The organism is Paenibacillus medicaginis, assembly GCF_042138635.1.
GTDB lineage: Bacteria > Bacillota > Bacilli > Paenibacillales > Paenibacillaceae > Paenibacillus > Paenibacillus medicaginis.
The window spans coordinates 229331-287001 of record NZ_JBHIRY010000004.1 but is presented as its reverse complement, the minus strand read 5'-3'; the positions used below and the strand labels follow the sequence as shown (position 1 = coordinate 287001).

Genomic DNA, 57671 nt, shown 5'->3' with positions numbered 1-57671 from the left:
AGACGACATCCTCGGCTGTAAGCATTTTGCCATGATGAAACAGCACTTCTTTGCGCAAATAGAAGGTCCAACCGGTACGTTCGGCGTTCACCTCCCAGGCGTGGGCCAGGCCCGGCACAATCCGCTGGGTTTGGCTATCTCTCCGGACCAGCCCGTCAAAAACATGACTCGATACAAAGGATTCAGCCAGCAGATTCATATACAACGGGTCTACGGTGTACAGCTTCTGCCGTACCGGCAGCCGCAGCGTATCGATCTGCCGATTGCGGCGAATTTCCGAATGGCCGCCAAAGTAGGACATGATCCACCCCTGCAGTCGATCCTGCAGGCTGGCGGACGGCGCATAGGTATGAATCTGGTCCATCGCTCTCCGGATGTCCCGCCGGTTGATGGCCTGCATCATGGATTTTGCCGCGATTTCCTCCGGCTTGACCAGAAATTCCAGCAGCGAGCGGCTGCCCCGGCCCCGCCGCGGCGTCCAGCGGACCCAGCCGTGCTGTGTCATTTTATTAATAATACTGAGTGCGTTGCGATGCGTGCAGTCAAAGGTTACAGCAAGCTCATCCATGGTTACGGAAATTTCATCGCTTTCCCCGTATTGTGCCCGCAGACGCAGAAATTGGTTATACAGCTTCATCGTTTGATCGGCTCCTAAAATAGGAAGTTTGTCATCTTATTTCTTCTCTTTATCTTCTTATTTTATCACCTAGAATAGGGTGTAGAAAATACTGGAGGTCATGTTTCATGGTTGATAAACTGCTGCAGAGCCCCAAACGTCCGCTTTATGCGCTAGCTGGAGCCCTTTTACTGGCGGTCATTCATCAGTATCTGTTTTTTGGATATTTCCCGGGTCTGTCGTATCCGCTATTTACGGTGTGTTTGTACGCATTTATGTTTGTGTACGCCAAGGATCGGATGCGTGAATTCACCTGGTTCGGCTGGCTGTTGTTTACTTCGGTCATGCTTCTGTCCCTGACTTATGTACTGTTTTATAATCCGCTTTTTTATGCACTCAATCTGCTCGTTATTCCATGTCTGGTGTCTGTACATATGGCCTACAAGTTCAGCAGGAGAAGGCTGGATTGGGCCGATATCCGGCTGCTGTGGGATACGATCGACCATCTGATTCCGCAAAACCTGCGGCATACTGGTACGGTGTTCCGCATGCTGAAGAACAGCATCGGCCGACGGATGGAGGAGGGACATAAGAGAGTCCTTGTCCAGATTCTGACCGGTTTGCTCGTGGCAGTGCCACTGGTAACGATTGTAGTGGCTCTGCTGGCCTCGGCCGACGGCATGTTCGACCATATGCTTGCCAGTGTTCCTTCCTGGCTGGGAAGTCATTTATCCTTCGGAGAAGGCGGTGTACGTCTGGTCTGGGCCGTGGTGCTTTGTCTGCTGTTCTTCGGATATCTGTGGGGGTTCGTGGACTTCAAGCCGTATTCCACGGAGCTTAAAACTGGGGATACAACGGATGACAGGCTTGAACAGAAGCTGGGTGAATGGGCGGAGGAGGCGGTAAGCGTCAAGCTTGCTCCGGTGATTACAGCAACCATACTGGTGACGATGAATGTGGTGTATCTGCTGTTTGTTTATACCCAGTTTGCCTATCTCTTCGGGGCAAGCGAAGGTGTATTGCCGGACGGGCTTTCTTACGCGGAGTATGCGAGAAGCGGCTTTGCTCAGCTGATCATGGTGACGGCTATCAATTTTGTCCTGATGCTGGTTGTACTGCTGCTGGGAGAACAGGCCCCCGGCCGGCTGCACCGGTGGAATCAGGGAATGCTGTATGTATTGGTTGCATGCTCGGGGATCATGCTGTATTCCGCGTATATCCGGCTTGTCATGTACGAAGAAACCTATGGTTATACGTATACCCGCTTTCTTGTGCATGCTTTTATGATCTTCCTGGGGCTATTGCTCCTGATCGCGGCGCTACGCATTCATATTACCCGGATACCGCTGGCAAAATGTTATATCCTGCTTGGTTTATGCGCATATGTGCTTATCAATTATATTGGAATGGATACCATCATTGCGGACCGGAACATTGAACGTTACCGTGTGAGCGGCAATATGGATGTCTACTATCTCCAGGGCCTGTCGGCGGATGCAGTTCCACACCTGATTGAATTTGCCCGGAACGAGTATCCGGAGCTGAATGCCCATCTGCAGGAGCGTTTTGCCGGAATGGACAGCATCCATGTACCGTGGCAGTCCTTCAATCTGGCGGAGTATCGTGCGCAAAAGGCTCTTGAAGACTATTTTAGGGGTCAGTAAATACGCGTTCCGCTGCCTTAAATAAAAAAGGGGATGCCCTCAAAGGTCCACACTTGACCTGGGCATCCCCTTCATATGCTTCATATGTTATGAGGCGCTCCGGGAACGAGCCGTTCCCTCCGATTGCTGCTGTCCCTGCTGCAATTATTCAGCCAGGGGACGAAGCAACTCTTGACCGTTCATGTAAGGCCGCAACGCCTGCGGAATGCGGATTGAGCCGTCCTCCATCTGATGGTTTTCCAGCAGGGGAATCAGGATGCGCGGGGAGGCGACGGCTGTGTTATTGAGCGTATAGCAATAGACGAGTTTGCCTTCCGCATCCCGGTACCGAATATTGGAGCGGCGCGCCTGGAAATCCAGCAGCTGCGAAGACGAGTGCGTCTCGCCGTATGCCTCGCGGCTCGGCATCCAGGTTTCGATATCCTGCTGCTTGTAGGTTTTCTGCGACATGTCCCCAGCACAGACAGTCATAACCCGATAGGGCAGCTCTAGCAGCTGCAGCAGCTCTTCCGCATGCCCTGTAATTTCCCGGAACATCTTCTCTGACGTCTCCAGGCTGGCCTCGCACAGTATGACCTGCTCGACCTTGGCAAATTGATGGACACGGTACAGACCGTGCACGTCTCGTCCCGCCGAGCCTGCTTCGCTGCGGAAGCAAACCGAGACGGCGGCCAGCCTTATTGGCTCGGCAACGTCGATGACCTCGTTGTTGTAATAAGCAACGAGTGGAACCTCGGAAGTTCCCGCCAGCCATTGGCCCTCTTCCTCGATCCGGTAGGTCTGCTCTTCACCGAGCGGGAAGAACCCGGCATTCACCATAGCCGACGTGCGCACCATGAGCGGAACCTCAAGGAGCCGAAACCCTTTGGCAAGCAGAAGATCGACTGCCAGCTGCTGGACGGCCCGGTGCAGCAGTGCGCCGCTGCCGGTGAGGTAATAGCTGCGTGTTCCGGCTGTTTTGACGCCGCGGGTGATGTCGATCATCCGGTGGAGCCGGCCGAGCGCAATATGATCCTTGAACTCAAATTCGAATCGGGGCGGTTCACCAACGCGCTTCACCATCACGTTATCCTCATCCGAGCTGCCGGCGGGTGTGTCGGGCGAGACGATATTGGGGATGAGCAGCATGCGCTCCCGAAACTGTGCTTCCGCCTCCTGGTGCGCTTCCTGCAGCCGATCCAGTGCCGTATGAACCTCCTTGGCCTGCTGACGCGTTTGTTCTATCGTTGTGTTGTCCTTTTTCCGCATAAGGGCCGCGATCTCGCCGCTCAGCCTGTTGCGCTGCTGCCGAAGTGCCTCTATCTCCTGCAGCAGCTGCCGTCTCCGGTCGTCCCACTCAAGTAATTCCGTTACAGAAACCTTGATTTTTTTCTGATCCGCCCCCGATTGTACTTCTTCCTGATGCTGTCTGATCCATTTAATATCCAGCATGGCACCGCACTCCTTCACAATAGAAATGGTATTGCGAAATGCAAAAAGCGCCCTCATCCACATGGGACGAGGAGCGCTCTGATCTCGCGGTGCCACCCAAATTGACCGGACATGCAATCTGTCCAATCCACTTTAGTCCGCTGTAACGGGCGGGTCCGGTTAACTTAGGGAGATTTGCGTTCGCTGCGGGATCTCCTTGACGAAAACGCCTCCGAGTTGGATGCTCTTCATGGGCATGATCGGGTGTGTTTTTGGATATTATACGCAGATCAGGGGGAAACAATCAAGTATGGAACTGAAAATTTGTTCAGAGGAATGCTGCTGCATAATTTGGGAAAATTATTCTCTGAGTGGACAAATCATCAATTTGTATCCCTCACGCGTATTTTACAAACTTTCTTGCTGACCTGCTGTGTGAGCTAGTATATAATGAACTAAATTTGCTTTTAGTAGGGGGATATAAATGAGCTTTCAGCAAGAAAAAAAGCTGTCTGAGAAAGGAGAGCGTTTCTCCTCCGCCGGGTTTATCTTGGCGGCGATCGGCAGCTCAGTAGGTCTAGGGAATATGTGGAAGTTCCCTTACATTACAGGACAGTATGGAGGAGCGGCCTTCTTCCTGATCTTTATCATATGTTTGATAGCGGTAGGGCTGCCGGTTCTGCTGGCTGAGCTGGCTATCGGACGCAGCGGACGGGGCAGTGCAGCTTCATCCTTCGTCAAAGCCGGCGGGGGCAAGATCTGGGAACGCCTGGGGCTGATTCAGATCATCGCGCCTTCCATGATTCTGTCTTTTTATGTGATTGTAGCAGGCTGGACGCTTCATTATGCTATTCTTGCGTTCAGTGGCAGATTGTTTGTAAATGAGGACTTTGCCGGGCAGTTTGGCAGCTTAGTGTCCGGACCTATGGTGATTGTATGGCAGGCGATTGCCATGCTTATTACGGTTTGGGTTGTCATCCGCGGCATTTCGGGAGGCATCGAGAAGTTTAACAAGGTGCTCATTCCCGGCCTGGTTGTACTGTTGATTGTATTGATGATTCGCGCCGTAACCCTTCCGGGCGCAGATGCAGGGGTTTCCTTCTTTCTGAACCCTGACTTTTCGAAGCTCACCACAGAATCCGCGCTGGTTGCTTTGGGACATGCCTTTTTCTCGCTATCCCTGGGTATGGGAATTTTGATTACATACGGGGCTTATGTGGACAAACGCCAGTCGCTGGGGACGGCTACGCTGGCCATCGGCGCAGGCGACCTGATCTATGCGTTGATTGCCGGCCTGATTATTTTCCCGACGGCGTTCTCCTTTGGCATTGATCCTGGACAAGGACCTTCGCTCGTATTTATTGCCCTGCCTGCGGCATTTTCAGAGATGCCTCTGGGCTGGTTGTTCGGAGGATTGTTTTTCGTTCTGCTGGCGATTGCCGCGTTGACCTCTGCTGTATCGATTCTGGAGGTTCCTGTAGCTTATGCCAAAGAGCGCTGGAATTGGAGCCGTACCCGCTCCGTGTGGACGATGGCGCTGATTTGCTTCATCCTTGGTATTCCTTCCGCGCTCTCGCTCGGAATGGTACCTGCATTGACCTTTGGCGGCAAGGCATTCTTTGACTGGATGGACTTTATCGCCTCCAACATTCTGCTTCCGCTGGGCGGCCTGCTTACCACACTCTTTGCAGGCTACTTCTGGAAGAAGGCGGCGGATGCGGCGGGTCTGACCGCTGCGTGGTTCCGCATCTGGCTCTTCATGCTGCGTTACGTAGCACCTGTACTGATGCTGCTCGTGCTGTTGTATTCGGCGGGTGTCATTAAGTTTTAATCTCTGGGGGCTACATAGGCACACCCCAATTTACAACCGAAAGGACCTCGAATTCCACTATATAGTGGAATTTGAGGTCCTTTTTTCGGAGAAATTCAGTTCAAAGTGGGGAACAAAAAATCAAAAGTTGACTTTTGGGACAACCTCTTTTTGCGTTGCAAGTATGATTAGGAACGCAGATGAATATACTACATAGTGTACATTGTGTACATATTCTGGTACAATGGAGGCGAAGGAGGGATGATTATGCAAACCGTTCTTAATGCTACAGAAGTAAGAGCAAATTTTGGTGGTTTTATTGATACCATTGTCAGAGATAAGCCTCAAGCGATCAAGCGGAACAGAGATGTCATAATGGCATTCTCGAAGCAGCAAATGAAGGAATTGCTGTCCGTGTATGAGTTGACCTTTGAATATGAACAAGATGAGGATGGCCGATATGCCGGCTCAATAGAGCAAATCGATGATATTGCAGCAGACGCCGAGACACTAGAAGAACTCAAATATGAATTGTCCAGGAACTTGGTGGAATATGCGATAGATTATGAAGCCAATTACTCGCGTTACTACAATACCCCCAATCGACATAAACATGCCCCGTACATTCTACGTGTACTATTGGAAGATGATATTGAGTCAGTAGCACGTATGTTCCATGCCTAGTTGGGGTGACTTGGAAAGCTTTTTAAGACGTGATGATTGGGTTTTGGTAAGACAGAATGGCAGGGATAAGATATACGAAAAAACTCTGCCAAACGGAGAGATTTTAAGGACAGCGGTATCAAAGGGAACGGGAGAAATCGGCAAAGGCCTGTTTAATCGGATTTTAAAACAGCAGTTGAGAGTTGATAAAGAGTATTTTAATTCGAAAAAATAGAATTAATGACGTAGGATCCTTCGGATTGTGAAGGATTTGTAAGAACTTACCGATGCAGTAATCCTGGAAGAGCTTAAGCGCTTGCATCATCGCCATGACTAAAGTGTTGGCAAAGCACGTTTATTTGTTGAGCCTTCTTAAACCAGTATCTGGTTCATCAACAGGCGTGAAAACTATGCTCTCTTAGATGTACAGCATGGGCCCCGGTCTTCGGGTTAACACTCCGCTGTGTTTCGTTCTTCGGAGGGCGGGTAATAAATGAACGTGGCGCTACCACATAAAAAGTTCAGAGGAGTGATAGAACATGGCACAAAACCAAGATGGCAAAATGAGTAGGGAAGAAGCAGGCCGAATGGGCGGGGAAGCCACTGCTCGAAATCACGACAAAGAATTTTATCAGGAAATCGGCCGCAAGGGTGGCGAAGCTACAGCAAACTCCCATGACAAGGAATTTTACCAGGAGATCGGTGAAAAGGGTGGCGAGGCGACTTCCAAATCGCATGGCAAGGAGTTCTATCAGGAGATTGGCCGTAGAGGCGGCGAATCGCGCGGCAGTGACCGCTAATTCCCCGGTAAGGCATACAATGGGCATCATTATAAACTTTCATGCTATTTTGCGACCATAGGGTCAATTAAATTTTCAGGGCAGAATATCGCAAATCAAGCAGAACCGCCGATATCGGCGGTTCTTTGCTGTGTTGTTTGGCCTACGGCTATACGACTTGCTCTTCGCCAGGTATTTTCTCCTCCGTCTCTGGCTGTTGAGAACCGGTCCATTCCAGGAACAGCTCATAATCTGCCTCCACCTGATCCGCGTAGGCTGCGGACCACTGAGTAATATGGTGGCAGAAGGCGTCCCTGTCGGGGCCCATTGCTCTAGCGATTTCATGCTCACTATGATAGGACAAAATGCCGGCGGCAACATCCGCATCTGCCCGGGCATGCATTTTGGCGGTAAGACGGCCCATCAAGGCCACAACCTGCTTCATATCGTCCGTGCTTTCGATATTTTCAAGCTTCAATCTTTTTTTATAAGGCGATCTTTCCCGGACATAGAAGTCGCGGCCATCAATGGTAAGAAAGCCGAGATATTCGTCGGCCTCGTGATGCATCGCCTGCTGTGTAGCCGTTACCCGCTTGCCCTGATGACTGAAGGACTGCCAGAAGGACTCCGAAAATGGCATGAAGTATGCAGGCACGGGAACCCGGACCTCTTTAACCTCCAGCACGGTATCATCCGCGCCTTCCTTCTCCATGCCGCCTTCGATAAGCACATAAAAGCGGTCAAGGCCGATGGAGGCTGTGCCCGATCCGTGTTTGACGGCGATATCTTTTATTCTGTAGTGCTCTTCATTATGTTTTCTGTACTCGATGGTGTCCAGATAGGAAGCCCACGCCTGCTCCAGGCTGTTCTGCTCCTCGCTGGTGGGCACAACCAGCTCCGTCGTTTCGAGGAATACGCGCTCGCTCTGCATAAAGGCAGTTACCTTTTCAAGAAAATGCTGCTGCTTGCGTTTTTCCAGCTTGCGGAGCAGCTTTTTGACGGGTCCCTTGGCCGAGTGCTGATCAACGGAAAATGCACCGGGATCGTCTTTGCCAGCCGAGAAGCGATGCATTTGTTTGTAATAGGCGCGCACATAGTCTGACACGCTCTGTATTTGTTCTTCCCTGCTGTACCCCAGCTGTCTTCCAACCAGCGCTATGCTGACAGACATCCGCAGCAGATCGTACAGATAGGAACCGACATAGCCTTCATCAAAATCGTTGACATCATAGACGATCTGTCCCGACTCGTTCCGGAATGCCCCGAAATTTTCAAAGTGAAGATCCCCTTGTATCCAGGTAGGACGGTCGGCGGAGGTATGATAAGGGAAATACTGGCGGGTTGCATCGAAATAGAAGAGATAGGCGCTACCTCTATAGAAGGAAAAAGCGCTCTGCGACATTTTCCGATACTTCTCCATTCGCTTGGACTCTTCCAGCTTCATAAGGGTGCCATCAAATTCATTGAAAACGGAATGCAGTAATTCCTTGCGCAGCTTCGCTCTTGTGCGTTGTACTCCTTCGGTTATAGCGGAAGTCATTCCCATACGGCATGCTCCTTCAGGACTTTTTTCTTATCATAGCTCGTTGCGGCGCCGGGTGCAAAGGTATTTTGGTCTGCTGTTAATCTTGTACGTCTGGCCGCCGGGGTGGGCCTGAAGCTTCATACGCTTTCAGTATGGAATCCAGCAGTCCCGGAAAACGGCCCTCCAAATCTTCCTCTCGCACTGAAACCAAGCGTTGTGTCCCTTGACTGCGCGTAAACACTACTCCTGCCTCGCGCAGTGTTCGGATGTGATGGGACAAGGTGGATTTGGCAATCGGCACCTCGAAGAAGTTGCACGGGTTTTCGCCGTGTTGGCGAAGCAGAGAAACAATGTATAACCGAATCGGATCGCTCAGAGCGTACAACACGGAGGAAAGCTCAATATCCTCCCGGCCCGGATGATACAGCATTTTCATCTGAATTATCCCCTTTAGGAAAAGAAATATAAACAAAATCACTAATTGCATTTTAATGGATGTCATGCTATATTTCAAATGTTCGATTATAATCGAACTAAGAAAATATAAAGAGTAGGTGAAATCAAATGAAGGCAGCATCAACCGATGTTACCTCATCCCTCTCTGCAGAGGGTGATTTAAAAAAGGAAAGTGTGCTGACGCTGCTGCTCGGGCTTGCCGTTGTTCTGGCCATCATGAATACGTCCATGTTCAATTTAGCTTTGCCCGAAATAGGCGCTGCGTTCGGACTCCAGGATTCGGTCGCTTCCCTGATCGTCACGAGTTATTCCATTATGTTCGCCATTTCTTCCATTACATACAGTCGGCTTTCCGATTTTGTGCCGCTCAGGCGCCTGCTTGTAATCGGTTTGCTTACCTTGGGCATTGCCGCATTGGGCGGGCTGTTCAGCACAAGCTTCTGGTTCCTGCTGGCCATGCGTGTTCTTCAAGCGGCTGGAGCCGGAGCGGTGATTTCACTCTCTATGGTGTTGTTCACCCGCTACATCCCTATTGAACGGCGCGGCAAAGCCATGGCTTTCATTATGTCGGCCGTTTCCCTGGGTCTTGGTCTTGGTCCGGTTGCCGGCGGCGCCATTGTTGATTACTTCGGCTGGAACTACCTGTTTGTGATCACCGCAATCAGCCTGGTGCTTGTTCCGTTCTTCTACCGTTCTATCCCGAAGGAAGAGCCGACGCGTGGTGTTTTTGATACGCCGGGGGCTATCTTTATCGCTGTGGGCACGACCGGTGTACTGCTGTTCCTGACCAGCCATTCCTGGCTTGCGCTTGCGGCGGGAGTTCTGGGCCTTGTGCTGTTTATTCTGCGCATCCGCTTTGCTTCAGAGCCATTTGTCCAACCGGCCCTGTTTGCCAATGCTTCTTATACGGCTTTATCATGGGTAGGTATTCTTTCGTATTTGTGCAGCTTTGCAACCTTATTTCTCATTCCGCAAATTCTGGTGCATCGCTTTGACTTCACCGCAAGCCAGGCTGGCTTCGTGATTTTCCCCGGCTCCTTGCTTGCCATTGTCGCTTCCCGCAAGGTCGGTTCCATCATCGACCGGCATGGCAATTCGGCGATTCTGCGCTACGCGCCGCTGATGGTGCTCAGCGCAACGATTCTGTTCGCCTTGTATGCCGGGAATTCCTGGCTTTCCATTGTGTTTATCTATTTGCTGAACAGCCTGGGCTTCACCATGCTGTCCAGCAGCGTATCCAACGAGATTTCCCGGATTCTTCCCAGAGATCAGGTTGGCTCCGGTATGGGTCTCTTCCAGCTGCTGCAATTTTTTAGCGGCGCATTCAGTGTAGCGATCGCATCGAGCGCCATGGAATGGCAAAAAGGGTTTTCGCTCCCAACCGCCTATTCCAACATTTTCTGGGGGCTTATGATCATGGCTTTGCTGTCCTTTATCTCGGCTTACGCCTATTTGCGCGGCGCCAGACTGCTGGTGGCGCAAAACAAATCCGGCTCGCTTGAAGTCTAATTGTACTCTTTTGCTTAATAGGAATAATTAGCCTTTATTTATCCCATCCTAAGTCTGCAATTGCATCTTCGCTAACCTTGCGTTGTACCGGAAGGCTGGCGCAGGCTCCTGTAATATGTTATGTTAATTTTATCCTGCGCCACCGGGATGTTATGATAAAGAAGCTGGCCAACGTCCTGTATGCATGATCGTTTGTCCAACAAGTCATAATGAGGAGTTGAAATGTAATGAGTGAGAAGGTGAATGAACTGGATCTTGTCCGGTTCATATCGGAACAGACCAACATCGATTCCAATAGCATTAGGCTTGTACTTAAGCATGAGCAGGATTTTATTAACAATGCCCAGGCGGATGTCAATGGAGATGTTGAAATAGACGGAGATGAACTGGTGGATTACATTCTGAGCAGAACGGATGCCCATTTGGATGAAATCACCGTGGAGACGATTCTGGATACGGAAATGGACTTTTTCATGGACCGGGGCTATGCGGGCTATGAAGATTAAATAAACAAATATGCGGGCTCGCTCAAGGCTCTCCGAAATCTGGAGGGCTTTTTAGTTTCCAAATGCGAGGTCATAATAATGGATCTGGACACAGGTTCATCCGGCTCATAGTTGCGCGCAAACATAGTATAAAAATGATACTAGGGTACACCAATGTGAGTACTTGTCTTGGAATTTGCAAAGTATGATAATGAATTGCACGCAACTTACTTGGGCTGTAGCATAGCTAAAAAGGTATAATACATGATTCACGAATCTGTAGTTGAAACTACCGGAAGGAAAACAGGGAGGGAATCACCATGTCAAAGAACGTACTGTTTACACCTTACACCATTAAAGGACTGGAGCTTAAGAACCGGATTGTTATGGCGCCAATGTGCCAATATTCCGTAACAGCCAAGGACGGCATCCCGAACGACTGGCATTATGTCCATTACACAAGCCGCGCAGTGGGCGGCACAGGATTGATTATTATAGAAATGACAGATGTCGAGCCTGACGGCCGCATTTCAGACTATGATCTGGGCTTGTGGTCGGATGAACATATCCCCGCATTCCGCCGTATTGTCGAGGGTGTGCATGAGCATGGGACGAAGATAGGCATTCAAATTGCCCATGCCGGCCGCAAGGCGGAGGACGCCGCTGAACCGGTTGCCCCGTCGGCCATTGAGTTTCCTGGCGGAGAGCCGTACAAGAAGCCGCGCGCGCTGACAACGGAGGAAGTGCAGGGGATGGTGCAGAAGTTCGGTGAAGCGGCACGGCGTGCGGTAGCGGCCGGTATGGATACGATCGAGATCCATGGGGCGCACGGCTATCTTATTCATCAATTTCACTCCCCTCTTACCAACAAGCGGGATGATATCTACGGACAGGATCTTTCACGCTTCGGCGTAGAGGTCATTCAGGCCATCAAAAAGGAGATGCCTGAGCACATGCCGCTGCTGTTCCGGATATCTGCTGTGGAGTATGCGGACGGAGGGTATGATATCGACCATTCCATCGAATTGCTTAAAGCATACCGTGATGCGGGTGTGGATGTCATTCACGTCAGCTCCGGCGGTGAAGGGACACCTGGAGCCAGAAGACCGGGGAACCATCCCGGCTATCAGGTTCCGTTTGCCCGGCAGATTCGGGAGGAGGTTGGCATTCCTGTCATTGCTGTCGGCAGACTGGATGACCCGGCCATGGCACAATCAGTCATCGGGAACGAAGATGCCGAACTGGTAGCCGTAGGGCGCGGCATGCTGAGCGATCCTTACTGGGCTGTTCATGCAGCGACGGCGCTCGGTGAGGATCATAAAGTTCCGGTACAATACGAGCGGGCGTTTTAATGGCATATAGCAACCCGGCCGCGGGAATCGGCGGGGTTATATCAGTTCGTGTCTGATGTCCCTACGCTCTGCACATTGCTTTGCACGATTATCCCTTTCGTTCAGGGAGTAGGGTTGGCAGCCAGGAAAGAAGATAAGGAAAAAAGGCGGCGTTTCAGGGCGTTTCAGGTGGGATTTTCGGCAGAATCTTCTTCTTTGTCCTAAGCCCGTCCAATGATCCCGAGCCTATCTGCTCCTTCACCAAAAAATATTCTTTTCCCGATTTTGTCTGTTTCTCTGTGACCTGATCAAATGGGATAATGATGCAAAGCGCCCGGTTGGCGGATGTTGATCTGCCACCCAATTCACCGGCTTCCCTGCCATCAAGTTTTTAACACCTTTCAAGCACAGAGTGTTAGGTTGAGTTTTTTTTATATTTGCAAAGTTGACAAATGCTCCGGATGTCATTATTATCTCATAGTACAAGATAATTTATAGAAGGTGTAAGCCATGCAATTGGACTATAAAGCATTAGCGAAAGAGCTCTTTGAATATGCTGCCCAAGCTCGCAAACCGCCGCTGGATGATCGGGGGCAACCTTTTTCACGCGGGGAAATGGGGATTCTGATACACCTGAATTTCCATAAAGATGGGGCGACCTCCGGACAATTGAGCGAATTTTTGTCTGTCAGCACGGGACGGGTGGCAACGGCGCTGAAGAGTCTCGAGAAGAAGGGTTATGTTGTACGCCGTACCGATACGGACGACAAACGCAAAGTGATCGTATTTATTACGGATGTCGGCAGGCAGTTTCTGCTTGACAGACGTAATGAAGGAATTGTGTTAACTGAGAAACTTTTGCGCAAGCTGAGCGAGGAGGATGCCAAAGAATTTGTCCGTCTCGTAAAAATCATCGTTTCCAAGAGCTGATAACCAATGCAGTTAGCCTAAGGGATGAATGATATTTTTACCAAATATCTTACACTATAAGATAAAAAGGAGAGCAACCAGATGGTGAAGATTTTCAAATACCTCAAGAGGCATGAATGGGTGCTTGTGCTGTTTAGCTTGGCTTTCATCGTTGTACAGGTATGGCTTGATTTGAAGCTGCCGGATTATATGGCTGAAATTACGACCAAACTACAGACGGGGAGCTCAAAGATATCGGAGCTGCTTATACCCGGCAGTTACATGCTGCTGTGTGCTGTCGGCAGTATGATCGCCTCGATCATTGTCGGTTATTTCGCCGCCAAGGTGGCGGCCGGACTGGCCATGCGTCTGCGTGGCATGGTGTTCGACAAAACGTTGTCATTCTCCATGGAAGAGATTAACAATTTCTCGACAGCAAGCCTGATTACACGCTCAACCAACGATGTTACACAAATTCAAACCGTGGTTGCACTGGGGCTGCAGGTGATCATCAAAGCTCCAATTCTGGCCGTCTGGGCCATTGTGAAAATTGCGGATCAAAACTGGCAGTGGACGGCCTCCACGGGAGGAGCAGTAGCCGCCTTGATTTTGATGCTGAGTGTAATCATTATTTTTGCGTTGCCAAAGTTTAAAAAGATTCAACAGCTTACGGATAATCTGAACCGCGTAACCCGTGAAAATTTGACCGGGCTGCGGGTGGTTCGCGCTTATAATGCAGAGCCGTATCAGGAAGCCAAGTTCGAGCAGGCCAACGTTGAATTAACGAAAACAAACCTGTTTGCCAACCGCTTAATGGCGATGATCGGCCCGGGAATGACTTTTATTATGTCCGGCCTGAGTGTTGCCATCTATTGGATCGGCGCTTATCTGATTAACGCGGCTGCCGTGCCAGACCGCATCACCCTGTTTTCAAATATGGTCGTGTTCTCCTCTTATGCGATGCAGGTGGTCATGGCCTTTATGATGGTCAGTATGATCTTCATTATGATGCCACGTGCGTCGGTATCCGCCAAGCGGATCATGGAGGTGCTGAATACCGAAGCCAGGATCGTTGACGGGAAGGAAACCGGCGGGAAGACAGAGTTGACGGGCCAAGTGGAATTCCGCAATGTCAGCTTCAAATATCCGGACGCAGAGGAGCCGGTGCTGCGCAACATTAGTTTTACCGTCAGAAGGGGCGAAACGGTGGCCTTTATCGGTGCTACAGGCAGCGGCAAAACAAGTGTGATCAACCTGATTCCCCGTTTCTATGATACGACAGAAGGAGAAGTGCTCGTTGACGGCGTGAGTGTCAAAAATTATACACAAGAAGCGCTTCATAACAAAATCGGATATGTGCCACAGAGAGCTGTGCTATTCAGCGGTACAGTGACTTCCAACGTGGTGTATGGCGATAACGGAAAGGGTGCTGACGGGAAGCCGGAAATGTCCGGGGAGCTGGTTAAAAAAGCAGTTGAGATTGCCCAAGGCTCCGAGTTCGTGGAGAACATGGAGGGCAAGTATGAGGGGCAAATTGCCCAGGGCGGCGCCAATGTATCTGGCGGTCAGAAGCAGCGTTTATCCATTGCCCGCGCGATCTATCGCCAGCCGGAGATTTATATTTTTGATGATTCCTTCTCGGCGCTTGACTACAAAACAGACCGCATTTTGCGCTCGGCCCTCAAAAAGCAAACCGGCGATGCTACGACACTCATTGTTGCGCAGCGTATAGGCACCATTAAGGATGCCGACCGGATTATTGTGCTGGAAAATGGCGAAATTGTAGGCAGCGGCACGCATGAAGAGCTGATGGATCACTGCAGCACTTATCAGGAAATCGCTTATTCCCAGCTTTCGAAGGAGGAACTTGTACATGGGTAAAAATGAATACACCGTGGGCAGTCACAATTCAAAAACGAAACTGCAGGGGCCTGGGAGTGGAGGTCCCATGGGCGGCATGAGGCCTGGTGAAAAATCGAAAAATTTCGGAAAAACGATCAGCCAGCTTTTATCCTACAGCAAAGCCTATGTGCCTCTGATTATACTGGCTATGATTCTCGCTCTGGTTGGCTCCGCCTTCAACGTGATCGGTCCTGATAAGCTCAGCGATATTACGAATCTGATCCAGGAAGGAATCAGGACAGGCATCGATCTGGACGCCGTGCAGAGCATCGCTCTTGTGTTAGCCCTTTTGTACGGATTGAGCCTGTTCTTTAGCTATTTCCAGGGATTTATCATGGCTACTGTCACACAGCGCATCACGAAAAAAATGCGGACAGAATTGTCGCAAAAAATCAATCACATGCCTTTGAAGTATTTTGATTCCACGAGTTATGGCAATGTGTTAAGTCGCGTCACCAACGATGTGGACACTATCGGCCAAACGTTGAATAACAGTATGAGCACACTGGTTGGAGCGATTGCTACGTTTGTTGGCGCTCTGCTGATGATGGTTTTTACCAACTGGATTATGGCTCTTACCGGGATTGTGGCTACAGTGATCGGTTTTGCATTGATGACGGTGATCATGAAGCATTCGCAGAAATATTTTATCGCCCAGCAAGGGGAGCTCGGCCAAATCAACGGTCATATCGAGGAAACTTATGCCGGTCACAACGTGGTCAAGGTATATAACGGGGAAAAAGAAGCCAAAGAGGTATTCCATAACATTAACGGCCGCCTGTACACGAATGCCTGGAAAGCCCAATTCATGTCAGGACTTATGATGCCTGTCATGATGTTTATCGGGAACCTCGGTTATGTAGCGGTCTGCGTTGTCGGCGCTATGCTCGTATCCAGCAATGTCATTACGATGGGTACGATTGTGGCTTTCATGGTGTATATTCGCCTGTTTACACAACCCTTGTCCCAATTGGCACAGGCTGCAACCAATCTGCAATCCGCAGCTGCCGCCAGTGAACGGGTATTTGAATTTTTGGATGAACAAGAGCTTGCCGATGAAAGCAAAAAGACCTTGAAGCTCGAAAACGCCACAGGGGATGTTGAATTTAAAAATGTCCGTTTTGGCTATAACGAGGACCGCTTGATTATTAAGGATTTCTCGATGAAAGCCAAAGCCGGACAGAAAATTGCCATTGTTGGCCCGACAGGCGCTGGCAAAACGACGCTGGTGAATCTGCTCATGCGGTTTTATGAGCTGAACAGCGGGGAAATCTATATTGACGGCACCCCGATCAGCCAATTATCACGTGAAAATGTCCATGCTTTATTCTGTATGGTGCTGCAGGATACCTGGCTGTTTGAAGGAACCATCCGTGAAAATATCGTATTTTCCAAGGATCATGTCACCGACGAGGAAGTTGTAGCGGCAAGTAAGGCGGTGGGGCTGCACAGCTTTATTAAAACCCTGCCGCAGGGCTATGATACGGTGCTGGATGATAAAGCCAATCTCTCTGCAGGTCAAAAGCAATTAATCACCATCGCCAGAGCCATGATCGAAAATGCGCCCATGCTCATTCTGGATGAAGCCACGAGCTCGGTGGATACACGTACGGAGCTGCTGATTCAGCAGGCGATGGATCAACTCACGGTTGGCAAAACCTCCTTCGTCATTGCCCACCGCCTCTCGACGATCAAGAACGCTGACCTGATTCTGGTCATGAAAGACGGCGACATTATTGAAACAGGCAACCATGAGGAGCTATTGGCCAAGGGCGGTTTCTACGCCGAGCTGTATAACAGCCAGTTTGAGAATGCGTCATAAGTGTGATGTGAGCCGCTCCGCTGATGCGTGCAATCACCCATATGGTGTGGTTAGGGAAAAAGGGAAAGAGATGCTGATCGAACATCTCTTCCCCTTTTTGAAGATTTCAGAAAGTACGTCAATAGACGTACATCCAAAGAAGACAGACCGCTTGACGCTGCCCATTCTAGTTTATGTCCTTAGTTTCCAAACGAAGCAGCGACAGCCAGGCAAACCATAAGCAGATGGGTCATCACTTTAACAATATTTACTTATAATTAGTAAAGATAGAGTATATTGGTTATACTCTATCTTTACCTGAAGGAGGAATATTTAATGTCAGAACTGATGGAATTTCATTGTGTTTTGTCAATTAATGAAGCCAATACTCCCAAAATACAAGAGATTCTCATTAATATTTTTGGAAATCCTTCACCAGGAAACGAAAGACTTCAAAATTATGAGGTTTTTAGTCTTGAAGAGAATGAACAGTTTAAAGGGTTCAAATTAAAATGTACTGAAAATGAGTTGAAGACAGTTAAAGAACAACTAAGTAAATTGGGGATAAATAATTTGGATAGTTATTTTTCTCACATCAGGAAGCATTTTCATCCCAATTGTACGCTCAATAAAGTGGAACACGAAGGGGTTGCCTATAAAAATAAATTAGATTGGGAAGTAAAATACACCGAAGGTCCATTGACAGAAAAACTTGGGAACCCAGATGAAGATGGCGAATATTTCATTTTTAGCCTCAAAAAGAGTGAGAGAGTAGATGGAAATGAGCTAGAATATATCAATAAAAAGTTTAAGGAATGGGTTGAAAATTCAATAAAACACAAATGATCAAATACAAAGGAACAAAATGGGGTCTGTCAATATCTTTGTGTAAACTACATATGTACAACCGAAAGGTGACGACTCCATGAAAAAATCTATGGACAATCCTTTGCCATAAGACTGTTCCTTTATATTCAGAGGCGCAATCTCACTACAAATAATAAGTATAATAAAACAGGTAATCCTATTACTGATAGTATTGTAATTACAGTACGTACCTTTTTCTCATCTCGTAATACAAACAATAAAAACCTATACCCTAAAATACCAACTAATCCACCCAAACAATTTAAAATTATGTCATCAATGTCTGATGTTCCAATGCCTAGAAGCCCCTGAATGATTTCAATAAATAAACTCACTATGAAGATAAATAGCAGATTGGTTATTACTCTTTTATTGTTTTTGAATAATGACAAATATGTGCCAAGAGGAATAAAGATAATTATATTGCCAACCACATTAGCAAAAGCGAAATTTTTTATAGTGGCAGAGTTGCTAAATATATATTCTTTTATACTATGAAAAGGGATGAGATTGATTGAACTATCAAAAGTCCTTTGACTATCTAACAAATCCATAATTGAAACTCTTGATAAGAGCAATAATTTAAATAAAAAAAGTATGTAACAAATGAAAACTCCATATAAAAAGATGGTTTCGATTCTCTCCCGTTTATTCATAATTCCTCCTTTTTTCATTTCTTCCCACCTATTCTCTGATGTTTAGTTTATAAATTCGTAACGGCTTCGACTATAAGCCGACCTAACGTGTAAAATCATTCTACCAAGCCTGTCGATTAACCACTAAGTGGTAGAAAAGAGTCTACCACGATTCCATTTATCCTTCAATTCGTATCGTCTGAAGAAGTCGCACCCGTTGTGCCCCCTTCCTTACGGAGGACAGGTAGACCCCATTTTCGCCGCCGAAATAGGCGAACCCGCAAAGCGGCAGAACCGCGGCGTATTCGCCCTAATCTCAACCTCTACTAAACGCGGTCTGGCTTCGTCAAGGGCAGAATGATGAGCCAATAGATGCCGAAACACATTTTTGTGCGCGGAAAAACGGGAGCAAAAAAAGCAGCTGCGATGTGGCTCGCAGCTGCTGCATATGTGGGGGACATAGTGTAATATTATGCTCCTAACAGATGGTGCGTTCGTGTTCATCCGGAATTCCGCTTTTGCGGAAGAAATACGTATTGATCATATCGCGCCATTCCCCGGCATGCTCCATCTGGTGCTCCAGCCGTCCAAAGGCTTGAAGTGGTCATAGGCGGCCCGTGCGCGGTCGGTGGAGCGGTCGCACCAATCCTGCTTGCAGTCGTACACGAAGCAGCGCCAGATGACCAGCCCGCCGTACGGCTGCAGCGCTTACGTCAGCATGCTGGCTCCCGGTACAGGACGGTACCGTAGCCAGGCTTCATACCCGGACTGCACCGCGTCAGCGCCGATGTAGTTATACATGTTATGTCCTCCCGGAAAATGCCGTCAGGCAAATTGCTTGGTTTGCGCTTGCAGTCCGGCCGTCAATCGGTTGCCCTTTCCTTCAAATAACCACAGAATGGCGGTCACGCCACGCGGATAATATTTGCTGCCGATAATGTCGCCTGCCAGGATCTGATCGCTCCAGGCCCAGTAGGAATGCTCCGTATGAGTAAGCCACGCTGCATGGGCGGCATCGGCCGCGTGCCCTTCCTGCTCCCAGGCGAGTCCGAGAATTTCGCGGGCGATGAACTGGCACAGATAGATTTTGCTGAGCCAGGAGTTGTTGCTGGTGGAGGAGAGCTTCCAGCCTCCATCCTCGAACAGACAGGTTCCCGACACAAGCACCGTCTCCAGGTGCTGCTTGAGCATCTGCAGGTAGGACCCAAAGCGGCTGTCCGCCCTGAGGGCGTCTTCACAGCCGGTGAAGTACGGGAAAATCAGGCCTTCGATGGCGGGAATAATTTTGGAATCATTACCCTCCGCGATGACGGCCGGAATGTACCCGCCATCCGTTATGTGGCTGGTGATCGTGGTAGCACATCTATCCGCCTGCTGCCCTGCCTCACGGGAAAGCTCTGCGAGACCCTCGGCAGCAAAAAGCTTTTCAAGCGCGACATATACAGCCCAACATTTACCCGCCAGATAAATATTGTTCCGTGACTGTCCCAGCGAGACGTCCAAGCTGTCATACGTGGTGATCTCCGCTCCGCCCAGCGTGCGCGAGCTATCCAGTCCCATCAGGCCGTTGCGCTTGTCAGCTTCAGGATGATCGCGGTTCAGCATACTCTGGAAGCATTCCTGTATAACAGGCAGCATGCGCTCCGTGAACTCCCGGTCTTCGGTCTGCTCTATATATACCAACGCACAGCACAGCCAGTTGACCAGCTCCTCATGGCTCATATAGGAAAAGCAATCATCAATGCCGGCCAGCTCGTAGGCGGAATATCCCGGACGGGAGAACACATTGGCGACGCCTACGTCATGAGTGAACGCGATGCCTCCCGGATATTTGCGTTCCTCGCCCGGGAAGAACACCTCGTCATGATAGCTGTAACGGTTCACGAACAGTTCCAGCTCGTTGCGGACGGTCCATGGGTTCATCAGCAGTTCGAAGTACAGCTGGTCGGCCGTCAGATCCAGCGTATTCATCATTCGGTATTCGCCTTCATTGACGATCCAGAGCGGCGCGCCGTCCGCGTCCAGCAGTTGCGTGCTGCCATAGTAGCTGTGAATGGCATGTGCCAGCATAAAGGACTGGTCGGCGGACAGGCCCGCCGCCTCAATCCAGCCGTCCGCTGCGGCGCAGGCGGCGGTCAGTTCCTTGAAGTGGCTCAAAGCATAGCCGGAAACCTCCTCGATATTGGAGAAAAGGCGGGTGTAATAATACGACGCGTCAACGCCGGAGGTCACCAGACCCCCACGGTAGAAGCATATGGCGAACCGGTACGTCCGCTGCTCACCCGCCGGTACTTCCATCAGCATCGCTCCCGTGCCGCCGAGGCCGAAGGTCAGATTTTCTGCCATCGACTCTCCCAGTATCTTTTCAATCGTAAAACCGAGTGCGGGCACGACACTGTCATCGTCGGATACGATCGCCGTGCTGCGGCCCTGGCCGATACCTTTGCCGCCGGCGGAAGCATGATCAATGACGCGCATCGCGCTGTACGGGTCGCTTCCTTCATAACCGAAGAAGGCTTTTCGTGCGAATTGGCCCTGTGTGTTGTCCACGATCAGTTCAACGAATACGGCAGGCACAAGAGCGGCCTTCAGTTCTTCTTTGCTGCTTTTGCCCGGCTCAGGTACAGAGCGTACAGGAGAGTAGATCCGGAACGTCAGATCACCGGCGTGCCATGTATCGGTGCCCGCCTTATACTCGCGCGAGATGGCTGCCACATCGAATGGCAGCAGTTTTGTCCCGGAGGGGGAAATTTCATCCGCTTCTTTATCCTTTTTCTCCACATCGTATCTGGCGCTTTCATCCTGAACAGCCGTAAAGAACGGCAGCGCTTCATAGACTTCGCCATCCCGTGATTGCAGTCCGATATACACGTTCTCGTCGGCCGGCTTGCCGAGCTCAATACCAAGCCCGCCTTTGGCGCCGCGAAAGCCAAGCGTGAAGCTGGCAAATGCTCCGATCGGCGAATGCTGCGCATTAAAGAATAGATTTAACGTCATGACTGAAACCCCTTTCATATTAGAGTTGAATTGTACTCCGTTGAATAGTTCAGCTACAGCCTATCACGGAGCAGGCGGGGGAGCCATTGACAAATCGCGCAAACATTTACCCAAATCGGGCTGATCCCGGTATATACTGTCATTAATCATATTGCGGAGCAGGGGGAGCGAGAAATGGGAACAAGCTTTGTACCACCCAAGCCGGGCAGCAGTGTGGAGGAGGCCTTTTTCCCCGATGTGCGGACGACGGTCAATCTGTTCGCCATTCACACGCGCCGGGTGGGCAGCGGATGGGATTATCCCGCACACGAGCATACCCAATACGAGATTAATGTCGTGCTGGACGGAGAGCAGCATATGAATGTGGAGGGAAAACACTACGTGCAGCAGGCGGGGGACTTGATGCTGCTGCGTCCGGGCATCGTTCACTCAAGTAAAAGCGGGGGGAGGCCCTTTACTTATTTTTGCATGCATTTCGATATCGACGACAAGCTGTTTCTGTCCCTGCTCGCCCGTCTGGAGCAGGAGTTGTTCCCTGCTGACGGAGCGGTGGCGATGCAGCTGAAGCCGATGCTCGCCAAGCTGCTTGATCTGGCGGAGTCCGAGACGGGGAATACCGTCGCCCGCCGCATGCGGATGCAGTCCGCAGTGTTCGAGCTGTTTGCCGTCCTGTGGGAGGCCGTGTCGAGTGAGGCGGCCGTCCTCTCCATGGGCGCTTATGACCGAACCGAACTGGCGCACCAGATCGCGAGCCGCCTGCAGGGTATTGCCAATCAGACATTCAGGCAGGGGACGGAAGAGGCGCGCCACTATGGCATCGACGACATCGCGGGCGAGCTTGGCATCAGCGTCTCCCACTGCAGCCGTGTGTTCAGACAGGTATTCGGAGAGTCGCCGCGCACGTACCTGTCCAGGCTTGTCCTGCATGAGGCAAAGCTGCTGTTGGCCGATCCCGGCATGCCTGTACAGCAGATTGCGGCCATGCTCGGCTACAGGGATATCGCCCATTTCAGCAGACAGTTCAAGCGCTGGTCGGGGATGTCCCCAAGCGAATTCCGGCAGATGGAAGACGTTCGGCAGGGGGAGGGAATGCTTCAGCTCCACTGAAACCTATACACTCTTTCATCTGAAAAGTAAAAAGGACGAGGCCCGTTTTAGACAGGCGTCGTCCTTTTGCTTGGCTTTACAGACTTTGCGACGTAGGTCTGACAATCAGTTCATTGATCGTCACGTTTGCGGGCTGCTGGATGGCAAACAGAACGGTGTTGGCAATATCGCTTGGATCAAGCTGTTGCCACTCCTTGCTGCCCAGGTTTTCCAGTACCGGATAAATCGAATCATCCGTGATGGTGCCGTACAGCTCCGTTTCAACCGCGCCGGGGGAGATCAGGGTTGTGCGAATGTTTTGCTTCGCGCCCAACTCCGTCCGCATCCCTTCTGTCAGAACCCGTACTGCAGTCTTGGTTGCGCTGTAGACGGAGCTTGAAGGGAAGGTAAGATGTCCGGCGATGGACGAGAAGTTGATAATATGCCCTTCGTTTCGTTCTTCCATATGCTTGTACACAGCCGCCATGCCATAGAGCACGCCTTTGATGTTAACATCTATCATGCGCTCCCACTCGTCCATCTTCAAATGGCGGAAAAAGGACAACGGCATGATGCCGGCGTTGTTAATCATAATGTCAATTTGCCCAAAGGTTTGAATCGTGGCTTCGGCCAAAGCTTCCACATCACCGCGTGAAGTCACATCCGTAACTCTATAGCTGGCTTCGCCTCCGGCGCTGCGAATTTCCTCTTGCAGCTGCTGCAAACGGTCTTCTCTGCGGGCGGCCAGCATGATTTTAATGTCATGTTGGGCGAGGAGTTTGGCTGTTGCGGCTCCCATCCCGCTGCTTGCACCTGTAATAATAGCCACTTTTTGCTTCATCTCGAATCTCTCCTTGTTTTGTATTTTAGTTACCAGTCCCAACTGGCTTGAATATATCTTAGCTAATATAGTAAACTCTAAGTCAAGCGTGGAATTGAAATGAAATAAGATATAAAGAAATCCTTTATATATAAGGATTTATGTTGGTATGAAGGATGGGTTTTTGGTAAAATGGGCGCTAATCCAAGGGAATCATATTATAGTTAACTCTAACTCATGGAGGGTAAATGATGTCTACGATTAAAGAAGTGTCGGAGGAAACAGGAATCACGGCATATACGCTGCGTTATTATGAGCGGGAGGGAATACTGCCTGGTGTCAAGCGGGATGAAAGCGGCAATCGCTTTTACGATGAAGAGAGCATGGACTGGCTGAATTTTATTTTGGCGCTGCGCTCTACAGGCATGCCGCTGTCCGAAATCAAGCAATACGTTGACTTGTACCGGGAAGGGGAGAGCAGCCTGGCTGCCCGCAAACAAATGATGCTTGATCATAAGGCGAAGGTGGAAGAGGACATTAAACAGACCTATAAATATCTGGAGCAAATCAATTACAAGCTGGCGCTGTATGACATGCAGGAGAAGGGGTTAATGAAAATGTTGCCTTAAGAAGGAAACCACATGCTGAACACGTATATCAATCGTCTGTGAAAATGTTGTCTTCCCTATTGAGACGTCTCAATCAGGTGGCCTCGAAATAAACAATAGTTGTATTCTCTTAACACTTGGATGTTTTTGGATTTCTGGAAGAACTCATCTATTTCTTGAAAAATGGGTTTATTATTCTGTAATTATATTGTATATTGAGAGAGTGACTTGGGTATTTATACCAGTTACATGTTCATCGAACAACGGCCCCCTACCGATGCATAGATCGGGAGATTAGTCTTACTGTAGTAATCAACAATGAAACCTCAAATAAGATAGAGATTTATGGAAATGGGCATACAAATTAATAGAAATGAGGTGCATTAAAACTGAAAGTCAAACAACGTACGACTTGGACATTAGTTGTACTGACAGTGAGTACTATTGCTTTAACTGGAATTTCAACAAACATTATTTATGCCAATAACGATGTTCCAGGTGTCACATACAATAATGATGTCTCAGGTGAAGAAAGTGTCACCTACGACCCTCTCCCGCCTAGTCTTCAAAATCAAGTGCCAGATCAGATCTACACGGAAAATGGACAGTATGTAAAAACAGATCTGCCAGAAGAAAATTTCAGTCAGGATGAAGTCGTCCATGATTCCCAACAGACAACGGCTCAAACCAAAGTGATCATCGATTATGGTAACACTTATGTGAAGGTAGAAGATAGTAAATAGAGCTAAAGGACGGCCCAATGGGCCGTCCTTTAAACTGAACAAGCTCCTGAATAGTCACATGGGCCATTCAGGAGCTTGTTTATTGTAAGGTGGGCAACCTAACTGCTTGTCGCTTCCAACTCCATCATCATCTTAACAATTTCGACGCCGTATGTAGGACTAATGGCCCATGTTCCACCTAATGCCTCTACCGTAGTTGCTTGCCCCATCAAACCAGGAAAATGCCTGGGATCAGGTGTAAAGGTTTTAGGGTAACCCGGTGCCCCTGCATACAGCGCCAAATGGTCAATCTGCGCCTGAACCCCTTCCTCCCAGCTGGCAAAGCGTTGATGTGCCTCGTGGTCTGTGTCGGAGCCTCCGACTGGCGTTTTCAAGCCAGCCGGATTCATAAACGTTTCATCTAATATGCCCCCAAATTTTCCAAAGCCCGTTTCCTTGGCAAACTGGCAGTACACAACAGTCGGATCGACCCCTACCAGTGGCGCTTCAGCCCAGACAATATCCGCCAGATCTATGAACACATCCGTTGCGCCTTTGGCCGTTGCCCATGCTTTGGCTTGCTGGACAGTAGCTCTGGGGGTAGACACTATGTACGTATCGCCAGGTTGAGCCAGTTGATCAGGTTGGGTCGGTTGAGTCTGAGTCTGCTCATCGGAGTTATCGTCTTTTGTTTCCTTGTAAGACAGTGTAATGGTATCGCCAGCGGAACTCCACGTAATGTCCATTCCGACAAGCTCACTCAAAAACCTTAACGGGACATAAGTTCTTTCGTGAAGTATCATGGCGCTAGTATCCATATCGATTTGCGTTCCGTTGACAACAGCCGCTTTGTCGCCGATCTTCAAATCTACATTCACATTGTCTTTTGTCAGAATAATATTTTTTTGGCTCCCGCTTGCTCCCCATTTTACATCAAAATTCAAGGTCTCCGCCATGAATCTGACAGGCACCTGTACTCTGCTATTGTCATCTATAAACGGTTTCGCATCCGGAAAATTGACTTCCGAGCCATTGTATATCAAATGAATATTACGCTCAGTGATGACACTGGCATCATCAGATTGGGTCGTATCGGCTGACAAATCCGGCTTAGTAGCGTCTGGACCTCCATTGGTAGCGTCTGTATCTCCAGTAGAAGCTGTGGATCCCTCCATATTATCAGCTACACCGTTAAGCTCAGACATCGTCACAAAAGTGTAACCTTGCGATTGGTAGTAATCGATAACTTGGGGAAGCGCCGTGAGCGTCTTATCCCGCTTTCCTCCCCCGGAATGCATCAGCACGGTAATCTTGTTACCAGAGCTTGACTTCACCGTTTTGAGAATATCGGCAACCGAGGAGCTCGCCGCCCAGTCCCGGGTATCCACATTCCATAACGCCTGTGCATGCCCCAATGCATGAATTTCTTCCTTCACCTGAGCCGATGAATCCCCATAGGGAGGGCGTATCAGCGTTGGCGCAAAGCCGGTAATCTCACGAATCGCATCATCCGTCTTTACGATTTCCTGGCGAATCTTTTCTTTGCCAAGCTTGGTTAGGTGAGAATGACTCCACGAGTGATTGCCCAAAGCATGGCCTTCTTGTACGATGCGTTTTATAACACCGGGATATTGTTTAACCCGTTCTCCTACTACAAAGAATGTGCCTTTCACTTTGTGATCTTTCAGAATATCAAGCACCTTCCCGGTATATTTCTTGTCTGGTCCATCGTCAAAGGTTAATGCCACCATTTTATTGGCCTTGCTTCCCGATGAGGACACCGGTTTAGATCCATTAGGCTGCTTTGAAGCCAGAATTAAAGAATTTGGGGTTAAGACCAATGTCATCACCATTGCGGTAAAAACAACAAGCTTCAATAGATGATACCGTTGCTTCATTATAAATTGACCTACTTTCAGTGAATATTAATTAATGTACTTAAATAGTATAGCTAGCAATTGTTTCAGAAACTAGAGAACTTGTACCCAAATTGCAACATATGAAAATATGAATCAATTGCCAGTGTTTGAGTACGCTTAATATCCTAACATCAGCAGGTCAGTATTTCCAAAGGATAGAGTATATTCGATAGGCAGAGTATTTTTCATAGAGGTGGATTGTGGGGGCAAGCACCATTGCGAACATAGTTAAAAACAAAACGAAGAAGCCTGTTTATTTTCCGTAGGCTTCTTCTTCGCATTCAATTTCCTTGGCTAGCGCAGCGTTCGCGTTTCTCAAACAAACTTCCCGCTTTTCATAATTAGCTTCTCATCCAGATACACATCCGGCTGGCCGACTACACCGTCGAGATGCACACCCGCCGAGATCGTTCCGCCGAACGTATTGTTGCTGCCGAAAGCGACGTGGATGGTGCCGTACACCTTCTCGTCCTCCAGCACGACACCTGTGATTCTCGCCTTGTCGTTTGTGCCGATGCCAAACTCGGCCAGCATGCGGCCGTCGCCCTCGCCGAGAATCTCCAGCAGCCTCGGTCCGTCCGGTCCATCCGCTTTTACAATCCGGCCCTGTTCAATCGTGAGCAGCAGCGGGGAGCTCAGCTTGCCGATGCCGGCCATGGAGCCGTCGATCAGAATCTGGCCTTCCGCCGTGCCCTCCAGCGGTGCGATGTATGCTTCCCCGGATGGAAGGTTACCGGATTCCCCCGGATTCAGGTACATGCCGGTGCTGGGTACGCCTTCGCGGCCTGCAATGGAGAAGGTGAGCGTATATCCGCCTTTTTCAATCCGCACCGCTTCGGCCGGCGTCAGCATGGCGCTGACCTGCTCGGTCAGCGCCATAACCTGGTTGTAATCAGCTGAGATAGCGCCTTCCAGGAACATATCTTCCGTAATACCCGGCATCGTGGCCAGGCGGGCGCCCGCTGCGGCGGCCTGCTTGCGTGCCAGCGTATGCGTTAGCGAATGCTCGGTCACACAGACGACCACATTCGAATGCGCCATGGCGATGGCAATAGCGAGCGGTGGTTCTTCTCCGGGTTTCAATCGCTCCTTCATGACGACGAGCATCGCTTCCGCGCCGAGCTGCTTGCCAGCCTCATACAGAGCTTCGGCAAGTTCCTTTTTCACATCATCCGCCACGACCAGGAAGGTTTCTTCCGCCTTCAGGCCGAGGCAGCTTTGCAATACATTTTTACTGATATCCACCAGCTGTTGATTCATCCGTCATCCTCCTTCAATCACGCTGCGTCTGAAACTTCACGGTTCCATTATAACAGGATTTCCGTGCGTACTGTGTCAGATCATCTCAGATACCAGTTTGGCCATGATAGTGTTGGATAAAACGACCGGCTTCCCGGACGTCCACGCTACCAGCTGGCGTGCTTCCTCCGTATACCCCATGCAGTCCAGCAAAATAATATCGGCCTTGTCCTTTAATTCCAGGGCTGCGGCGCGGTAATGCTCCGGGTTGTTGACATAAGGGGAGGCGACGGCAAATACCGGGTTCATCCCGTAGGGGGTGTACTTGGGCTTCAGATTCTCCCGCTGCTCCTCCAGCGGCACAAGGACGCCAAAACGGCGCGGCCCCACCAGGGCTTTCATCGTCGGCGGAATAATATGATCCGGCTCGATCAGGTAAGAAGTGTGTGTTTGCAATCCCGGAAATACACCTGTGCAGAGCAGTAAAATCTGCTCGATTCCCAGATCCTCCAGATCATAGATTTTTTGCTGCAGAAGCGGCTGAATTTTGGAGCGTCCCATAACTGCGGACTCACCGCTCACCAGACGGGAGGTTAGCACATAATCGCCCGCCTCGGGCGCAAGCTGCTCATCAATGTGCTCCTTGGTCATCCCGTCCAGCACGCCTACTTGCACAAGCTCGGCGCGTCCATCCAGGTATTTCTCGATCATTGGCGCCACGTCGGTGCGCGGTGCCTGACCGATCGTGATCATTCCCAGTTGTTTCATTACCATTCACCTCCATAGTTTTGCGCATACACATGCGAAACGGGAAAAAGAACAGCGGGGGAATACATCCCCCGCCGCCCGCTGCCATCCGTCAGCGGATTACTTTCCGCTGGTCTGCAAAATCTTCATGGAACCATACAGTGATGTCATGCGGTCAAATTCGGCAGTGTCGTAGAACGCGCAGGTTCCGTTGGTCGTTTCTTTCGCCACTTCCACAGCGAAGCGGACGGCGTCCGCAATATCCACCTCATGGCTTGCTCCGGTTCCGCAGCCCGGTACGATGGATTGAGCGGTAACGGCAACACCGACCACCGGCGCATTCGTCGCTACCGCAGGTTGAAGAATGGAGTTGATATGATACAGATCATTTCCGTAAGGCGTAATATCCTGCATCGTCACAGGGAAGGTTACGGCGAATTTGCCTGTGGCCATCTCCATGATGCGCAGCAGATCTTCGCTGACGCGGAGAATGTATCCCTCCTTGACCGTAGGGGAGATGGCAATACCCTTGTGATTGATCACACGGTTGCCCTTGGTCGTGTCGATGGACAGAATGGCGTCCATTTCCGGCACCACTTCATGGGTGTTCATCGCCAGGATATCCACCGGCGAATCCATGAAATCCACCGGCTCATGCGGACGGGTTGGCGCATCCGGGCAAATATGGGTCGTTACGATCACATCGCCCTTCAGCTTGTCGCCTTTTGTTTGCATGTCGGCCAGCTTCAACGCGGAGGCAACAGCCGCTACGGCGCCGTCGGCGTCGGATACAAGACCGATCCGGCTCGGACGCGCACCGATGCCGCCGAGACGGCCGACAATGCCGAAGGTTGGCGCATCGCCGCCGTTGCTTTTGCCGTTCGTGCCCGGAATGAGAATCTTGATGAAATCCGTACTTCCCTTCTCGCCGGTGACCTTGGTGACGGTAAAAGTCACGTCAGGATAGCTGTTGAACAGCCTTTTCACCTGTTCGCCGTTCACATATCCGTTGTCCAGTTCATCGATTGCAATCAATGTTTGCTTGAGTGTCATGTGCTTGTCCTCCAAGTAATGTTTGTGGCAATTCCTACCGGTCGTTAGCTCAGATACGGGATGACCGGTTTGTGAATGATATCTTCAACCGACTTCATCAGTTTGGTGTTGCTCATGGTGGTGCTGAGCAGCAGATTTTCCCTCGGAACGGTGATTACAGCCAGCTGCTGTCCTTTTTCCACTGTGGCTGTGATTACGGGTTTGCCTGTCTTGGCATCCAGCGTCATGATCAGGTCCGGGAAGGTGGCATAGCGCTGTCCGTCCTTTTCGAGCGTGATATATTCATTCCAAAATGTCATTTCGTAAGCATCGTCGATAACTACCGTACCAACGTCAAATCCCCCGGTGGTTTCCAGACTGAAATCCGTAACCGTGCCCATGGCGGCCACCTGCCCACCGAGCAGGGATACGACAGCGCCGATTGCGGCCTCCCCCTGCTTGGAGAGCAGCGCTTCCCCGACGGCAATCGCTTGTGTAATGGCGCCAACCGCCCCGTTCGCTTTCGCATAGGCTGCGGTGACGGGGTTGCGTGCTACCGCCACGAGGCCGCCCGCTTCCACAGAGGCCTTGCGGACTATGGTGGAGGCCTTGTCGAGCGATCCGGAGATGACCATCTCTACGTAATGATCCCCTTGACCGCCGACCGCCGCCTGGTGGGACACGTAACCCTCCACCTCCGTCAGGTTCATCGAACCCATCGTGCCGGTCGGGTGGGCACGGCCATTGCAGGCGAAATCGACGAGCGGAATGCCTGTTATGGCGGACTGGAACCAGCCGTTCACCGTCGTGCCAGCCCCGTTCTCGTTCGTATGGATGGCCTGAATCGGCCGCCCAATCTTCTGCGTCAGCAGCTCCAGTGTTCTGGTATAATGGACCGGCTTGACGAACTGCTCCTTGGCTGCGGGAGCACCGACCAGGGAGACAGTGACGAACAGATCGTCAGCGGCGAATTCATCGATGGTGACCAGTTCGGGCTGGCCGACTTCAAGGGCAAGTCTTCCGATCTGCAGCCCGTCCTTGATCCAGCCGCCGCCGCCTCCGCCCAGAACAGCGCCGCCGTATACCGCATATTTCACAATTTGTTCATCCAGTTTGATTCTGGTCAATCCGGCTCACCTCATTTGTTCATTTTAAAGATCGAGTTGAAGAAGCTGTAAAGCGCGTCTCCGGCGATAAACCCGGCTGCCAGAATGCTGAGGTTGGTTTCGGCTTTTCTGTTCGTTACCTTCAGTACAATGACACGGATCAGAATACCGGCCAGTACAGCCCAGCTCGCATTCGGGGTAGAGATCAGCAAGCCTGTTGCGAACAGAACGCCAAGCTGACGGTGCGGCCCGCCGATCAACTGCACGATGGCTCCGGGAATAGCCCAGAGCAGAAGCTGAAGGGCGACATCGCCGGAGGTGCCGGCCTGAATGGTGGATACATACACCTTGTCAATGGGTGGTACCAGGTTTTGTGCGAAATAAGTTTGGTAAGTCACGATAACGGTGATCAGGGCCACACCGAATGCAATCAGAGAAGCGAGATACTGCTGCTTCCGGCCCTGAACCTCGAACTCTTTATCCTTGCCGTTCCCGCGCAGGATGTATCCTGTCTTCAAGTCATAACCCATATCCGCGAAGGCCGGACCGGTAGCGGCACTGAAGCCTGCCAGCAAAGCCAGCGCCAGCGGAGGAAAGCCGATCATCATGCCGACGAGCAGGGTAATGAAGGCAACGGCGAAGGCCGGGAACCAGCCGGAGTGCATGGCCGCGATGCCGACAATAATTTCATGGACGAAAGCGGCGAAGGCGGCAAACACGATGAAGCCAATCAGCATGCCGAAGGACATGTGCGTAATCAGGCCGCCAATGATGGCGATGATCAGGGCAATGACCAGGTAGAGCAGGAAGCCGATGCCCAGCACCCGTCGTGCCTCATTGACCGGACGTGTGTATTCCTCGGCTTCTGCTGCTGCTTTCGCGGCTCCGTCTCCCCGCTGGTCCCTGGTCTTCGTTTTGCTGAAGATCAGGAAGCCGGCTTGGATCAGAGCCACGATACCGGCGCCGATCATGATGCCGTGGGCAATATACAGCTCGTTGACGTCAATGTTGAAAACAGGAACGGAATACTGCCGGATCAGCAGCCCGATACCGAACATGGTCAAGGCCCAGATATTGCCGATGAAGGCCACGCCGAAGGCGGACATCGGGATGTGCAGGATGGAGCCGATGAGGCCGATGAGTGTGCCGACACCGAGCAGGCCCGCGCGTTTGCCGCCCTTGTCTCCGGCGAGGATCGACTCGGCTGTAGCGACGCCCGGAGCCCAGGTGCCCGACGCGGGGAACAGCTTGGAGTCGAAGATTTTGTACAGAATCGCCGCATCGAGAAACATGGCGAGCGCCGCTCCGATCAGCATCGGCAGAATCAAATCCGGCTCACCCATCACAAATGGAATACCGATCGGAATCAACAGGCTGTTGGCTGCTCCGAACGTGGCGGATGATATGGAGGTCTGTATGAGATTTTGCCGGTGTATCGATTTGAATCTATTGAGAATGGCAATGGGAATCCGGGCAATCAGCATGGCGATCAGGGCGCCGATAATGGCGGTATTTGGCGTCACTCCCAGAGAGGTTACAATCTGCATGCCGATAATGGCTCCCAGAACACTGGTTACGATGATGAGAATCAGGGAGACAGGTTCAAAAATGGTCGGATGCTGCTGTTTTTGATTATCCATGGTTAACCCTCCTGCGGATCTATGAATTGAGTGCCTAAAAATCATTCCTCTTTTAGTGGATCGGGTTATCGGTCACGGTTTGCAGGTAGAGGGAGGAGGCGTACAGGCCCTCGGCTTCCACCGAATCAATCACAGGAATCCGCAGCTCGTTTCTAAGCACATCAGCCAGTCCGATGGTAGAGAAGCCGGTGCAGGCAAACTGAATAACCTTGGCTCCTTGATCGATAAGAGATTGCGCTGCCTCGATAGCTTTTTCGCGTCCGGATGGTGTCAGAATATCTGTCGTATTGGTGACTCCCTCAGGACGAAGATATTTGACCAGCCGGCTGCCAAGCAGGCCTGATACAACCGCAGGAGCCTCCTTAGTGATACCCATAACGCCGACGGGAAGCCCGGTAGCGAGCGCACTGTAGGATGCGGCACTGCCTGCGCCAATGACGGGAATGGACACGCTTTGCCGAAGGGCATCGATGGCCGGGTCCGCTGCGCAGCTGATAATCAGCACTTTGCAGCCATCATGTTCCATGCTTTTCCCCAGCTCAACGATCTTGGGATTTGCGATTTCTTCCGTCTCATCATCATAGATTCCCAAAGGCTGATCCGGGATGCTCTTGCTTATCACTTGAACACCATACTTTTCTGTAATGATCCTTCCGTGTTGTTCCAAAACGTCCTGGTTATCAGTTGTGAAAACACGTATTACGCCTATCATTCAGTTCAACCTCCCCTGTGTGATGTTATTTAACATTGTAGAGAGCCGCATAAATATAAACAATGTACTCATATGCCAAAACAAACAGAGGGTCATTGTGCTCAAAGCACAATGACCCTCTGTTTAATCCGTTTTTTTAACCAGATAAAAAGCACTGCACAGCTGGTACATCAGTCGGTTGACAGAGTTATCCAGATCAATGTCAGTCAGCTCTTTAATCCGGTCAATTCGGTATTTGACAGAGTTGCGGTGAATATACATACGGTTGGCCGTTTCCATCAGACTGCCGCCGGTCGTCAGATAATAATAGAGCGTTGTTACCAGGTCCGTATCATTTTCTTTGTCATATTTGGCCAACTGGCCCAAATTGCGGTCGATGACCGTATCGAAGTTAACAAAGCTTCCAGCTTCCAGCATCAAGCTGAGCATTTCAATTTGTTCGAAGGAGTAAATATGCGGCTCGCGATCCAGTCTGGTGCCGATGGCGACAGCCTTGCGGGCCTCCATGTACCCGGCATTGAGCTCCCACAGAGGCCTTTTGCTGCCAAAACCGACGCGGATAAGGCTCCAGCGCTGGAGAAATGGCGTCAGGCTCTGAATCCACTCCTTGTGCGGCTGCTTTCTCGCTGTGGAGTCACCTGCCGTGGTGGACAGCAGAAGTAGCAGCCGCTCTCCTTGCGGGAGCACATAGCCGCGTACCTTGCGCTTCGCGGCTTCCTGATGAACCAGCTCTTGCAGTTGTATCGCAAAAGAGGAGCCTTCGTTATATAGCTGCTGGCCTCCCTCGATCAGGCAGACCTGCCATGTCCAGTTGGGCTGCAGACCGAGCTGTCTGCCCTTGTCTTCAACCTCCTGCCTGGAAGGGTGAACGCCCATGAGCAGCTCCTCAAAAAAACTGCCCTGTAGCCGGAGCTCGGTGTCCTTGGCGATTTTGCTTCGCATCAGCTCCAGAGCAAAGACAAGCCTGGCCTGCTCGATACACACCAGATCCAGCTCGTCCAGCTCCTCCTTGGCCACGACCAGCTTGCCTACGAGTTGATTGTCTACCGTAATCTCCCAATGGGAGCGGTCCCCGCTGCGTTCGGAAGAGGCAATATACGAGGAGGAGACAAGCATTTCCCCGGCCCTGTCCACAATGCAGATCCCTGATCCGATCAGCTTCGCTACATGGTCGGCCACGGCCTGGATGCCGCGGTTGTTCAGCACAAGATGTGTCAGTGTCGTGTACACCTCTTCAGACCTTCTGAGCAGGGCAGCCTGCTTGTCGACAATCTGCTCCATCACCGTAAATGTGATGTCTATATAAGGCATGCCGGGAGGCAGCTCAATCACGGGAATGTGATAGAGATTGCTCATATCCACCATATCCTGAGGGACCCTGCCGATGAATCGCTCCGGCTTGAAGGCAAGCGCAGCCCCGTCGGCATGCGCCAATTCTTCCACAAGTCCCGCCAGCAGAGAAGGGTCATCCCGCACCGAATAACCGGTCGTCATGATCATTTCCCCTTCACGCAGCCAGGACTTGATATCAGGCACTTCCAGAATATCAATGTAACGTACAACCCGGTCGAGGCCCTGATCTCCGCTGATCAGCCTTGCATCCTTGAAGAAAGGAAGCTTGAGCAGCTCCCGCACCGTCAACCCGCTTCGATTCATATTCTTCACCCTGTTCCCGCTTTTAGTTGTTGATAAGTCTATCCCAATTTCCCTTGCCTGTCCTGACATTCTATGTAATATATTCAATGAAAAGTATGGTTATTTTTTGGCCATAGGTTAATTAATGTGACATTACGTCATTTTTTTATTTTGTCTAAACTAAGCAGATTAGTTACAATAACGGGTGAGGTTGTGCTTGTTCTATAATGACCGCTTTCATACAGTGGAGAGTAAAGGGGGATCCTATATGTCACCAAGGCAGGGGCTCACCCTGCAGAGGGTGCTGCAGGCGGCGGAGGAGATCGCCAACGAGCAGGGAATGGGGGAAGTGACGCTGACGACACTCGCAGGCAAGCTGCAAATTCGCCCGCCTTCCCTCTATAACCATATCAGCGGAATGGCGGGATTGCGCAGGGAGCTTGCCATGTACAGCATGAGGGAGCTGGAGGGAGTGCTTACCCGGGCTGCCGTCGGCCATGCGGGACGGGAGGCTGTTCTGAACATGGCGGCGGCCTATATTGAATTTGCCCGTACCCGCCCAGGGTTATATGAAGCAATGATGCTTGCGCCCAATTTAAAGGATGAGGAAGTTAGACGTATTAGCGATAAGGCGGCGGAGGTTGTGTTCAGGGTGCTGTCTGCCGGGTACTCCTTGACGGAAGAGGAGGTCGTGCATGCAGTGCGCGGTTGGCGGAGCCTGCTGCATGGATTTGCGTCCATTGAGGGCAGCGGTGGTTTCGAAATGCCTGTCGGGAAGGATGACAGCCTCCGGTTTGTGATGGACATTTTTACAGCAGGTCTTGAGCAAATACGCTATCGGCAACCCGAAAACTAATTTTATTATTGATAAAACTAATTATATTAGTTAAAATCAAAGCATCAAATTAAAGGAGGACGCCGTCCTATGCGAGTTCAAAGCAGACAGCATTTGCACCAGTTGACTTTTCTTCCGGATTTTTTTCCTGTGAATTGTTATTTGGTCGAGGAGGAGGGGGGACTGACACTGGTGGATGCTGCGCTCCCTTCTAGTGCAAAAGGCATCATCAGCGCGGCGGCGCGGATCGGAAAACCGATCACCCGCATTGTGCTCACCCATGCGCATAATGATCATGTTGGCTCTCTGGATGCATTGAAGCAGCATTTTCCAGAAGCTCCTGTATATATTTCGCGTCGTGATGCGCGGCTGCTGGCCGGCGATGTGTCCCTGGACCCTGCTGAGCCCAACGTTCCGGTGCGGGGCGGGGTACCATCCAAGCTTCACACCCGGCCGGATATTCTCCTTGAGGAAGGGGACCTGGCAGGATCGCTGCAGGCTGTCAGTGCCCCCGGACATACGCCCGGCTCCATGGCATTCATGGATACCCGGACAGGTGCGCTGCTGGCGGGCGATGCCTTTGTAACACGCGGAAGGGTTGCCGTTGCCGGGAGAGTGGTCCCGCTCTTTCCCTTTCCGGCACTGGCGACCTGGCACAAGGAGACAGCCTGGCATAGTGCCCGCAAGCTGCAGGAGATGAAGCCTTCGCTGCTGGCTGTCGGCCACGGGCCTATGATTGACGCACCGCAAACGGCCATCCAAGAAGCGGTGGAGGATTTCGGGCGTCGTCTTGGTATTTAACAATTTTAACGGGTGCCACAGCCGCTATTGGGGCCAAGATCGTTGATTTCAAATTCTAGCGGTTGCCCTTGCGCTTATTTTACTAAACCCGGTTATTTTCGCTTAGATTAAGGCAAATAACGGCGGTCGCAACCGTTAGAATCTAGAAGAGGCCTTTTTTCGTAAAATAGCAGCAGCTTCAACCGTTAGATTTCCAGTGGGTGCAATATTGGCTCGAAAACCTGAGCTTTTGCGGAAATCTGAAAAAGATCAGGGCTGCAAGTTGTCTTGTGAAGAAGTTAATGCAACGCTAACGAGGCTGTCCCTCAGCTATAATCATAGCTTTTGGAACAGCCCCGTTTATGCTCTCGATATGTCCGACAACCGGAAAAGCTATACACCCGAATACGCCATGAAGCCGCCGTCCACCGGAATGACGGTACCGGTTACGAAGCCGGAGGCAGTATCATCGGCGAGCCAGAGCAGCGTGCCGAGCAGATCCTCCGGCACCCCGAAGCGCCGCATCGGGGTGTGGGCGATGATCTTGGCCGAGCGCTCGGTGAGCGAGCCGTCTTCATGGGTGAGCAGCTGCCGGTTTTGCTCGGTCAGGAAAAATCCCGGAGCGATCGCGTTCACCCTTATCCCCGCCTCAGCCAAATGCACAGCCAGCCACTGGGTAAAATTATTGATAGCCGCTTTCGCGGCGCTGTAGGCTGGAACCTTCGTCATCGGGCTGGGAGCGCTCATGGAGGAAATATTGAGCACGGCAGCGCCATGACGCCCGATCATCCCTTTGGCGAACACTTGTGTCGGAATTAAAGTTCCAACGAAGTTCAAGTCCAGCACATTGCGGAAGCCCGGTACACTCAGATCAAAAAAAGTCGTCACCCCCGGCTGACCCAGGTCGTCGGGGGAAAATATCTCGCGGCTCGTGTTGGCGCTCGGATGGTTGCCCCCTGCCCCGTTTATGAGGATGTCACAAGGACCGAGCAGGCGGCGAACCGTCTCCTCGGCCTGCTTCATACTTTCGGTATCGGTCACGTCACAGGCCACCGCAATAGCTTCTCCGCCATTCGAGCGAATCTCTTGAGCCAACTGTTCACCTTTTTCGGCAGTACGGTTCAGAATAGCGACCTTGACGCCCTGGCGGGCAAGCTCTTTCGCCATAGCGCTGCACAGCACGCCGGAGCCGCCGGTCACGACGGCTGTTCTTCCGGATAAGGCAGGATGAAGGGGAAGTGTGGTCATTGTACGGCCTCCTTAGCAGCTGCAGGCACATCTGCACCACGCTGGTAGGCGTCCCACAGACCCCATAAATACATGATGCCGAGCGCACGGTCATACAGGCCGTAACCCGGTCTGCACTGCTCATCCCAGATGTGGCGGCCATGATCCGGCCGGGCATAACCGGTAAAGCCGACATCGTGGTAGGCCTTCACAATACCGGAAATATCGACGGTCCCGTCCTGTGTCCTGTGCGAGGTCTCGATAAAGTCACCGTTATCGAATACCCGCACATTGCGGATATGGGCGAACGGGATGCGGTCGGCAAATTCGTGAATCATCCCTATGATGTCGTTATCCGGATTGGCGCCAAGCGAGCCGCTGCACAGCGTGATGCCGTTGGCCGGACTGCCATGCAGCGCCAGAAATTTACGCAGATTGTCCTGGCCCGTAATGATGCGCGGCAGCCCGAAGATCGGCCATGGCGGATCGTCAGGATGGATGGCCATTCGGATTCCGTTCTGCTCTGCAACAGGAATGACGGCATCCAGGAAATACTGCAGATTTTTCCACAGATCCTCTTCAGTCACGCCTTTATAGGCTTCAAAGAGCGACGTGAGATGCTCCAGGCGCTCTGGCTCCCAGCCGGGCATCGTGAGCGTGCTGTTTTCGTTAATCTGCCGCACCAGCTCGAACGGGTCGGTGCCATGAATTTTGGATTTCTCAAAAAAGAGCGCAGTAGCTCCGTCTTCCGTTTCCTTGTGCAGATCGGTCCGTACCCAGTCGAACACCGGCATGAAGTTATAGCAGATCACCTTAACGCCGACCTGGGCCAGCTTCTCTATGGTGCGTATGTAGTTCCCGATATACAGATCACGTGTAAGCCGCCCCAGCTTGATATCTTCATGCACATTGACGCTCTCCACCACTTCCAGATGCAGCCCGGCCTGATCGGCCTGCCGCCGGATTTCCACGATCTTCTCCATAGGCCATTCTTCGCCTGCAGGCACATCATGCAGCGCCCATACAATGCCCTCTACACCCGGAATCTGCTTAATTTGCTGCAAAGAAACCGTGTCATTGCCTTCTCCAAACCAGCGAAATGTCATTCGCATGGCGGCACCGCCTTTCTTTTAATAGATAACGCTTACAAAATACCGTCGCTCCCGCGGAACAGGCGCCATCCGCCTGAACCTTGGGCAAGAGCTCATTTAAAATATTCAGGATACTGCTCCCGCAGGACACTCAAATCCGCCACACCGAGATTCAAGTGATCGTGCATGATCCGTTCAGCTGTATCCGGGGACTGCTCACGGATCGCTTCCACCATCCTGCTGTGCTGCTCATAGAGATGGTACCAATGCGGATTCGTATCAAGCCGCAGCATGCGCAACCGGTTAAAATGAATGTTCATCTGCTGCATGACGGTCCAGGTTGCGAGCTTGCCGCAGCCTTCGAACAGGATGCGGTGAAATTCTTCATCCAGATCGAACAGCCGGTGTCCATCATGGATTTCAATACTGTCCCGCTGCCGCGCCAGATTCGCTTCCAGCTGCGCAAGCTGCTCTTCAGGGAAGCTTACGCAGGCCAGGCGTATCACGGCGCATTCCAGATGCTCGCGCATGAAGCGGGCCTCCTCCACAAGCCCTGTGTCGATCAGAGATACTTTGGTACCGCGCTGCGGCAGCACCAGCACCAGCCCTTCCTGGGCGAGTCTGACGAAGCTTTCGCGTACCGGGGTCCGGCTGACCTGAAAGCGGATGGAGGTTTCTTTCTCGGACAAAGCGGTACCGGGCGGCAGCTCGAGGCTCATCATCTGCTGCTTCAGCCGGATATAAACAGAGTTTCCGGCCGATCCGCTCTGGCGGTACATGGTTTCATCCATGTATTCACCTCCTTGTTCACCATACTACCATACAAGTATGGTAGTTGGCATTAGCTTTTTTCATTGCAGACGAAAATCTGGGGAGGCAGGCAGCCGGGAACGCCAAAAAGCCGCGATCTCAAGCGATCACGGCTTTTCATATGCTGCGTCAACGTCTGTTTAGGTTAAGCGTTAAGCTGATTTACAAGCTTAGCGACAGCCTCGCCGAGAGCAACAGCCGGACGGCCGAGCAGGGCTTCAAAGTCGCTCCGGCTCACTTCGAGCGCGCCTTCCCGGATGGCGGACTGGATGCCGGTCACGATTGGCAGCGCCTCCTGCGGCACGCCGACTTCGGACATGACGCGGCCGTAGGCCTCATCATCGACATGCTGCACAGGCACCTCACGGCCAAGCGCTTTGGACAGGGCGGCCGCCAGGTCGTCATAGGTTGCGGGAGCGCCGGACAGCTCATAGATCGTATTCTCATGTCCACTGCCTGCCAGCACAGCTGCGGCGGCCGCTGCATAATCCTCGCGCAGTGCCCAGCCGACTTTGCCGCTGCCTGCGGATACAGTTACGGGGGCACCTGCCAGCACGCCCTGAATCACGCCGAGCTCGTTCTCCAGATACCAGTTGTTTCTCAGGAAAGAATAAGGGATGCCAGTCTTCTTGATGGCTTCCTCCGCAGCGCGGTGAACCGGTGCGAGGAACAGAGGATTTTCATCGGCGTTGGACACACTGGTGTAAGCGATAAAGCTGACACCTGCGCTTTGTGCCGCGGAAATGGCATTCTGATGCTGACGAATCCGCGTATCGTTGTCGTCCGTAGCGGAAATAATCAGCAGGCGGTCGATGCCCGCGAAAGCCTTAACAAGTGAAGCGGGATCGTCAAAATCACCCTGTCTTACCTCTACGCCGCGAGCGGCCAGAGCGTCTGCTTTGCGGGGATCACGCACACTTACAGCTACGTTGTCCGCCGCAACTTTGGCGAGCAGGTTATCAACCACTTTAGAACCGAGTTGTCCGGTAGCGCCGGTTACCAATATTTTCATGTCACATCTTCCTCCTTAATATTATGGAGCAGCTATACTAAAGTTATTATATTGTAACTATAATAGTTACAATAAGACTTGCTGTCAAGCTACTATCTCAATTGGCATACCAGAACATGAATTTCCGCATTGCACCTGCCCTCATCGACCATTCCGAATACTGTGAATTGTGATAAAAAAAACTTGCTTCTCTCCGCCGATGAAGACGAAAAAAAGCAAGTTTTTCAGGAATACGTTGACCGTGTGGTCCTATCTCGTCACATGGGCGGTGGGAGAGAAGCACCCTAATTCAAAATAAGATCATTTATGAATTTATTCAATTCACTTACTAAAGAGACCTGCATAGTTTTTTCCGATATCCATTCATTGTCCTGTATAGAAACTTGATTGGATTTTCCAGGTCGTAGTACATTAGCGATACAGCCCAATCTAACCTTGGATTGATCAGAAATCCCCCATTTTTTTCTATAAACTTCATCGATAGTCTCAATGTAACTATCAACAGCCTTCAATAAATCCGGATAAACTACCTCCGCACATTCCAGTAAGGCATCGTCTAACGTGCCGATATTTTTATTGTTAGGAAAAACGTGAATACCTATTCGCTTATTGCCCAGCACTTTAACCTCCCCTGGTATTTTTAATTCAGGGAGACTTTCAATCTCGCACAAGCTTTCGCTTATCTGATCACAACATTTAATCGCTTCTCTTGAATCAGCATCGGCAAATATTCCTATAGAAAATGGTTTATCATTATTTTCTTCCTTATCAATAACATTAAGTAAAGTAAGTCTGAGTCTCTTAACTAGTTTGGTAATTCCTCCAACTGCATGAACCGCAATTGAATATTGTTCATTTTGAAAAAAAACGGGGATTGGGACCCTTTTCAAAAGATTACCATCCGGCGGGAATGTTTTAGGTATCAATGTAATCCAAATTGGATTTAAATCTTCTAATTTTTCAACTCTTTTGATTCCATATAACTTCAGTACTCGCCCAATAGCTTCAACATCATGAGGTCCCTCGGTAACTAAGTAAGCAAATCGCATGAACCTATCTCACATCCTGACCAAGCTCATATCGAATATCATATAAATCCTGTCCAACAAATTTTTTAGCGTCCGTATAGTCATCGTTTGTCTCGAGCCGATACGCAATCAGCTTTTCGAGATTATTTTTTTCGGCTGATAAGATGGCGTCTATTGTTTCCAAACTATGAGTGGTTGCAAATAACTGTACATTATATTCCTCGCATAAAGAGACCAGCCAGTCAAAGAATTTCTCAAATAGCTTTGTATGAACCGCAGTTTCTATTTCATCAATTAACAAAATCCCATCTTTACATTGCAAAACTGCAGTGGCTATGGTCAGTACTCTGCGTACACCATCACCAAACACTGAAACTGGAGCATAGCCCATTAATTTATGTTTGAAAAATGGAACTGGAGAGCGGCCATCAGGCGATAGAACTTCAATTCCCTCTATATTTTTATCAAACTTTTGAAGAAGTTCGATGATATCATTCTTTTCACCTGACATTATTGATCTCGTCAGGTGTCTAGCGGATATGGGTTGTACCCTATGATCAATTGGAGTAACCATTCTATGTTTTAGGATTTTAATTTCAATGTTCTTGTCACGAACAAACCGAAATTGATCGGTTAGTATAAATTCTTCAGAATACTCCCGTTTGGATTCTTCATCATTATATTCCATTTTTATAGACAAGGCTCTGACCTCTTCTTCTGATACCTCATCTATATTTGTGGCTTTTGATCTCGTTACTCTCGAAATAGATTGAAGGACTTGTTGTTCTGTGCAGCTTACTTTATAAGTTCGTTTAACTTCATTTACTTGAGATTCAATAAAAATTTCTCTAGCTTCATCTTTTTCATTAGATATATGGGGAAACATCCAAATAACGGATTCAATCGTTGGCATTCTAATGGGACCGTTCCAAACCCTATCACGACTTTTTGAAGTTATGACTAATTGTGTTATATCCAAAGGGCGACAACTTAACTCTAAAGCCTCGAGAAGCGAAGTCTTTCCGGAGTTATTCTGACCCACAAATAAATTGATTTGACTGAGATGAGGTAAATTAAGTTGCTTTATTCCTCTAAAACCTCTAATATTAACCTCATTTATAAAACTCATGTTTTCTTCCTTTCCCGGTTCAAAGTAGCAAAACTATTTCAAAGTGACCGTTTTTATAACTCATTATACTCGCGGCTTATTATAAGTATACTATAACCCAAAACTAGAACACATCATTAGCTAACAATTCAACAATTCAACATCAAAAACAAAGCCGCGAAGCATCAATGCTCGCGGCTTTGGCGGGTTGTGGAGTATTATTTTTTCGAATCCAGGAGCTCAAAAATAATTTCCGCATTTTGAGTGTTGTCGATCAGCCCGGCAAACTGCCCGCTGCTCGGTCCGTAGGCATATACAGGAACATCCTCTCCGGTATGGCCGCCTGTGGTCCAACCGGTAAACGAACGGGTGTCAAAAATCTTTTCAATCGCATTATCGATTTCAGTAGCATCCTTCGCGGAGGCAGCGGCATCCTTGACGGATTGCAGCTCTGCTTCCGTGAAGTCCAGAGATACATATTTCTTCAACGTTTCTGCCGGACCGGCGCCTGCCTTAATTTCAGCAGCCATGAAATCCGGCGTGCGTGTAGCCGCTTTGATCGGTGTTACATCAAAATTGTACTCCCCGTTCGCGCCGACAGAGAGGCCGCCGGTGGAGTGGTCTGCCGTAGCTACGACCAGCGTATTGCCGTCTTTTTTGGCAAAATCAATAGCCGCTTTGAAGGCTTTCTCGAAGTCTGCCATTTCACTCATCGCGGCCACAACGTCGTTATCATGTCCTGCCCAGTCGATTTGGCTGCCTTCCACCATGAGGAGGAAGCCTTCTTCGTTTTTGCTCAGACGCTCGATAGCTGCATGGGTCATCTCTTCCAGAGAAGGTGTCTCCGGTTTGCGGTCAATGGCTTTATCAAGTCCGCCATTAGCGAACAATCCCAGCAGCTGGTCATGCTTGTCATTAAGCAGTCCCTCGCGGTTAGTTACGTACCCGAAGCCGGCACTCTGGAACTCCTTCGTCAGATCGCGGTTTTCACGGACAAAGTTCGTCAGGCCGCCACCGAGCAGTACATCGATTTTATGCTTGCCGTTGATCATTTCATCGAAATAATCGTCAGCAATGGCATCCATATTTTTACGGCTGATATCGTGAGCGCCGAAGGCGGCAGGGGTTGCATGCGTAATTTCGGAGGTGGCGACAAGGCCAGTCGATTTGCCCAGCTCTTTTGCCCGTTCCAGAACGGTTTTCACGTTGGTTTGGTCGTTGTCGACCGCGATGGCGGCGTTATAGGTTTTGACACCGGCCGACATGGCTGTTGCTGCGGAAGCGGAATCCGTAACGTTCTGGGACTCGTCCTCGGGGTAAGTCATTTGCGTTCCGACCAGATATTTGTCAAACTCGGTTTTTTCCATCACAGGCGTGGAATGATCATCCTTCATATAGCGGTAAGCGGAAGTATAGGATTGTCCCATGCCGTCGCCGATCAGAAAGATCACATTTTTCACGTTGCCATTGGCATTAGCGTCGGCAGCCTCTGCACCAGGAGCTCCGGACAGAATCGTTGAAGTGCCCAGAGTCAAGCCGAGCGCAACGGGAAGCATTTTTCTCATCATTCTATTTTTCATTATTAACCCTCCCATTTATTTGAATGAATACATGAAAGCTTGTTCATATCAAACATTAGCCGTTTATTGTTAGAGGGAAATGGAGTTTGTGTAAATTTTGTGTAAATCGATGATGGAACAAAAAAATCAAGATTCCAAATTCGGAACCTTGATTATGGAGAGTGTCCTATCGGATCGTTAGTGCTGGCGGCAACTGCCACCTATTCGAGATTGGCGTGCTTGCCGTACATGCTTACTGTTGTTTGTTTGGTTATTTCCATGATCTTCAGCACGACCGCATCGCCGAACAGGAGCAGGCTCTGCTCAAACAGCGAGCCCATCGGCTGGATGGTTGTGTATTGAGCATTCGCCGGGTCCTTCTGTGAGCCGGGGAGCGGGACCACGATATCCGCCACGGAGGCGATATAGGACTGAGGAGCGGTGGTGAGCAGGGCAACGGAAGCGCCCAGCGATTTGGCCTTGTCCGCCATGGCCGCAAGACTCCTGGTTTCACCCGACCCGGAGCCGATGAGCAACAGGTCCCCGCGGCCGATCCCGGGCGTAACCGTCTCGCCGACGACATGACTGTTCAGGCCAATATGCATAAGCCGCATGGCGATGGATTTGACCATAAAGCCGGAACGGCCTGCGCCGGCCATAAAAATTTGTCCAGCTTCCATAATGGCGGAAGCCAGCCGGTCGGCTTCTTCACTGGAGACGGCCTCTGGTGCTCTTTCAAGCTCCTTGATGATTTCCGACAAATATTGAACTGTCTGCATGTCGATCAGGCACCTTGATGCATCAGCTGCTTCATTTGGGCCGCAACCGCCTGTTTGTCGCTTTCTCCTGTAATGCCTCCGCCCACAATGACAAGATCCGGTTGTACGGCAATCACCTCGGACAGAGTGCCCAGCTTGATTCCGCCTGCTACCGCAGTCCGGGCCTGCTTCACTACACTTTTGACTGTTTTCAGGGCTTCAAAAGGACTTTCCCCTTCAGCCTGCAAATCATAGCCTGTATGCACACAGATGTAGTCGACTCCTAGAGCGTCTACTTCTTTAGCCCGCTGCTCCAGGTTTTTGACGCCGATCATGTCTACGAGGATCTTTTTCCCGCCTTGTGTTCTGGCTTCTTCAACAGCGCCCCGGATGGTTGCATCCTCGGCCACCGCCAAAATCGTCACGATGTCCGCTCCCGCTTCGGAAGCCTTCATGACCTCATAACCGCCTGCGTCCATAACCTTCAGGTCAGCCAATACCTTCAGATTGGGAAAGGCTTCTTTCATCGCTTTTACCGCGTGCAGCCCTTCATTAATGATCACAGGAGTACCGATCTCCACCACATCTATATAAGATTCAACCTCTTTTACCAGTGCAATGCCTTGTGGAATGTCCACCAGATCCAGTGCCAATTGCAATTCCATTCTTCTGTTCGCTCCTTTAATCGTTTTGAAGTCAGATTCATTGTACTTGCCGTCTCTTTAGAATGTAAGTACGCACTTTTTTGGAACGCAGTACCCATGAGGTAAGGCAGTTACTGGGAGGGAACCAGAGAAAAAGCATCTGCAGGGCCGCTGTATATTAACAAACTTCGTTATATACTATTTTGAAAACGGCATCATAAAATAGCTCTAACAGCTATTTTAATAAGGAGCCGAGGAGGATTAGACATGTCCAATGAGCGTTTGTTAATCATGAATGCAGATGATTTCGGAATGTGTCATTCAACCAATCACGCTATAAGCAAGCTGCTGGCCGATGGCATCACGGCTTCGACAAGTCTGATGGTGACTTGCCCCTGGGTACTGGAAGCCGCCGCTTTCTTGAAACAGCATCCGAATGTGGATGTGGGGCTGCATACGGTATTCACGAGTGAATGGCAGCATTACAAATGGGGACCGTTGAACACGCAGTTGTCAACCTTGACGGATCAGTTCGGATATTTTCCGCCAGATACAGCGACCGTTGTCGCCAATGCCGCCCCTGAAGAGATTCGCGAGGAAGCGGCCGCACAAATTGAATTCGCTCTGCGCTTGGGAATAGACCTTACTCACGTGGACAATCATATGGGTTCGGTATATCATGTCACTGAAATTCTGCTTGATCTGTGCGAGACATACCGGCTCCCGCTGCGGTTTTCCAAGCTAAGCGGCATGTTCTTGCAGCATCCCCGGCATAAAGAGATGGTGAAGCTGGCGGAAGAGAAGGGCGTGCTGCTTCTCGATCACTTTGAAATGCTCCCTTTTTCCTCAGAAGCTGGAACGAAGGTCCCTTATTCTTTTACGAAGGAAGCGGCAATTGACGTGATTAAAAATTTAAAGCCTGGCCTGACAGAGCTGGTTTTTCATCCATCCCGGGATACGCGGGAGTTAAAAGCAATCACGGACACTTGGCCCATTCGCCGTTATGAATATGATTTGTTCCGTGATAAAGACATTATCCGGTTATTGCGGAAAGAGGATATTCGCGTGGCCACTTGGCGGGAAATTCGCGATAGACAGCGCTCGATGCAGTCCACATGAAAAAAACAACCGGACCGGCAAGGATAAGCCCCTTTCCCGGTCCGGTTGCTTTTTCAATCCGGCTGCAATAGGTATGTTGGAATTTTCATGATTCGACCTGGTTCAGATATGTCTGGTGCTGTGTTCCCCAGTCCGCCATTTCATCCAATAGCTGCCTGACCGTCAAGCCGTACTTAGTAAAAGAATATTCGACCTTGGGCGGTACCTGGGAGTACACCTCCCGATGAATAATACCGTCCTCCTCAAGCTCGCGCAGCTGCTGGGTCAGCATTTTCTGGGTAATGCCCGGCATATCCCGCCGTAATTCGCCGAATCTTTTGGCGCCATCCGTCAGATGGCAGAGAATAACCGGCTTCCATTTTCCTCCGATCACCTTAAGCGTGAGCTCTACCGCTGTTTTGAATTGTTGGTCCCCCATATCCTCCGACCCCTTCAAAATTCTGATCATTATATTGTATATGAGGTCGTTGCAAAAATCCATTGCGGCGCATGCTAGGGTCCCGGATCAGCTGTCTCCGTGCTCTTCATACAGACGTATGATCTCGAGCATCACTTCGGTTGCCTGTACCATGACATCGGCGGAGATAAACTCATATTTGCCGTGATAGTTTTCGCCGCCGGTGAAGATGTTCGGTGTCGGCAGCCCCATATAGGAGAGCTGGGAACCGTCCGTGCCGCCGCGAATGGGCTTGATTTCAGGTTCAATGTTCAAGTTGGTCATCGCCTGCTCCGCGATCTCCACAATATGCTTCACAGGCTCGATTTTTTCCCGCATGTTGAAGTATTGATCCTTGATCTCCAGCAGAACGCGTTCTTGCCCATAGACGGAACGGGCTTCCTCTACGATTTCGGTCAGCCGGGCTTTGCGGTTCTCAAACTGCTCCCGGTCAAAATCGCGGATCAGGTAGTGCATTCTCGTCCGCTCAATATCTCCCTGAATCGACATCAGGTGATAGAAGCCTTCATATCCCTCCGTATGCTCCGGAGCTTCCATTGGAGGGAGCTTGGTATGTATGAACATCGCTATTTTGGCGGCATTCACCATCTTGTTCTTGGCTGTTCCGGGATGGATATTGACACCCAGGCAGGTGATTTTGGCCGCTGCGGCGTTAAAGCTTTCATATTCCAGCTCGCCAAGCGGGCCTCCGTCCATCGTGTACGCATATTTCGCGCCGAAGGCGGCGACGTCAAAGCGCTGCGGTCCTCTGCCGATTTCCTCATCGGGGGTAAAAGCGACGCGGATTTTGCCATGCTTGATTTCCGGATGGCGGATCAGGTAATCCATCGCTGTCATAATTTCCGCAATACCGGCCTTATTGTCCGCTCCCAAAAGGGTGGTGCCGTCTGTGGTAACCAAGGTGTGTCCTTTATAGCGGGACAGGCTTGGGAAATCCCGGGGGGACAAAATGACTTGCTCCTGCTCACTCAGTACAATATCCTGCCCATCGTAGTTTTCCACCACTTGCGGACGGACGTTCGCGCCCGTAACCTCCGTCGCCGTGTCCAGATGAGCCAAAAAGCCGATGACCGGTACGGATTTGTCCGTATTGGAGGGCAGAGTGGCCATCACGTAGCCGTTCTCGTCCATGCTCACCTCCTGCATGCCTATGGCATTCAGCTCCTCCACGAGCATGTGCGCAAGGGTCATCTGACCGGGTGTTGAGGGGCAAGTATCATTATCCTCGTTGGATTGTGTATCGACCTGAGCATAGGTGCTCAAGCGTTGAATCAGCTCTTGTTTCATAGATTCAAACTCCTTTCAAAAGGCTTATTTTGCTGATCCTAGTTTAACATGGCGGGTATCGTTTTTTCTAAGCCGTGATTTTTATGTGTTAGCCGCCTCATCCATTCAGCGCCCACACGGACACACTGCGCCCGTTTACCGGAAACTCTGCCCATCCGTTCTGGTCAATTCTGATGCTGTCATTCCGGTTGCCCGTCAGGTCGGTCCATAGTTCACCTGCTCTGTGCTGGCCGACCCGCATCCGCTTTTTTCCGTCTTTGCCGTTGGATATGACGACAGCCAGGCCGGAGTTTCTGATCTCAGGCGTTCCCAATCTTACCCAGCCGATAGTGTTGGGCTGATCGAAATAATCCTGCTGATCACCGTAGGCTTTCTCATAACGTGCATAGAGCAGAGGATCGATCTTATCCTGCTTGCCTTTGACAGGCTTCTCTCCACCAATTCCGTAATAATCGCCATAGAACACACAGGGATACCCGTCCTTCCGCAGCAACACCAGCGTATAGGCGATCTGTTTAAACCAATCCTCCACCCAGGATTCCAAGGCCTCATCCGGCTGGGAATCGTGATTGTCCACAAAGGTGACGGAGTTGAGGGGATATGTGCCGACCAGTGTATCCTTGAAAATCGTAGACAGATCAAAATCGCTTCCAGCCAGAGAAGCCCTATGCAGCTTGTAATGAAGGGCCACGTCAAACAGATCGATTTTATAGTTGATAGCCTCCAGGAACTTCTGGCAGGCCTTCAAATCGGATTTCCAGAATTCCCCTACAATGTAGAAGTCCTGTCCGCGCTTCTTGATCATCTCCGCCACAAACTCGCGGATAAAGTCGTGATTGATATGCTTAATGGCATCCAGCCGGAACCCGTTGCATTGCAGCGTATCGATGAGCCATTTGCCCCACCGGATCATCTCTTCCCGTACAGCCGGATTGTTGTAATCGATGTTGGCGAACATCAAATAATCGTAGTTGCCGAATTCATCGTCCACATTTCCATTCCACTGCTTGTTCTTGCCCAATATACGGTAAATGCCTGTCTTGTTCCGGCTGGCATCATAGTCGGTTCCATTGAAATGCTCGAAATTCCATTGAAACGTCGAATATCGGTTCCCGCGGCCCTGAAAGGTAAACTTCGTCCAGCCTTTAATATCAAAGGGCTTGGAAATGACCTCGTTGCGGTTATCCGGATTCACCTCAACCACCTTGAACAGCTCGGTTTCATCCGCTCCCGCTTTATGGTTCATGACCAGATCAACATAGACGGCCAGACCATGTTTGAGACAGGCGGCCATAGCATTCTGCAGTTCGTTCCTGGTGCCGTATTTGGTCCTGACCGCTCCCTTCTGGTCAAATTCACCGAGGTCGTACAGATCATATACACCGTAGCCCGTATCGTCCGGAGATTGCCCTTTGGTTACAGGCGGAATCCACAAGGCATCTATCCCTATTTGCTTCAGTTTGGGTACAAGCTCAATCAGCCGCTGCCAATGCTTCCCGTCAGCCTCTACATGCCATTCAAAAAACTGCATCATCGTATGATTTCTTTTCATGCAGGTTCCTCCCTTTGCTCTTATATAACAAGTTACCCATCAAGCAAGGCAGGCTAAACTCTTCTGCCAACAAAGAGCGTGCGAAACAGCAGATGAATGGGAGCGGGCAGGTGCGTTTATTTTACTGGAATGTGATACAATACAAGCATCACGTGGTAATTAAAGTTAAAGCTGAACCTATGATTAAACGGAGACGTTTGTGGACAAATATAGATATCTGACAAGCTTAAGGAGGTGACCCGGAGAGCAGAAGCATTCTGCCTGGGCATGATGGAAGCAGCCGAACAGCCATTACTGAAATACTGCAATTATTGTAAGGAATACAAACCATTGACCGGATTCCAACGCAGAACCGGCCGTAAAGCAGGTCCGCTGTCACGGCGGGGGGCATGTCTGGACTGCAGGCGCCGCAAGCAGCCTGTCGGCAAAGCTTCACCCGGCAGGCTACACACAGAAGCGGCCGAAGCCGTAACGAAGCCTTCTGCCTCAGGGCGCGGCGGTGCCCGTGTTCATGGCAAGCCGGCTGCCCGTGCGCTTCCGGTTCACTCGGAGAGACGGCAGCTCTCCTCCAAGGGTGGACAAGCACAATTAGACCCCAGGGACCCGAAGGCATTGCGTTCTAACCGCAACGGAATGATCCGTCTGTGCGGCAAAACGGACAAAGGGCGGCGCTGGCATCAGGAGATCGACCTGGAGCTGGCGGCAACTTTGGTGAGGGAGGGTATGGCGGTGGTGGTCAATCGCTCCACGATTCGGCGTTTATACACGAACCGGGAATTCCGCCGCTATATCATGATGAGGGACAAATATACCTGTTATTTCTGCGGCGAATACGGCGACACGCTGGATCATCTTCTTCCCCGTGCCAAAGGCGGGCATACGACCCCCGTGAACTGTGTCTGCGCGTGCAATGAGTGCAACCAGTCCAAGGCCGACCGCGATGCGGATGAATTCATACAGGCGCTGGCATTGGATTAGCATGACCCAGATAACCTGACAAAAAAGCTTCCGTTCATGGTGAACAGGAAGCTTTATTTGTTCTATACGCCTGCGAATCAGTACATCTCCACCTCGAGGCCGGCTTCCTTCCAGGCTGCCGTTCCGCCTTCTATGTAGGCCACATTGGTGAAGCCCATCTGTTTCAGCAGATAAGCAGCCAAGGCAGCTTGGCCGCCTGCGCCACAGGTGGTCAGAACGGGACGGTTGCGGTCCGCCAAACGCTCATCGCGCAGGTTTTGCGGCAGCTCCAGATCCGCGCGGATCGGAAGCATGCCGAGCGAAATGTTCGCGCTTCCGCGAATCAGGCCGCATGCACCCGCATCAGTGGCATCCTGAACGTCGATGACGAAGGTCTCCGGATTTTCTTCAATCATCTTCTTCGCTTCCTGGGAGCTTACACCCTTCACGTTCGCCTGTGCTTGCTTGAGCATATCCATAAATGTCAAAGCCATTTCTTGTAGCCTCCATATCGATAGGATTTGGTTTCACTTCAGCCGGCCTTCCCGTGTCATCGGAACGGGCCTGCTGTATAATATTACCCACTAATGATAGCCAATGATCACCAGCTTCGTCAAAAAAACAGCCTTTTCATATAAAATTTTGGGAATAATTCGGTTATAGCCGCATCTTTCATGAAAATTAAGGCATAATTTATAAGATTTTTATATAAAACTAAAAATTTTTTCGACGCTGGGCTTGTGAAAGGTGTAATATAGGGTTATAGGATTCCGTTTCGGCCTGTTTGATTCACGAACATGAAATGCGTGGTCATTGCAGCAGCAAAAACACCGAAGACCGAGGCAAGGCACCCATACATCATCCGGCCCGTCCGAGAAGAAGAATCTTTGGGCGGCGCGGGTTTTTCAATATGTCATGGATTTTGTTTGACCGGGATTCGTTGAGCCGTTTATTGCAAGCAGGTAACGAGAGAGGAATGGACTTCTATTTTAGAGTAAAGGAGGACGTTCACGTCATGTCAGAAAATCAACAAGAGGTGGCAGCTACACAGGAAGCTACTACGGAGTCCCGCGATGTGCTGGACCAATTGATGAAGCCGGAGGTTCAACAATCGTTGACCGTTCTGGTAGAAAATCTGCCAAAGCTGACAGAGATGGTCACAGTTATGACTGGCGCCTATGATGTAGCGCGCAGCCTCGCAACAGACCCGGTATTTATCGGGGATATGAAAAACTCCATGACCGAGTTTGTGAAGCCTGTAACAGAATCGGCCAAAGGCATTGCTTCTGCTGCTATTGAAGCGGGTGACCGTGTACAAACCGAGTCGGGAACGGTTGGGCTGTTTGCTATGCTTAAAATGCTCAAGGACCCGAATGTGCAGAAGGGCTTGCGCTTCGCTTCAGCTTTCCTGGACATTATGAACGAGCGCCAGGCGCAAAATAAATAACAGCTGCCTAATCGTTAGGTAACAGGTAGAACAAGAACGGAGGATGGACATGTCGAAGCAAATATTGATTCTTGGCGGCGGATACGGCGGCTTGCTGGCCGCTTTGACGGCTCGTGAACATATGAGTCCGCAGGAAGCTACGATTACTGTAGTTAACCGCTATGCGACACACCAAATTATTACTGAGCTGCACCGGCTGGCTGCAGGCACCATCAGCGAGAAAGCTGTGGCTCTGCCGCTGGAGAAGCTGCTGCGCAACAAGAATATCACCCTGAAGGTGGATACGGTAAGCGAAATCAAGCCTGCGGAGCAAAAAGTAGCTCTGGCAAGCGGCGCAACGCTCAGCTATGATGCGCTTGTTATCGCCCTGGGCAGCCAAACCGCTTATTTCGGAATTCCGGGACTGGAGCAGTACAGCCTGACGCTGAAATCAGTGGATGAAGCGAACAAAATTCGTGCGCATGTGGAAGCACGCCTGGATGCTTACAAGAAATCCGGCAATCCGGCGGATGCCACCATCGTCATCGGTGGCGGCGGTCTGACAGGGGTCGAGCTGGTCGGCGAATATGCGGATAAGCTGCCTGAAGTATGCCGTGCGAAAGGCATCAACTACAACGATATCAAACTGTACTGCGTTGAAGCGGGTCCTTCCATTCTGGCAGGTTTTGCCCAGCCGTTGGTTGACCGTGCGGTCGCAAGTCTGGAAAAACGCGGCGTTGAGTTTATCACCGGCGTTGCAATCACGGAAATGAAGGCTGACGAAGTGCTGCTGAAAGACGGACGTGCCATCAAGACGAGCACTCTGATCTGGACGGGCGGCGTTCAAGGCAATGTGCTAGTCGGAGCATCCGGTATCGACGTGGATCGCGGACGCGCTACAGTTACTGGCACACTGCAGTCCACTTCCCACGAAAATATCTTCCTCGCTGGCGACAGCGCGGTTGTATTCCCTGGTGAAGGACAGCGTCCATACCCTCCAACGGCACAGCTGGCTTGGCAGATGGGCGAGACGGTTGGCTACAACATCTTTGCATTGTTCAACGGGCATCAAATGGAAGCCTTCACCCCTGTATTCTCCGGAACGCTGGGAAGCCTGGGCAGAACGGACGCCATCGGTACCGTAGGTGCGAACCAGACCCAACTGAAAGGCGCAGTGGCGACTTTGATGAAGGAAGGAAGCAACATGCGCTACCTGTCCCACATCAAAGGTTTGTTTGCATTGGCCTATTAAAATTTAATCTCTTTATATCAGGGAACCCGCATCTGTTTCAGGATGCGGGTTCCCTTTTTTAATACGCTTGTTAAGTCTCCGCCAGCCGCTAATGATCTGTGGCAAGCCCATGAAATAGAGGCATATGAACGTTTAGTAACGGTGGAGACCGTTTACGAACACCTGCCTCAACCTTAGATGTCGCGAGAGTGCAGGAACTGGATTTAACAGCGTAAATATGATACGCTTTAAACAAGCGAATATTTATTTTCTACGGAGGAACCGTGCCTAATTTTTATTAAGCATGGTTTTTTTATTGGAGGGGTTAGAACATTGGAGCATTCAGTGGAAAGTCTCTCGGAACAAATAAGGAACAGGGTTGATGCGAGGTTTCCAGTATTGTTAGCTAATTTAGCAGAAGAGCTGGCATATGACTTCATGTTTGCACCTAAATATAAAATCACTCACAGCTATGATCCTCCATGGGATTGTTCGGGCATGCTGATTCAGACCAATGAATCATTTTCAATGGATGATTATGATCGTGTTGCAGACTTTTTTGCTGAGTATACAGGTCAATCTACAGCCAGCTATATAAGTGGTATCGGTTTTTTACATAATAGATTTGAAGAAAAGTACGAAGATATGATCAGAAAATTTGTTTTTGAATGTTACGTTGAGGTTCTGTCTGAAATAGATGCGCACTTGCTGGTTCAACAGTTATTGGAAAATGGATATGATATCGGGGAAGTGGATAAAAATGACATTGTACAGGCGGTCACAGATTATGAACTTTTTGAAGAGCCATTCTGGTATCATTACGAAATTATTGAGCGCGTGAAGCCGCTTAGTCTCAAAAAGATGATTGCCCGTGGTAAAAATGAAGCTATAAAAAAATATCATCATCAATTAATAAAAAGGGTGGAAGAAGAGCAGAAAATAAGCTTTGAAAGGAGAGCTGCACAAAAGCTTTGGAATAAACTTCAGAAACTATTCAGATTGCAAAAGGGATATCCACTCCCCAAAATTGAAATGAAGGATTATGAAATGTTTCAGGAATTTTTGGACCATAACCGGATATCGATCGAAGAAAGGATCATCTTATCTAAATATGTGGGCGATAAATTTTCCAACAAAGTGTGCATGTGTTTAAGGAATGAACAAGGGCCGGAGTGAGAAATTCACTCCGGCCGTTTCTGTATCGGAATTATTCAATTAGAAAGTATCAAGTCTGCTGTTGTTATCACTTTTGTCATAAATCGTTCCGTTGATATCAGCATCGCTGTATTCATTGTCAATCGCTTCTACGATACCGTCTTTAAAGTCGCTGCGATGGGAGCTGCTGAGACTGTTCCAGTCATCCTTGTTAACGTAGACTTTTACTGTTACTTTGTCTTCGTCACCGGTCAGTTTGATGTCGAATTTAACATTTTTCCAGTTACTGAAATCATCCTGAATGTCATCCTCAAGGTCACTAATGTCCACACCGGAGGACTTCTCGCTCAGCGATGCGGTGCCCGAGCTTCTTACGGTGATGTCAGCCAAGGTGCTTCCACCATCGTCATCACGTACGGAACCGGAAATCGTAGCATCTTTGTAAGTCTTACGAATATCGTCAACCATGTCCTGGATCAGGTTGGTTTTCTTGCTGCTGGACAATTTGTTCCATCCAGTCTTGGACACATTTACACGAAGGGTAAGTTTATCTGAATTACCGCTCAATACGATCTCGGATTTAGTACTTTCATAATTGCCGTAATCATCGTTCAAGTCATCTTCCAGGTCGCCCAGGCTGGTGCTGCTGTTGTTTTTCTTGTTGTCATCAATTTGCTTCTGCAGGGCTTCTTTATCCTTCTGAAGCTGGGCGATAGTTGCGTCCTTGGTCGCTGCTTCGGATTTTGCCGTAGCAACCTGTTGATTCAAGGTATTGATTTGGTTGTTCAGTGCTGTAATCGTAGATGGATCCACCGGAGCCTGATTATCCTCAATCACAACGCGTTTGTTGTTACCGTCCCAGGTAATTTTCTTATCCAGGGCTGTACCAACCATGCGAAGCGGCAGGTAAGTCGTTCCGTTAATCATGAAAGGCTCTGTAGATGCGTCGGACGGCACTGTGTTGCCGTTGTAAACGATGGCAATGTTGTTGTACACCGCTTTGATGGTTTTGGTAGCTTGTGCGGCATATGTAGGCTGCGTTAATAGCGCTCCGGATACGGCCAAGGCCGACACTGCAGCAATAATGACGGGTTTCTTGAATTTCATGCGTTTGTCTGCTCCTTTTTCTTAAAATGATGTCCGCTAACGGAGCGGAAGACCCGATTCCCAATCCAGCAAAGGACGGGTAACGGAAAACATACTACTAGAGTAACATTATTAAAAGAAAGAAAACAACATCAGTAATGTAACCTGTTGCCAAAATCTTTCTTATACATGTTAGACGCATCAAGGCAGTAATAGGTTGCTGTTCAAAGCATAATTTTAATTTTTTTCGGAAAATCTCCCCTTCACAGAATATCTCCTAATTTCGTTTCATTTCTTAGTAGACTTAAATAAGTGTGTGTGCTAATATCAAAACAACTTATATAAGTCATAAAGTTATTTTTTTTCGTAAATAAGATATTCAGGAGGTGCTTACAATTGATCGAGCCTGAATTGAGATAAGCGAATTTTCCATGTTCTAATAGTTGACATAATAAAACAAAGGTTTTAATATTCATATTCGATAATGATAATCATTATCACTTAAAATGTACGTAGGGGGGTCTCGATAAACCAAGGAGATTGCAGATGTATTTTTCTATAATCTTGATTTTCGAATGGGAGGGAATGCAAAAAAACGTTAAACATTATTAAAAATTAAAGGAGCTTGATGAAAATGGGGAAAATATATATAGATAAATGTAATAAAATGGTTAAAACGATTGTCATTGCATCTTTGCTGGTAAGCGGGCTGTCCGGGCTGAGACCTGTTCATGCGGCAGGAGGAGGGAATCTGGAAGCACTAGGCAGCATGATACTGCCAGCCAGCGGAAGCGGATTCATGCATTCTATTAAAGTAACGATTCCGGCATACACCGTGCTTGGGGGTGGAGACCAGCTGTACATCTCGCTTCCCGGAGGAATGGACTTGTCGAGAGACTCCAATGGCTATGTAATAGATCCCATGGATGACAGCGGTTCGAATCGGATATACATATTGGGCAGTTCCAATCCGCTCAGGGATTTAAACGGCTCAGCTCCGGGCGCACCTACCATCGAGGTGATAAAGGCGGACGAGGATAGCTTCCTGCTGGAGATACCGGACATGGGAGAGGATTATACACTGGAGGAAGACGCCTCCTTTCTGATTCAGCTGGGTGATGTTACCTGGGAGGATATGGACGAGGGGCCGGTGGAGGTTGCGTTTACAGCTCCTGGTCATAGCGCTTTTCCGGCAGGTAAAGTCTCGATAGCTACAGTAGGCGGTGGCAAGGTTGCGGTCACGGCTGGTTCCAAGAAAGGAACGGACAGTGATTACTCCTTCAGTCTCACCTTAAAGGAGGCATCCGCCGGGGCACTTGAGCCGCTGAATGAAAGCGTTAAAGTTAAATTGCCGGCAGGTTATAAATGGAACCTGAATGACAGTGTCCGAAAAGTGGAATATGGGACGACTTATGGACAAGACATGTACTTCCGGCTCACCTCCACGGACGACGAACTGACGGTAGACGTTCTAGGCACGACTTGGAAGGACGAGGACAGTGACGGTGACGTACAGCCCGTGGAAGTCACCGGGGCAACCTATGAGATGAGCAAATGGACTTTGAGCGATTTAAAATTTACATTAACCAAGCCTGAAAATGCTGTTGACGGAGATATAACAGCCCGAATTAGCGGTGAAGCCGATCTGGATGTAACGGAACTGGTTGTAGGCACACATGCGCAGTACGGTGTTACGGTGAGTGCGAAAGCGGAGCAGCTGCCTGTCATCTATTCCGGACGTGCGGAACAGCGGATTTCAGACATCCTCATAAAAGAAGCGCTGTATGGAACGCTGCCCGCAGGCCGTACCCTCACCTTAACTCTTCCCGAAGGTGTGGCGTTTCAGCCGGTTTATGCAGGCAGTTCGGAAAGTCCCGCCAGAGAAACCGACAATACGGATGATTTGGAGCTTGCATTTGTTCGC

At 50.2% G+C, this 57671-nt stretch carries 52 protein-coding genes and 2 pseudogenes (2 of these 54 running past the window's edge); 23 read left to right on the top strand and 31 right to left on the bottom strand.

What is annotated here, in order from left to right:
- Positions 1 to 637 carry the 5' portion of an ABC transporter substrate-binding protein gene (locus tag ACE5LO_RS06890; RefSeq protein ID WP_375519276.1) on the bottom strand. Its footprint begins 1052 nt before the window's first position, so 637 of the gene's 1689 nt are visible here — the first part of the coding sequence; its start codon is at positions 635 to 637; its stop codon lies off the left edge, out of view.
- A gap of 107 nt (positions 638 to 744) precedes the next feature.
- On the opposite strand from ACE5LO_RS06890, the gene ACE5LO_RS06885 reads away from it, so the two are divergent.
- Positions 745 to 2280 (top strand): DUF4153 domain-containing protein, encoded by a 1536-nt coding sequence (locus ACE5LO_RS06885; protein ID WP_375519275.1) that lies wholly within the window; start codon positions 745 to 747, stop codon positions 2278 to 2280.
- A 144-nt stretch (positions 2281 to 2424) separates the two neighbouring features.
- Here the strand turns inward: ACE5LO_RS06885 and serS are convergent, their stop codons facing one another.
- Positions 2425 to 3711, bottom strand: coding sequence for a serine--tRNA ligase (gene serS / locus ACE5LO_RS06880; RefSeq protein ID WP_375519274.1), 1287 nt, complete (start codon positions 3709 to 3711; stop codon positions 2425 to 2427).
- Between the two features lie 463 nt (positions 3712 to 4174).
- On the opposite strand from serS, the gene ACE5LO_RS06875 reads away from it, so the two are divergent.
- The 4 genes and pseudogenes from ACE5LO_RS06875 to ACE5LO_RS06860 all read left to right on the top strand — a co-directional run.
- On the top strand, positions 4175 to 5521 hold the full coding sequence (locus ACE5LO_RS06875; protein WP_375519273.1) for a sodium-dependent transporter: 1347 nt from the start codon (positions 4175 to 4177) through the stop codon (positions 5519 to 5521).
- A gap of 246 nt (positions 5522 to 5767) precedes the next feature.
- Complete coding sequence (locus ACE5LO_RS06870) at positions 5768 to 6184, top strand: RelB antitoxin-like protein (protein ID WP_375356991.1); 417 nt, start codon at positions 5768 to 5770, stop codon at positions 6182 to 6184.
- Entirely contained in the window at positions 6177 to 6398 is a 222-nt protein-coding gene (locus tag ACE5LO_RS06865; RefSeq protein WP_305753909.1) for a type II toxin-antitoxin system HicA family toxin, read from the top strand. The genes ACE5LO_RS06870 and ACE5LO_RS06865 overlap by 8 nt, the downstream gene beginning before the upstream one ends.
- A 304-nt stretch (positions 6399 to 6702) precedes the next feature.
- Positions 6703 to 6945: pseudogene (locus ACE5LO_RS06860) on the top strand (KGG domain-containing protein); the annotation flags it as partial.
- Positions 6946 to 7111: 166 nt separating this feature from the next.
- Here ACE5LO_RS06860 and ACE5LO_RS06855 read toward each other — a convergent pair.
- Positions 7112 to 8488: a DUF2252 domain-containing protein gene (locus ACE5LO_RS06855; protein ID WP_375519272.1), complete on the bottom strand. Its 1377-nt coding sequence runs from the start codon at positions 8486 to 8488 to the stop codon at positions 7112 to 7114.
- Between the two features lie 76 nt (positions 8489 to 8564).
- Positions 8565 to 8903, bottom strand: coding sequence for an ArsR/SmtB family transcription factor (locus tag ACE5LO_RS06850; protein ID WP_375519271.1), 339 nt, complete (start codon positions 8901 to 8903; stop codon positions 8565 to 8567).
- A gap of 128 nt (positions 8904 to 9031) precedes the next feature.
- Here ACE5LO_RS06850 and ACE5LO_RS06845 point away from each other — a divergent pair, with 128 nt between their 5' ends.
- From ACE5LO_RS06845 to ACE5LO_RS06815, 7 genes are all read left to right on the top strand, one after another.
- Entirely contained in the window at positions 9032 to 10432 is a 1401-nt protein-coding gene (locus ACE5LO_RS06845) for an MFS transporter (RefSeq protein WP_375519270.1), read from the top strand.
- Between the two features lie 227 nt (positions 10433 to 10659).
- Positions 10660 to 10938 carry a hypothetical protein gene (locus ACE5LO_RS06840; RefSeq protein WP_375519269.1) on the top strand — a complete coding sequence of 93 codons (279 nt, stop codon included), beginning with the start codon at positions 10660 to 10662 and terminating at the stop codon, positions 10936 to 10938.
- Between the two features lie 299 nt (positions 10939 to 11237).
- Complete coding sequence (locus ACE5LO_RS06835; protein WP_375519268.1) at positions 11238 to 12269, top strand: NADH:flavin oxidoreductase/NADH oxidase; 1032 nt, start codon at positions 11238 to 11240, stop codon at positions 12267 to 12269.
- A gap of 495 nt (positions 12270 to 12764) precedes the next feature.
- Complete coding sequence (locus tag ACE5LO_RS06830; RefSeq protein ID WP_375519303.1) at positions 12765 to 13178, top strand: MarR family winged helix-turn-helix transcriptional regulator; 414 nt, start codon at positions 12765 to 12767, stop codon at positions 13176 to 13178.
- 81 nt (positions 13179 to 13259) lie between these two features.
- On the top strand, positions 13260 to 15038 hold the full coding sequence (locus ACE5LO_RS06825) for an ABC transporter ATP-binding protein (RefSeq protein WP_375519267.1): 1779 nt from the start codon (positions 13260 to 13262) through the stop codon (positions 15036 to 15038).
- A complete protein-coding gene (locus ACE5LO_RS06820; RefSeq protein WP_375519266.1) occupies positions 15031 to 16881 on the top strand; it encodes an ABC transporter ATP-binding protein in 1851 nt (616 codons plus the stop codon). The genes ACE5LO_RS06825 and ACE5LO_RS06820 overlap by 8 nt, the downstream gene beginning before the upstream one ends.
- A gap of 315 nt (positions 16882 to 17196) precedes the next feature.
- Positions 17197 to 17706, top strand: coding sequence for a hypothetical protein (locus ACE5LO_RS06815; protein ID WP_375519265.1), 510 nt, complete (start codon positions 17197 to 17199; stop codon positions 17704 to 17706).
- 128 nt (positions 17707 to 17834) lie between these two features.
- Here ACE5LO_RS06815 and ACE5LO_RS06810 read toward each other — a convergent pair whose 3' ends face one another.
- From ACE5LO_RS06810 to ACE5LO_RS06795, 4 genes and pseudogenes are all read right to left on the bottom strand, one after another.
- The gene (locus ACE5LO_RS06810) at positions 17835 to 18401 is read right to left on the bottom strand and encodes a VanZ family protein (RefSeq protein WP_375519264.1); all 567 of its coding nucleotides are present in this window, start codon (positions 18399 to 18401) and stop codon (positions 17835 to 17837) included.
- A 439-nt stretch (positions 18402 to 18840) separates the two neighbouring features.
- Positions 18841 to 18933: a hypothetical protein gene (locus ACE5LO_RS06805; protein ID WP_375519263.1), complete on the bottom strand. Its 93-nt coding sequence runs from the start codon at positions 18931 to 18933 to the stop codon at positions 18841 to 18843.
- Between the two features lie 11 nt (positions 18934 to 18944).
- Positions 18945 to 19070: pseudogene (locus ACE5LO_RS06800) on the bottom strand (hypothetical protein); the annotation flags it as partial.
- A 117-nt stretch (positions 19071 to 19187) separates the two neighbouring features.
- On the bottom strand, positions 19188 to 21359 hold the full coding sequence (locus tag ACE5LO_RS06795) for a glycoside hydrolase family 52 protein (RefSeq protein WP_375519262.1): 2172 nt from the start codon (positions 21357 to 21359) through the stop codon (positions 19188 to 19190).
- Between the two features lie 174 nt (positions 21360 to 21533).
- Here ACE5LO_RS06795 and ACE5LO_RS06790 point away from each other — a divergent pair, with 174 nt between their 5' ends.
- Positions 21534 to 22466, top strand: a complete 933-nt coding sequence (locus tag ACE5LO_RS06790; RefSeq protein WP_375519261.1) for an AraC family transcriptional regulator — start codon at positions 21534 to 21536, stop codon at positions 22464 to 22466.
- A gap of 76 nt (positions 22467 to 22542) precedes the next feature.
- Here ACE5LO_RS06790 and ACE5LO_RS06785 read toward each other — a convergent pair whose 3' ends face one another.
- Positions 22543 to 23286: an SDR family oxidoreductase gene (locus ACE5LO_RS06785; RefSeq protein WP_375519260.1), complete on the bottom strand. Its 744-nt coding sequence runs from the start codon at positions 23284 to 23286 to the stop codon at positions 22543 to 22545.
- Positions 23287 to 23516: 230 nt separating this feature from the next.
- Between ACE5LO_RS06785 and ACE5LO_RS06780 the strand changes: the two genes are divergently transcribed.
- A complete protein-coding gene (locus tag ACE5LO_RS06780; RefSeq protein ID WP_375519259.1) occupies positions 23517 to 23894 on the top strand; it encodes a MerR family transcriptional regulator in 378 nt (125 codons plus the stop codon).
- Positions 23895 to 24307: 413 nt separating this feature from the next.
- Positions 24308 to 24616, top strand: a complete 309-nt coding sequence (locus ACE5LO_RS06775) for a hypothetical protein (protein WP_375519258.1) — start codon at positions 24308 to 24310, stop codon at positions 24614 to 24616.
- A gap of 98 nt (positions 24617 to 24714) precedes the next feature.
- Here ACE5LO_RS06775 and ACE5LO_RS06770 read toward each other — a convergent pair whose 3' ends face one another.
- The 8 genes from ACE5LO_RS06770 to ACE5LO_RS06735 all read right to left on the bottom strand — a co-directional run bounded on the left by ACE5LO_RS06770 (position 24715) and on the right by ACE5LO_RS06735 (position 34646).
- Entirely contained in the window at positions 24715 to 26493 is a 1779-nt protein-coding gene (locus ACE5LO_RS06770; protein WP_375519257.1) for a polysaccharide deacetylase family protein, read from the bottom strand.
- Between the two features lie 336 nt (positions 26494 to 26829).
- The gene (locus ACE5LO_RS06765) at positions 26830 to 27774 is read right to left on the bottom strand and encodes an aminopeptidase (RefSeq protein WP_375519256.1); all 945 of its coding nucleotides are present in this window, start codon (positions 27772 to 27774) and stop codon (positions 26830 to 26832) included.
- A gap of 75 nt (positions 27775 to 27849) precedes the next feature.
- The gene (locus ACE5LO_RS06760; RefSeq protein ID WP_375519255.1) at positions 27850 to 28521 is read right to left on the bottom strand and encodes an AroM family protein; all 672 of its coding nucleotides are present in this window, start codon (positions 28519 to 28521) and stop codon (positions 27850 to 27852) included.
- A 99-nt stretch (positions 28522 to 28620) separates the two neighbouring features.
- Positions 28621 to 29553: a DUF1177 domain-containing protein gene (locus ACE5LO_RS06755; RefSeq protein ID WP_375519254.1), complete on the bottom strand. Its 933-nt coding sequence runs from the start codon at positions 29551 to 29553 to the stop codon at positions 28621 to 28623.
- A gap of 44 nt (positions 29554 to 29597) precedes the next feature.
- Positions 29598 to 30659 (bottom strand): S-methyl thiohydantoin desulfurase family protein, encoded by a 1062-nt coding sequence (locus tag ACE5LO_RS06750; RefSeq protein ID WP_375519253.1) that lies wholly within the window; start codon positions 30657 to 30659, stop codon positions 29598 to 29600.
- A gap of 11 nt (positions 30660 to 30670) precedes the next feature.
- On the bottom strand, positions 30671 to 32278 hold the full coding sequence (locus ACE5LO_RS06745) for an OPT/YSL family transporter (protein WP_375519252.1): 1608 nt from the start codon (positions 32276 to 32278) through the stop codon (positions 30671 to 30673).
- 52 nt (positions 32279 to 32330) lie between these two features.
- The gene (locus ACE5LO_RS06740) at positions 32331 to 32990 is read right to left on the bottom strand and encodes an aspartate/glutamate racemase family protein (protein ID WP_375519251.1); all 660 of its coding nucleotides are present in this window, start codon (positions 32988 to 32990) and stop codon (positions 32331 to 32333) included.
- 123 nt (positions 32991 to 33113) lie between these two features.
- Positions 33114 to 34646: a PucR family transcriptional regulator gene (locus ACE5LO_RS06735; protein ID WP_375519250.1), complete on the bottom strand. Its 1533-nt coding sequence runs from the start codon at positions 34644 to 34646 to the stop codon at positions 33114 to 33116.
- A 247-nt stretch (positions 34647 to 34893) separates the two neighbouring features.
- Between ACE5LO_RS06735 and ACE5LO_RS06730 the strand changes: the two genes are divergently transcribed.
- Positions 34894 to 35481, top strand: a complete 588-nt coding sequence (locus ACE5LO_RS06730; RefSeq protein WP_375519249.1) for a TetR/AcrR family transcriptional regulator — start codon at positions 34894 to 34896, stop codon at positions 35479 to 35481.
- Between the two features lie 69 nt (positions 35482 to 35550).
- The gene (locus tag ACE5LO_RS06725; RefSeq protein WP_375519248.1) at positions 35551 to 36261 is read left to right on the top strand and encodes an MBL fold metallo-hydrolase; all 711 of its coding nucleotides are present in this window, start codon (positions 35551 to 35553) and stop codon (positions 36259 to 36261) included.
- Positions 36262 to 36633: 372 nt separating this feature from the next.
- Here ACE5LO_RS06725 and ACE5LO_RS06720 read toward each other — a convergent pair whose 3' ends face one another.
- The 9 genes from ACE5LO_RS06720 to hxlA form a co-directional block, all read right to left on the bottom strand.
- A complete protein-coding gene (locus ACE5LO_RS06720) occupies positions 36634 to 37488 on the bottom strand; it encodes an SDR family oxidoreductase (protein ID WP_375519247.1) in 855 nt (284 codons plus the stop codon).
- Positions 37485 to 38579 carry a mannonate dehydratase gene (uxuA, locus tag ACE5LO_RS06715; RefSeq protein ID WP_375519246.1) on the bottom strand — a complete coding sequence of 365 codons (1095 nt, stop codon included), beginning with the start codon at positions 38577 to 38579 and terminating at the stop codon, positions 37485 to 37487. The genes ACE5LO_RS06720 and uxuA overlap by 4 nt, the downstream gene beginning before the upstream one ends.
- Positions 38580 to 38671: 92 nt before the next feature.
- Positions 38672 to 39349, bottom strand: coding sequence for a GntR family transcriptional regulator (locus ACE5LO_RS06710; RefSeq protein ID WP_375519245.1), 678 nt, complete (start codon positions 39347 to 39349; stop codon positions 38672 to 38674).
- 164 nt (positions 39350 to 39513) lie between these two features.
- Entirely contained in the window at positions 39514 to 40380 is an 867-nt protein-coding gene (locus ACE5LO_RS06705; RefSeq protein ID WP_375519244.1) for an SDR family oxidoreductase, read from the bottom strand.
- Between the two features lie 284 nt (positions 40381 to 40664).
- Positions 40665 to 41429 carry a DUF3226 domain-containing protein gene (locus ACE5LO_RS06700; RefSeq protein WP_375519243.1) on the bottom strand — a complete coding sequence of 255 codons (765 nt, stop codon included), beginning with the start codon at positions 41427 to 41429 and terminating at the stop codon, positions 40665 to 40667.
- A gap of 4 nt (positions 41430 to 41433) precedes the next feature.
- Positions 41434 to 42537 (bottom strand): AAA family ATPase, encoded by a 1104-nt coding sequence (locus ACE5LO_RS06695; RefSeq protein WP_375519242.1) that lies wholly within the window; start codon positions 42535 to 42537, stop codon positions 41434 to 41436.
- A 197-nt stretch (positions 42538 to 42734) separates the two neighbouring features.
- Positions 42735 to 44096: an alkaline phosphatase gene (locus ACE5LO_RS06690; RefSeq protein WP_375519241.1), complete on the bottom strand. Its 1362-nt coding sequence runs from the start codon at positions 44094 to 44096 to the stop codon at positions 42735 to 42737.
- Positions 44097 to 44296: 200 nt separating this feature from the next.
- Positions 44297 to 44854 (bottom strand): 6-phospho-3-hexuloisomerase, encoded by a 558-nt coding sequence (gene hxlB / locus ACE5LO_RS06685; protein ID WP_375519240.1) that lies wholly within the window; start codon positions 44852 to 44854, stop codon positions 44297 to 44299.
- A gap of 5 nt (positions 44855 to 44859) precedes the next feature.
- Entirely contained in the window at positions 44860 to 45498 is a 639-nt protein-coding gene (gene hxlA / locus ACE5LO_RS06680; protein ID WP_375519239.1) for a 3-hexulose-6-phosphate synthase, read from the bottom strand.
- A gap of 246 nt (positions 45499 to 45744) precedes the next feature.
- On the opposite strand from hxlA, the gene ACE5LO_RS06675 reads away from it, so the two are divergent.
- Positions 45745 to 46596, top strand: coding sequence for a polysaccharide deacetylase family protein (locus ACE5LO_RS06675; RefSeq protein ID WP_375519238.1), 852 nt, complete (start codon positions 45745 to 45747; stop codon positions 46594 to 46596).
- 85 nt (positions 46597 to 46681) lie between these two features.
- Here ACE5LO_RS06675 and ACE5LO_RS06670 read toward each other — a convergent pair whose 3' ends face one another.
- The 3 genes from ACE5LO_RS06670 to ACE5LO_RS06660 form a co-directional block, all read right to left on the bottom strand.
- On the bottom strand, positions 46682 to 47014 hold the full coding sequence (locus ACE5LO_RS06670; protein WP_375519237.1) for a winged helix-turn-helix transcriptional regulator: 333 nt from the start codon (positions 47012 to 47014) through the stop codon (positions 46682 to 46684).
- An 87-nt stretch (positions 47015 to 47101) separates the two neighbouring features.
- Complete coding sequence (gene pepT, locus ACE5LO_RS06665; RefSeq protein WP_375519236.1) at positions 47102 to 48340, bottom strand: peptidase T; 1239 nt, start codon at positions 48338 to 48340, stop codon at positions 47102 to 47104.
- A 97-nt stretch (positions 48341 to 48437) separates the two neighbouring features.
- On the bottom strand, positions 48438 to 49892 hold the full coding sequence (locus tag ACE5LO_RS06660) for an alpha-amylase (protein ID WP_375519235.1): 1455 nt from the start codon (positions 49890 to 49892) through the stop codon (positions 48438 to 48440).
- 267 nt (positions 49893 to 50159) lie between these two features.
- On the opposite strand from ACE5LO_RS06660, the gene ACE5LO_RS06655 reads away from it, so the two are divergent.
- Positions 50160 to 50870 (top strand): HNH endonuclease, encoded by a 711-nt coding sequence (locus ACE5LO_RS06655; protein WP_375519302.1) that lies wholly within the window; start codon positions 50160 to 50162, stop codon positions 50868 to 50870.
- A gap of 77 nt (positions 50871 to 50947) precedes the next feature.
- Here ACE5LO_RS06655 and ACE5LO_RS06650 read toward each other — a convergent pair whose 3' ends face one another.
- A complete protein-coding gene (locus ACE5LO_RS06650; protein ID WP_375357047.1) occupies positions 50948 to 51343 on the bottom strand; it encodes a rhodanese-like domain-containing protein in 396 nt (131 codons plus the stop codon).
- A gap of 521 nt (positions 51344 to 51864) precedes the next feature.
- Here ACE5LO_RS06650 and ACE5LO_RS06645 point away from each other — a divergent pair.
- From ACE5LO_RS06645 to ACE5LO_RS06635, 3 genes are all read left to right on the top strand, one after another.
- Positions 51865 to 52296 (top strand): DUF1641 domain-containing protein, encoded by a 432-nt coding sequence (locus ACE5LO_RS06645; RefSeq protein WP_375519234.1) that lies wholly within the window; start codon positions 51865 to 51867, stop codon positions 52294 to 52296.
- Positions 52297 to 52345: 49 nt separating this feature from the next.
- Positions 52346 to 53527 carry an NAD(P)/FAD-dependent oxidoreductase gene (locus tag ACE5LO_RS06640; RefSeq protein WP_375519233.1) on the top strand — a complete coding sequence of 394 codons (1182 nt, stop codon included), beginning with the start codon at positions 52346 to 52348 and terminating at the stop codon, positions 53525 to 53527.
- 312 nt (positions 53528 to 53839) lie between these two features.
- Positions 53840 to 54682: a hypothetical protein gene (locus ACE5LO_RS06635; protein WP_375519232.1), complete on the top strand. Its 843-nt coding sequence runs from the start codon at positions 53840 to 53842 to the stop codon at positions 54680 to 54682.
- Between the two features lie 39 nt (positions 54683 to 54721).
- On the opposite strand, the gene ACE5LO_RS06630 is transcribed toward ACE5LO_RS06635, so the two are convergent.
- Positions 54722 to 55768 carry a stalk domain-containing protein gene (locus tag ACE5LO_RS06630; protein ID WP_375519231.1) on the bottom strand — a complete coding sequence of 349 codons (1047 nt, stop codon included), beginning with the start codon at positions 55766 to 55768 and terminating at the stop codon, positions 54722 to 54724.
- A 613-nt stretch (positions 55769 to 56381) separates the two neighbouring features.
- Between ACE5LO_RS06630 and ACE5LO_RS06625 the strand changes: the two genes are divergently transcribed.
- Positions 56382 to 57671 carry the 5' portion of a stalk domain-containing protein gene (locus ACE5LO_RS06625; RefSeq protein ID WP_375519230.1) on the top strand. The gene runs 1014 nt beyond the window's last position, so only the first 1290 of its 2304 coding nucleotides appear in the window; it begins with the start codon at positions 56382 to 56384; its stop codon lies off the right edge, out of view.

What these genes read in the sequence shown, in the direction of transcription:
- ACE5LO_RS06835 (WP_375519268.1), top strand. Translation starts at nt 11,238, where the DNA reads ATGTCAAAGAACGTACTGTTTACACCTTACACCATTAAAGGACTGGAG.
- ACE5LO_RS06645 (WP_375519234.1), top strand. Translation starts at nt 51,865, where the DNA reads ATGTCAGAAAATCAACAAGAGGTGGCAGCTACACAGGAAGCTACTACG.
- ACE5LO_RS06735 (WP_375519250.1), bottom strand. Translation starts at nt 34,646, where the DNA reads ATGAATCGAAGCGGGTTGACGGTGCGGGAGCTGCTCAAGCTTCCTTTC.
- ACE5LO_RS06640 (WP_375519233.1), top strand. Translation starts at nt 52,346, where the DNA reads ATGTCGAAGCAAATATTGATTCTTGGCGGCGGATACGGCGGCTTGCTG.
- ACE5LO_RS06695 (WP_375519242.1), bottom strand. Translation starts at nt 42,537, where the DNA reads ATGAGTTTTATAAATGAGGTTAATATTAGAGGTTTTAGAGGAATAAAG.
- serS (WP_375519274.1), bottom strand. Translation starts at nt 3,711, where the DNA reads ATGCTGGATATTAAATGGATCAGACAGCATCAGGAAGAAGTACAATCG.
- ACE5LO_RS06825 (WP_375519267.1), top strand. Translation starts at nt 13,260, where the DNA reads ATGGTGAAGATTTTCAAATACCTCAAGAGGCATGAATGGGTGCTTGTG.
- ACE5LO_RS06660 (WP_375519235.1), bottom strand. Translation starts at nt 49,892, where the DNA reads ATGAAAAGAAATCATACGATGATGCAGTTTTTTGAATGGCATGTAGAG.
- hxlA (WP_375519239.1), bottom strand. Translation starts at nt 45,498, where the DNA reads ATGGAATTGCAATTGGCACTGGATCTGGTGGACATTCCACAAGGCATT.
- ACE5LO_RS06780 (WP_375519259.1), top strand. Translation starts at nt 23,517, where the DNA reads ATGTCTACGATTAAAGAAGTGTCGGAGGAAACAGGAATCACGGCATAT.
- ACE5LO_RS06870 (WP_375356991.1), top strand. Translation starts at nt 5,768, where the DNA reads ATGCAAACCGTTCTTAATGCTACAGAAGTAAGAGCAAATTTTGGTGGT.
- ACE5LO_RS06785 (WP_375519260.1), bottom strand. Translation starts at nt 23,286, where the DNA reads ATGAAGCAAAAAGTGGCTATTATTACAGGTGCAAGCAGCGGGATGGGA.
- ACE5LO_RS06840 (WP_375519269.1), top strand. Translation starts at nt 10,660, where the DNA reads ATGAGTGAGAAGGTGAATGAACTGGATCTTGTCCGGTTCATATCGGAA.
- ACE5LO_RS06630 (WP_375519231.1), bottom strand. Translation starts at nt 55,768, where the DNA reads ATGAAATTCAAGAAACCCGTCATTATTGCTGCAGTGTCGGCCTTGGCC.
- ACE5LO_RS06805 (WP_375519263.1), bottom strand. Translation starts at nt 18,933, where the DNA reads ATGGAGCATGCCGGGGAATGGCGCGATATGATCAATACGTATTTCTTC.
- ACE5LO_RS06755 (WP_375519254.1), bottom strand. Translation starts at nt 29,553, where the DNA reads ATGACACTCAAGCAAACATTGATTGCAATCGATGAACTGGACAACGGA.
- ACE5LO_RS06730 (WP_375519249.1), top strand. Translation starts at nt 34,894, where the DNA reads ATGTCACCAAGGCAGGGGCTCACCCTGCAGAGGGTGCTGCAGGCGGCG.
- ACE5LO_RS06790 (WP_375519261.1), top strand. Translation starts at nt 21,534, where the DNA reads ATGGGAACAAGCTTTGTACCACCCAAGCCGGGCAGCAGTGTGGAGGAG.
- uxuA (WP_375519246.1), bottom strand. Translation starts at nt 38,579, where the DNA reads ATGCGAATGACATTTCGCTGGTTTGGAGAAGGCAATGACACGGTTTCT.
- ACE5LO_RS06650 (WP_375357047.1), bottom strand. Translation starts at nt 51,343, where the DNA reads ATGGCTTTGACATTTATGGATATGCTCAAGCAAGCACAGGCGAACGTG.
- ACE5LO_RS06690 (WP_375519241.1), bottom strand. Translation starts at nt 44,096, where the DNA reads ATGAAAAATAGAATGATGAGAAAAATGCTTCCCGTTGCGCTCGGCTTG.
- pepT (WP_375519236.1), bottom strand. Translation starts at nt 48,340, where the DNA reads ATGAAACAAGAGCTGATTCAACGCTTGAGCACCTATGCTCAGGTCGAT.
- ACE5LO_RS06795 (WP_375519262.1), bottom strand. Translation starts at nt 21,359, where the DNA reads ATGACGTTAAATCTATTCTTTAATGCGCAGCATTCGCCGATCGGAGCA.
- ACE5LO_RS06675 (WP_375519238.1), top strand. Translation starts at nt 45,745, where the DNA reads ATGTCCAATGAGCGTTTGTTAATCATGAATGCAGATGATTTCGGAATG.
- ACE5LO_RS06725 (WP_375519248.1), top strand. Translation starts at nt 35,551, where the DNA reads ATGCGAGTTCAAAGCAGACAGCATTTGCACCAGTTGACTTTTCTTCCG.
- ACE5LO_RS06740 (WP_375519251.1), bottom strand. Translation starts at nt 32,990, where the DNA reads ATGATAGGCGTAATACGTGTTTTCACAACTGATAACCAGGACGTTTTG.
- ACE5LO_RS06765 (WP_375519256.1), bottom strand. Translation starts at nt 27,774, where the DNA reads ATGAATCAACAGCTGGTGGATATCAGTAAAAATGTATTGCAAAGCTGC.
- ACE5LO_RS06700 (WP_375519243.1), bottom strand. Translation starts at nt 41,429, where the DNA reads ATGCGATTTGCTTACTTAGTTACCGAGGGACCTCATGATGTTGAAGCT.
- ACE5LO_RS06655 (WP_375519302.1), top strand. Translation starts at nt 50,160, where the DNA reads ATGATGGAAGCAGCCGAACAGCCATTACTGAAATACTGCAATTATTGT.
- ACE5LO_RS06810 (WP_375519264.1), bottom strand. Translation starts at nt 18,401, where the DNA reads ATGAAAAAAGGAGGAATTATGAATAAACGGGAGAGAATCGAAACCATC.
- ACE5LO_RS06865 (WP_305753909.1), top strand. Translation starts at nt 6,177, where the DNA reads ATGCCTAGTTGGGGTGACTTGGAAAGCTTTTTAAGACGTGATGATTGG.
- ACE5LO_RS06670 (WP_375519237.1), bottom strand. Translation starts at nt 47,014, where the DNA reads ATGGGGGACCAACAATTCAAAACAGCGGTAGAGCTCACGCTTAAGGTG.
- ACE5LO_RS06720 (WP_375519247.1), bottom strand. Translation starts at nt 37,488, where the DNA reads ATGACCACACTTCCCCTTCATCCTGCCTTATCCGGAAGAACAGCCGTC.
- hxlB (WP_375519240.1), bottom strand. Translation starts at nt 44,854, where the DNA reads ATGCAGACAGTTCAATATTTGTCGGAAATCATCAAGGAGCTTGAAAGA.
- ACE5LO_RS06850 (WP_375519271.1), bottom strand. Translation starts at nt 8,903, where the DNA reads ATGAAAATGCTGTATCATCCGGGCCGGGAGGATATTGAGCTTTCCTCC.
- ACE5LO_RS06820 (WP_375519266.1), top strand. Translation starts at nt 15,031, where the DNA reads ATGGGTAAAAATGAATACACCGTGGGCAGTCACAATTCAAAAACGAAA.
- ACE5LO_RS06885 (WP_375519275.1), top strand. Translation starts at nt 745, where the DNA reads ATGGTTGATAAACTGCTGCAGAGCCCCAAACGTCCGCTTTATGCGCTA.
- ACE5LO_RS06745 (WP_375519252.1), bottom strand. Translation starts at nt 32,278, where the DNA reads ATGGATAATCAAAAACAGCAGCATCCGACCATTTTTGAACCTGTCTCC.
- ACE5LO_RS06815 (WP_375519265.1), top strand. Translation starts at nt 17,197, where the DNA reads ATGTCAGAACTGATGGAATTTCATTGTGTTTTGTCAATTAATGAAGCC.
- ACE5LO_RS06855 (WP_375519272.1), bottom strand. Translation starts at nt 8,488, where the DNA reads ATGGGAATGACTTCCGCTATAACCGAAGGAGTACAACGCACAAGAGCG.
- ACE5LO_RS06845 (WP_375519270.1), top strand. Translation starts at nt 9,032, where the DNA reads ATGAAGGCAGCATCAACCGATGTTACCTCATCCCTCTCTGCAGAGGGT.
- ACE5LO_RS06770 (WP_375519257.1), bottom strand. Translation starts at nt 26,493, where the DNA reads ATGAAGCAACGGTATCATCTATTGAAGCTTGTTGTTTTTACCGCAATG.
- ACE5LO_RS06760 (WP_375519255.1), bottom strand. Translation starts at nt 28,521, where the DNA reads ATGAAACAACTGGGAATGATCACGATCGGTCAGGCACCGCGCACCGAC.
- ACE5LO_RS06875 (WP_375519273.1), top strand. Translation starts at nt 4,175, where the DNA reads ATGAGCTTTCAGCAAGAAAAAAAGCTGTCTGAGAAAGGAGAGCGTTTC.
- ACE5LO_RS06710 (WP_375519245.1), bottom strand. Translation starts at nt 39,349, where the DNA reads ATGGATGAAACCATGTACCGCCAGAGCGGATCGGCCGGAAACTCTGTT.
- ACE5LO_RS06705 (WP_375519244.1), bottom strand. Translation starts at nt 40,380, where the DNA reads ATGAAAATATTGGTAACCGGCGCTACCGGACAACTCGGTTCTAAAGTG.